This is a genomic window from Phenylobacterium sp. (assembly GCF_035539035.1).
Taxonomy (GTDB): Bacteria; Pseudomonadota; Alphaproteobacteria; order Caulobacterales; family Caulobacteraceae; genus Phenylobacterium.
The window spans coordinates 57,285-110,261 of sequence record NZ_DATLJI010000011.1 but is presented as its reverse complement, the minus strand read 5'-3'; the positions used below and the strand labels follow the sequence as shown (position 1 = coordinate 110,261).

The window sequence follows — 52,977 nt, the reverse complement described above, 5'->3', positions numbered from 1 at the left end:
GCGAAGTTCAACGGCCTGATGGGCGACTTCCTGACCCCGCCGCTGACGCCGGCCGAGCACGTGGTCGGCTTCGGCCTCGGCGCCGCCACCCGCGGCATCGTGGTGGGCGCGGTCAGCCTGGTGGCCGTCCTGCCCTTCGCCCGCCTGCCGGTGGCCCAGCCGTGGGCGCTGCTGGTCTTCGGCCTGGGCGCGGCCTTCATCATGGGCTTCATCGGCATCATGGCGGGGCTGTGGGCCGAGAAGTTCGACCACATGGCCGCGGTGACCAACTTCGTCATCATGCCGATGACCTTCCTGTCGGGCACCTTCTACCTGGTGGAGCGGCTGCCCGAGCCGTTCCGCTCGGCCAGCCACTTCAACCCGTTCTTCTACCTGATCGACGGCTTCCGCTACGGCTTCATCGGCCAGGCGGAGAGCGATCTGCGGATCGGCGTGGCCATGACCGTGGCGCTCGTGCTGGCCACCGGCTGGGCGTGCCTGCGGATGTTCGAGGTGGGCTACAAGATCAAGACCTAGGGAGGCTTCGGGGGACGCATGACGGCCGACGCACCAGGAGCGCCGGGGCGGCGCCCGCGCCCACAGGGCATTCTCGCCGCCGGCTTGCTCGGCGGCCTCGTGGACGTCCTCTACGCCAGCGGCCTGGCCCTCGTCCTCGGCCGGCCGATCATCAGCCCCTGGCAGGGCGTGGCCTCGGGCTGGCTCGGCGCGGCGGCCCGCGACATGGGCCTGGCCTCCGCCGCGCTCGGCCTCGTCACCCACTTCGCCATCGCCACCGCCATGGCCGCCGCCTATGCGCTCGCCGCCACCCGGCTTGCCGTGCTCACCCGCCGGCCCCTGCTGGCGGGGAGCCTCTACGGCCTCGTCCTCTACGGCGTGATGTACGGGATCGTCCTGCCGCTCCGCTTCCCGCAGCGCTTCCCCCGCTGGGACGGCGTCCAGTCGGTGACCGACATCCTGGCCCACGTCGGCGTGGGCCTGGTCATCGCCGTCGTGCTGTCACGCAGGCGCGATTGACACACCGGCGTTAGAGGACGAAAACGCCAAGCCTTCCGGTCCCCGGCGCGCAAGCGGCGGGGACGCTCCATTTTGGAGGGCTCCTTCGGTGACGCAGACGACCACCGCTCCCGCCGTTCCCAGCGACCACATCATGGGCGTCTACGCACGCGCCCCGCTGGCGTTCGAGCGAGGCGAGGGCGTGCGCCTCTACACGACCGAGGGCGAGGAATACCTCGACTGCATGGCCGGCATCGCGGTCACCGCGCTGGGCCACAGCCATCCCAAGCTGGTGCAGGCGGTGAAGGACCAGGCCGAGAAGCTCTGGCACACCTCCAACATCTTCAAGATCCCCAACCAGGAGAAGCTGGCGGGGATGCTGACCGACGCGACCTTCGCCGACGTGGTGTTCTTCACCAACTCCGGCGCCGAGGCGATCGAGTGCGCCATCAAGACGGCGCGCAAGCACCACTGGGCGAACGGAAACCCTGAGCGGATCGACATCATCGGCTTCGACGGCTCGTTCCACGGCCGGACCATCGCGGCGATCTTCGCGGCCAACAACCCGACCTATGTGGAAGGCTTCGGCCCGCCGCCTCCGGGCTTCGTCGGCGCGAAGTTCGGCGATCTGGAGGGCCTGAAGGCGCTGGTCGGCCCGACCACCGCGGCGATCCTCCTTGAGCCCGTGCAGGGGGAGGGCGGCGCCCGCTCCTGGACCGAGGCCCAGCTGCGCGAGATCCGCCAGCTCTGCGACGAGACCGGCACGCTCCTGATCTACGACGAGATCCAGTGCGGCCTCGGCCGGACCGGCAAGCTCTTCGCCTACGAATGGGCCGAGGGCGGCGCCGACCCCGACATCATGGCGGTGGCCAAGGCGCTCGGCGGCGGCTTCCCGGTCGGCGCGTGCCTCGCCACCATCGACGCGGCCAAGGGCATGGGCCCGGGCTCCCACGGCTCCACCTACGGCGGCAATCCGCTGGCCATGGCGGTGGGCGTCGCCTCCTTCGAGGAGCTGGTGAAGCCCGAACTCCTCGCCCACGTCCGCGAGGTGGCCGGCTACTTCACCCAGCAGCTCTCGGGCCTGAAGGACCGCTACCCCGACGTGGTGCTCGACATCCGCGGCAAGGGGCTGCTGATCGGGATCAAGCTCGCGACGCCGAACCGCGAGTTCATGCAGCACGCCCGCGACGAGCACCTGCTGATCGCCGGCGGCGGCGACAACTGCGTGCGGCTCCTGCCGCCCCTGGTCCTCACCATCGAGGAGGCCAGCGAGGCCATGCAGAAGCTGGAGAAGGCCTGCGAGGCCGCCCGGGCCAAGGCGCAGGCCGCGGCATGAGCCAGATCCGGCACTTCCTCGACCTCTGGCGGCTCGAGGGCTCAGACCTGCGCGCCATCCTCGACGACGCCAAGGCCCGCAAGGCCGCGCGCCTCGGCTGGCCCAAGGGCCGCCCCGACGCCGACCGTCCCGCCGACGGCCGGACGCTGGCCATGATCTTCGAGAAGCACTCCACCCGGACCCGCTTCTCCTTCGACGCGGCCATGCGCCAGCTGGGCGGCGACGTGATCATCTCCAACGCCGCCGAGATGCAGCTCGGCCGCGGCGAGCCCATCGAGGACACCGCCCGCGTGCTCTCGCGCATGGTCGACGCCATCATGATCCGGGCGAACTACCACGAGGACGTGGAGCGCCTGGCGCTCTCGGCCACCGTGCCGGTGATCAACGGCCTGTCCGACAAGGGCCACCCCTGCCAGATCCTCGCCGACCTGATGACCTTCGAGGAGCACCACGGCCGGGTGGAGGGCCGGACCTTCGCCTGGATCGGCGACGGCAACAACGTGTGCGCCAGCTTCATCCACGCCGCGCCCAAGCTCGGCTTCCGGCTGAACATCGCCAGTCCCGCCGTCTACCATCCGGACCTGGTGGACCTCGCCCGCGCCCAGGAGCAGCAGGGCCAGGTGATGACCACCCGCGACCCGCGCGAGGCGGTGCGCGGCGCCGACTGCGTGATCACCGACACCTGGGTGTCCATGGGCGACACCGACCACGACGAGCGGCTCGACGCGCTGGAGCCCTACCAGGTGGACGAGAAGCTCATGGAGCTGGCCAATCCCGAGGCCTGCTTCCTCCACTGCCTGCCCGCCCACCGCGGCGAGGAGGTGACGGACGAGGTGATCGACGGGCCGCGCAGCCTGATCTGGGACGAGGCGGAGAACCGCATCCACGCCCAGAAGTCGATCCTCGCCTGGTGCTTCGGACACATAGGCTGACCCTGCGGCCATCCGGCCCATCGCCGGAGCCGGCCGTTAGCGCGAAGCTCGAAACCTGGAATCGTCTTCCTATATGGGGCCGATGATTACGCCTTCCGTACCCGACGACCTGGTCGGCGCCTTCCAGATCGAGGGCGAGCCCGTGCGCGGCCGCCTCGCCCGCCTCGGCCCCGCGGTCGATGAGATCCTGCGCGCCCACGACTATCCCGAGGCCGTCGCCAACCTGCTGGGCGAGGCCTGCGCGCTCGCCTCGCTCGTGGGCTCCAACCTGAAGTTCGACGGCCGCCTGATCGTCGAGGCCCGCGGCTCCGGCCCGGTGCGCTACGTGGTGGCCGACTACGACACCTCCGGCGGCCTGCGCGGCTACTGCCGCTTCGACCCCGACGAGGTGGCCGCCGCGTCCGAGGGCTTCGTGCGCCCCGGCGCGCGCTCGCTGCTGGGCGACGGCATCTTCCTGATGACCGTGGACCAGGGTCCGGACATGGACCGCTACCAGGGCGTCACCGCCATCGAAGGCGAGACGCTCGCGCTCTGCGCCGAGCAGTACTTCGCCCAGTCCGAGCAGACCCCCACCCGCGTGCGGCTGGCCGTCGGCCAGGCCAACGACGGCGAGGGCCCCAAGTGGCGGGCCGGCGGCGTGCTGATCCAGAACATCGCCGAGGACGACGCCCGCGGCTCCACCGCCGAGGCCTGGAACCGCACCCAGGCGCTGTTCGAGACGATCGGCGAGGACGAGCTGATCGACAGCCTGCTCTCGTCCAACCACCTGCTGTTCCGCCTCTTCCACGAGGACGGCGTCCGCGTGTTCGGCTCGACGCCGCTGCGCGCCTTCTGCCGCTGCTCGCAGGACCGGATCGAGACGGTGCTGAAGTCCTTCCCCGCCGCCGACCGCGAGGACATGGTCGAGCCCGACGGCAAGATCCACGTCACCTGCGAGTACTGCAGCCGCGTCTACGCCGTGGAGCCGGAAAAGCTCGGCGAGGCGGCGTAGCCGATCTTCCTTTCCCACCCAGTGGGAGAGGGGGACCATCCGCTCTTCGCCTGCGGCTCGGCCGACGGTCCCGCTTCCCGCGCCGCGGGAAGGGAAGTTACGCCGCGTCCAGCGCCCGGGAGACGTCGCGCACGAGGTCGCCGGCGCCTTCCAGGCCGACGCTCATCCGCACCCAGCCCTCGGTGAGGCCGATCTCCAGCCGCTGGGCTTCGGGCATGGATCGGTGGGTGGTGGTCGACGGGTGGGTGGCCATCGACTTGGCGTCGCCCAGGTTGTTGGAGATGTCGACGATCTGCAGCGCGTCGAGGAACCGCCAGGCGGCCTCCCGGCTCCCGAGGTCGAATGCGATGACATTGCCGCCGCCGGTCATCTGGTTGGCGATGATCGCCGCCTGCGGGTGGTCCGGCCGGCCGCAGTAGACGGTCTGGCGCACCTTGCCCGAGGCCGCCACCGCGTCGGCCACGCGGCCGGCGTTCTCGGTCTGCCGGCGCACGCGCAGTTCCAGCGTCTCAAGCCCCTTCAGCAGCACCCAGGCGTTGAACGGCGACAGCGCCGGCCCCGTGTGGCGCAGCAGGTCCTTGTAGGCCTCGGTCATCAGCTCGGTCCCGCCGAGGATCGCCCCGCCCAGCACCCGGCCCTGGCCGTCGATGTGCTTGGTGGCGGAATAGACGACCACGTCGGCGCCCAGGGCCAGCGGCTTCTGGAAGACCGGCGTGGCGAACACATTGTCGACGATCAGCCGTGCGCCGGCCGCGTGCGCGATCTCGGCCACCGCCCCGATCGCGGTCACCTCCAGCAGCGGATTGGCCGGGCTCTCCACCAGGAAGGCGCGGGTGTTCGGCCGCACGGCGGCCTTCCAGGCCTCCAGGTCGGTGGCGTCCACATAGGTCGCCTCGACGCCGAACCTCGGCAGCCATTCGGAGATGATCCAGCGGCAGGAGCCGAACAGCGCCCGGCCCGCCACCAGGTGGTCGCCGGCTTTCAGGAGGCCCATCAGCGCCACATGCACGGCGCTCATGCCCGACGCCGTCGCCCGGCAGACGTCGGCGCCTTCCATCAGCGCCAGCCGGTCCTCGAAAACCTGCGTCGTGGGGTTGCCGAAGCGCTGGTAGATGAAGCCCGGGTCCTCGCCCGAGAACCGGCGGTCGGCGGCGCCCGCGCTCCCGTAGGCGAAGCTCTGGGTCAGGAACAGCGCCTCGGAGATCTCCCCATAGGGCGTTCGCGCCATGCCCCCGCGGACGGCCCGGGTCGCTTCTTCCCAGTCGCGCGGATCTTCAGCCATGACGCACCCTCCTTCGGCGGTGCGGCATGAACGGCAGGCGAGGGGTCGTCGTCAAGGCGAGCGTTGCTGAACCCACGCCCAGCTCTCCTGCCGCCTGGAGCGCGCGCAGCCGCGCACGGAAGCCACGAACCACACGAACGACACGAACATCGCCGTCGATGCGCCGGGCTCTCAGCGGCTCTCGTGGTTCGTGTGGTTCGTGGTCAACCTGACGGCTTCGCCGTCCCCAACGCCTCGCCCACCGGTTCCCCGCGAAGAACGGGGGAGAAGCCTTGCAAGACTCCCGTTCCGCGTTAAGGCTTCGCCGCCCATGAGCGAACCCAGCCGCCCGGGCATCCTGCCCTGCCAGTCCATCGACGCCCTGATCGACCAGGGCGCGATCCTCACCGAAGACCGCTTCGACGACGACCAGGTCCAGCCGGCCAGCCTCGACCTGCGGCTCGGCGCCCGGTGCTGGCGGGTGCGGGCCTCCTTCCTGCCGAGGCTCGGCCAGACGGTCGCCCAGCGCATCGCCGACGTGGCCATGCACGAGCTCGACCTGACCCGCGGCGCGGTGCTGGAGAAGGGCTGCGTCTACATCGCCGAGCTGCAGGAGCGGCTGGCCCTGCCGCCCGGCGTCTCGGCCCGGGCCAATCCGAAGAGCTCCACCGGCCGGGTGGACGTCTTCGTGCGCCTGCTCTCCGACGGCGGACCGGCCTTCGACGACGTGGTCGAGGGCTACCGCGGCCCCACCTACATCGAGATCGCGCCCCAGACCTTCTCGGTCCTGGTCCGCCGCGGCACCCGCCTCAACCAGCTGCGCTTGAAGCGCGGCGATCCGCCGAGGCTGCGCACCGAGAGCGTCGGCGTCGACCTCACCGGCGAGGTGGCGGGCTTCCGCGGCCGCCGGCACGCCCCCGTCGTCGACCTCGACCACGTCGACGGCCACGACCCGCGCCTCTACTGGGAGCCGCTGATCCCGCAGAACGGCCAGCTGCTGCTCGATCCGGGCGAGTTCTACATCCTGGCGTCCAAGGAGGCGGTGGAGATCCCCGTCCTGGAGGCCGCCGAGATGACCCCCATCGACCCCTCGGTGGGCGAGTTCCGGGTCCACTACGCGGGCTTCTTCGACCCCGGCTTCGGCACGGACGAGGCGCACGGCAAGGGCTCGCGCGGCGTGCTCGAGGTCCGCAGCCACGAGACGCCCTTCATCCTGGAGGACGGCCAGACGGTCGCCCGCCTGGTTTACGAGCCGCTGACCGAGCGGCCCACGCGCCTCTACGGTGACCTCGGGTCGCATTACCAGCGCCAGGGCCTCAAGCTATCCAAGCACTTCAGGGTGTGGGGCGAATAGGGCGCGCGAGAAGCCTTCCCCACCCGAGGGGGAGCGTGTCGAGTGCGTTGGCTTCGCAGGGCCGCCCTGGCGGCGGCCGGTCTGATCTCCGGGCTTTCGATCGCCGGCGCCGCGGCCGCCGCCCCCGCGCTGTGGGTGGTCAGGGACGCCGACAGCGAGATCTATCTCTTCGGCACCCTGCACGCCCTCGACCCGGCCACCCGCTGGCGCACGCCCGTCTATGACGCCGCCCTGGCCCGCGCCGGGACGGTCTGGTTCGAGGCCGACCTCGACACCGCCGACCCGCGAACCATCGGCCGCATCCTGGAGACCTACGGCAAGGACCCGGACCGGCCGCTGTCGCGCAAGCTGCCGCCGCAGGACCTGGTTGCGCTCAGCCGCCACGTGGACGTGGCCCGCATCGACCACCTCCGGCCCTGGGCCGCGGCCCTGATGCTCTCCATGCAGCCGATGCTGGAGCGGGGCGCCCGGGTCGAGGCCGGCGCCGACATGACCGTCACCCGCGCCGCCCGCCGCACCGCCAAGACGGTCCGGGCCTTCGAGACCCTGGAGGACCAGGCCCGCCTGTTCGCCGGCCTCTCCGAGCCCGCCGAGCTGCAGTACCTCTGCGACGTGATCCGCCAGCGCTCCGGAGGCCCGCGGCTCGCCCTGCGTCCCGTGGCCTCGCTGGAGCAGGCCTGGGCGGCCGGCGATCTGGCGCGCCTGGGCCCCGCCCTGGTCGGCGAGCTGCGCGACCAGAACCCCGGCCTCTACGAGGCGCTGCTGAGGCGCCGGAACCTGCAGTGGGCCGAGCAGCTCGCCGGCGAGATGTCCGGCGCCGGCGTGGAACTGGTCAATGTGGGCGCCCTGCACATGGTCGGCGAGCACGGCCTGCCGACCCTCCTGGCCGCCCGCGGCTTCGCCGTCGAGCGGGTGCAGTAGCAAGCACGCCCGACATTCTGTCATGGACGCTTGACACCACCGCGATGTCATGTTTCCTTGTCACCTAGACAAGGGAGCTTTCCATGCCGCGCCGCGTATCGATCTGGGCCATGGTCGCCGTCGTGGCCTTCGCCGCGCTCGCGACCTACGCCCTGGCCGGCGCGGCCCTGCTGCTCCGCCCACCGGCTTTCGCGGCCGTGGCCGACGCCCCGCGCCTGCTCGCCGCCGCTTCCCAGACCCTCCTGCCGCTGGCTGGCCGCCTGGCCGCCGAGCGCTTCTGAAGAAGGACCCCCGATGTTCCTCACCTCCAGCTTCCGGCGCGGCGTCATCCCGTTCGCCGCGGTGGCCGTGGGCCTGGCGATCGGCCTGGCCACCCGTCGCTTCGTCGACGCCGACCAGCCGCTGCAGTTCGCCCTCTGGTTCTCCATCCCCGTGATCACCGCCCTGGTCGCCTCGGTCATGTGGTGGCGCATGCTCGACGAGGTCGCCCGCGACGCGCACAAGACCGCCTGGTACTGGGGCGCCTCCTTCGGGATGCTCGTGGGGCTGGTCGGCCTGATGCTCCTGGAGCGGAGCGATGGCGGCCTGATCACCACCGGCCTCCACGGCGGCACGACGCCCGAGTCCTTCGTGGCGCTGGGCGCCATCCTCGTCATCTCGGCCCAACTCGTCGGCTATCTCCTGGTCTGGGTCGGCTGGTGGATCTCCAAGCGCTAGGAGCGTTCGCGATGAAGAACCGCCTCAAGGTGCTCCGCGCGGAGCGCAACTGGAGCCAGGGCGACCTTGCCGAGCGCCTCCAGGTCTCGCGCCAGAGCGTCAACGCCATCGAGACCGGCAAGTACGACCCGAGCCTGCCGCTCGCCTTCAAGATCGCCCGGGTCTTCGACCTGCCGATCGAATCCATCTTCGAGGACGAGGCCGCCTGAGCGCGCCTCCGGACAGGAACCCCGCCATGCTGTCGTCTCTCTCCCGCGGCGTCCGCCGCCTCGCCGCCGCCGCCGCCGCCCTGGCCCTCGTCGCCGCCTCGCCGGCTGCCGCCGAGCCCGCGCTCTGGGCCCTGAAGGACGCGGACTCCACCATCTACCTGTTCGGCACGGTCCATGTGCTGAAGCCCGGCACGGAGTGGCGCTCGCCGAAGGTGGCCGCCGCCCTAGGTCAGAGCGGGGAACTGGTCCTGGAGGTGCTGGGGGCCGACGATCCCAAGGCCGTCCAGCCGCTCATCGCCCGCTATGGCGTCGATCCCGGCGCCTCGCTGTCCGCCAAGCTCCCCGAGGCGGACCGGCCGAGGCTGGCCGCGGCGGCGAAGTCCATGGGCCTGCCCGACGGCGCCATGGAGCCCATGCGCCCCTGGCTCGCGGCGCTGACCCTGGCGGTGCTCCCCATCGTCCAGGCCGGCTACGACGCCAAGAGCGGGGTCGAGACCGTGCTCACCGCCGAGGCCAAGGCCGCGGGCAAGCAACTCGGCTCTCTCGAGACCCTGGAGCAGCAGCTCCGTTTCTTCGCCGACATGCCGCGGGACGTGGAGGTGGACCTGCTCAGCGCCACCCTCGACGACGTCGCCGAGGGGCCGGCCCAGCTCGACCGCATGGTGGCCGCCTGGGCGGCCGGCGACCAGGCGGCGCTGGAGAAGGAGTTCGTCGAGGAGACCCGCCGCGACTATCCGCACATGTACCGGCTCGTCGTCGTGCAGCGGAACGAGGACTGGGCCCGCCAGCTCGAGACGAAGCTGCAGGGCTCCGGCGTCAGCTTCGTCGCCGTCGGCGCGGGCCACCTCGTCGGCCCCGACAGCGTCCAGGCCCAGCTCGCCAAGCGCGGCCTGCGGGTGGAGCGGCAGTAGCTATCCGGTGTCATCCCGGTTTCGCGCAGCGAAGACCGGGACCCATACGCGCCGTGATCTCCGGGTCGGACGCGGCGTCGACACCACGCCTGCCCTCTGCGCGCCGTGATCATGGATCCCGGATAGCCGCTGCCCGGCTTCCGGGATGACAGCCCTGGTTACAGCCGCGTGCGCAGGCTCCACAGCTCCGGGAAGGCGCGCCGGGTGAGCGTCCGGGCGAGGTAGCCCACGCCCTCCGTGCCCCCGGTGCCCGGCCGCCCGCCGATGATCCGCTCCACGGTCAGCACATGCTTGTGCCGCCAGGTCAGCAGGGCGTCGTCCAGGTCCACCAGCTTCTCGGCCAGCTGGTAGAGCTCCCAGTGGCCCTTGGTGTCGCGGTAGACCTCCAGCCAGGCGTCCTCGACGGCCGGGGAGGGGGCGTAGGTCTGAGAGACGTCGCGTTTGAGCACGGCCTCGGGCACGGAAAGGCCCCGGGCCGCCAGCTGGGCGATCGCCAGGTCGTAGAGGCTGGGGGCCTCCAGCGCGGCCTTCAGGTCGGCCAGCGCCGCCGGCCGCTCGGCGTGGAAGCGCAGGAAGCTCTCGTCCTTCAGCCCGAGCAGGTACTCCAGCTCGCGGAACTGGTGCGACTGGAAGCCCGAGCTGGTTCCCAGGCTGCCGCGGAAGCTGAGGTAGTCGGCCGGCGTCATGGTCGCCAGCACGTCCCACGACAGGGTCATGATGGTCTGGATCCGCGACACCCGCGCCAGCGCCTTGTAGGCCGGCTCCAGGTCGCCCGCCGCGATCAGCCGCCGGGCCAGCTTCACCTCGTGGATGATCTCCTTGAGCCACAGCTCCTTGGTCTGGTGGATCACGATGAACAGGACTTCGTCGTGCCGGTCGCTCAGCGGCTTCTGCGCCGCCAGCAGCTCGTCCAGCGCGAGATAGCGCGCATAGGTCATGGGTTGGTCTGACATGCCCGGACCCTACGCCGCGCAGACGCCCTCCTGGAACCTTCGAGGTCCGCCTCGGAATGTTCCTGGTTTGTTCTTGACTACCTCACGCAGCTGAGCCATAATAGCCGTGCGCTGGAGGAATATGCGCGGGTTCAGCCCACCTCTGAGCGCTCTGACAAACTCTGGGGGGACTGATGGCCGGCGCTCAGCTGGCGCGCTCGCGCGCGCCTGAAACCATGGATGAATTCGTCGCTCGACGAGAGTCGGAGCAAGCCCGCCGCCAAGTCAACTACGCGGCGGGCCAGGAGAAGTGGTCTGCATCGACCCGGACGGGCCAAAATTACTCGGCCGCACGACCAACGGATGTTGTGGTGCTGGGCGCTCAAACGCGTAGCGCGGCTTATAACCAATCCATGAGGTCGCGCGCTGTAGCGCCAGCTCCGGGCGGGGGGCAACCTCGCGGCACTCAGTACAGCGCGCTCTACGCACCACCGCCCGGCGACTTGGCGGAACTGCGTCGTCAGCAGGCTGAGTTCGCAGCGACGCGGCGCAAGATCGCCGACCAGAACAGCTGGATGGCCGCGCCTGCGCTGGGTCCGGTGGCTCTGGCGCTAGGTGCGGGCGGTGCTGCGGCGCTTGCCGGTAGGGGCGCAGTAGTGGCAGGTCCGCCGCTGGCCTTCGTTGCGCGAGAGGCTTGGCAGCGGGGCGGCCAACTGACGCCCAAAGCGCTGTCGCGAGACGCCAAGGCTACATTAAGGGAGCAGGCGCGGATCAGGTATGCGCAGGCGAATGGCATCCCGGCAAGCAGGATGCGGGCAGAGGTTCATCATAGCGATCCGCTTGAGTATGCCCACCTAAAGCCCGGAGCCGATCCCAATCGCTTGGCAAATCTCTGGGGTCTGCGGAAGGAGGCGCACGCCATTGCATCGCGCGAGTGGACGGAATTCGGCAAGCAGCTGAAGGGCCGTATGCCCACCCAGGCTGAACTGATGCAGGCGAAGTTACGTATTGACCGTATGGTCGAGCCCTACATCCGCCGCGCCGATGTGCCACGATCGAACAGGCCGCCGGGCAAGGGAGGGCCCAGGTGAGAGTACCCGTCGCAGAAGCGGCTTTGGACCTTGAGCGGCGCGGTCTCCTTACACGCGACTCCAAGGATCATTCCGAGCGGATCATCGAGCACGTGGGAAGCCTCCTGGGCCGTGATCTGCCGCCAGATCTGATTGCCTTCTATAGGGAGCGGGTGGCCACCTTGGGAGCGTTCTACGCTCAAGTGCCCGAGTGGAACGATTGGGTGGGGTGGCGCTCGCCATCGTCGATAGTCACGGCCCTGTTGCACGCCGAGGCGGTGCCAGTTTTCGATGATGGATGTGGCAATCTTTACGGATTGGACCTGACGGCCTGTGTCGAGACACCGGCGGTCTACTTTTTCGATCACGAGAGCGGGTTCAAAGAGCCCGAATGGGCAGCTGGCTCTTCCCTAGGTGCTTTCATGCTCCTCTTGGCGGACAAGGATCGAGCTTACACGGAAGGGTGGCCGCCTCAGTGGGAGTTGAAGGTCGACCCCGATTTGGAACGATGCCCCCGTGCGCCCGCAATCTGGAATGCAGGTTGAGGGGGGCGCATAGGCTATCACCGTTCGTTAACGGGCTGCTCGCGATCGTCGACGCCTATCCAAGCGGGAGCGGCACGGCCCTGCCAGCGACAGGCAGGAGCGCTTGCGCTGCTTTGAAGGCGCGCCTGGGCGAGCCAAGGCGTGATAACCTTGAGGAGTGCGACCCGCCCCGCCTTCCGACCGCGGCCGGCCAGGTTCCCCATCGCCTCCGTCGCTCGCCGATGCTACGTACGCGCTACGTCATCTCCGCCGGCGCCGTCCGCGGCCTTGACTCTCCGGCCCTAAGCGGTTGAAACCGCCGGCCTTCGCGGGTGTAGTTCAGAGGTAGAACGTCAGCTTCCCAAGCTGAATGTCAGGGGTTCGATTCCCCTCACCCGCTCCAACCTCTCCCTCACCTCTTGATCACGCTGATCTTGCCGTTGCGCTCGATCCAGGCCTCGGCGACGCCGTCGGGGCTGGAGAGGCCGGCTTCGCGCAGGGCCTCCTCCACGTCGTGGCGGCCGACCCCGTGGCGGCGCAGCTCCGCCTCGTCGAAGCGCCCGTCGGCGGCGATGCGGCAGGGCTGGCCCTTCACCAGCGGCCCCAGCCAGTGCAGCCGCGCCGAGGCCCAGGCGAGGCTGGCGTGCAGGGCGACCAGCACCGCGGTCGCCGCCAAGGTCTCCCAGAGCGGCGCGCTGGCGGTCAGGGCCCGGCTGAGGTTGGAGCCGATGATCACCGACAGGATGATGTCGATGGCGCCCCACTTGCCGAACACCCGCTTGCTGGCCATGCGCACCAGCGCCAGGCCGAACAGGAAGATCAGCGCCGCCCGGATCGACATCTGCCACCAGGTGATGTCGTCCTGGCGGCCCAGGAGGAGGTGGAGGTCGGCGAGGTCCATGGGCGTCTCCGGGCGGGGATGGCTGTCCCCGCCCTAACGCCCGACCGGACCCTAGAAGATCCAGCCGTCGCCGAGCGACGAGAGCTGGACGCCCGCCAAGGTGAGCTGGGCCCCGCCGTCCACGCTCACCACCGTGTCGGCGCCCACCTGGGCCACCGTGTAGTGGCTGCCCGGCAGGACGTTCACCCGGTCGCCTTCCCAGACGTTGAAGTCCAGCACCCGGTCGCTGCCGGCGTCGGCGAACACGTGGAAGGTGTCCGCGCCCGCGCCGCCCGACAGGAAGTCGAAGCCGCGGTCGCCCGACAGCCAGTCGGCGCCCTCGCCGCCGGAGACGGAATCGTCGCCCTGGCCGCCGCGCACCACGTCGGCGCCCCAGCCGCCGGCGGCGGTGTCATTGCCCATGTTGCCCAGCACCACGTCGTCGCCGTCGCCGCCGTCGAGCAGGTCTTGGTCGCGGCCGCCGACCACCCAGTCGTGGCCGCCGCCGCCGGAGACGGTGTCGTCGCCCGCATTGCCGTGCAGGTCGTCGAAGGCCCCGCCGCCGGAGATGCTGTCGCGCCCGTCCTGGCCGTGCAGCACGTCATGGCCGTCGCCGCCCACCAGGACGTCGTCGCCCGCCGTGGGCCCGCCCCCCACCGCGACCGGGCCCGGCGTCGGCGACGGTGACGGGGAGCCGGAGAAGGGCGTGTCGTAGCCGGCGAACTTCTTCACATAGTCCGACACCGGCGTGCCGTACGGGTCGCGCATGTTCATGGCGCCGTTGGAGCTCAGGTAGTCCTTCAGGTTCCAGACCCCCACCAGGTGGGCGCCGGCGATCAGGCCCGACATGGTCACCTGGCCGCCGTCCACCCACTGGCCCGCGTACTTCACCAGGTCGAGGGCCTTCAGGTCGTTGTGGATGTTGAGGAACCACTCCTGCTGGGCCGCGTCCTGGGCGGCCGGGGAGGCGAGGAAGCTGGCCTTGTCATGGACCCCGTAGCTGGCCGCCTTGGCCGTCCAGCGGCCGATGAAGTCGATGGCCCCCGTGCCGTCGTTGCCCTCGTAGAAGCCGATGGCCTTCAGGGCCTCTTCCCCGAACTGGAACCGCCCGAGATAGCCCACGCTGCTCACGAAGGCGTAGTTGTTGCCCGACTCGTTCTGGCCCAATGCGCGCAGCAGGTCGAAATAGCTTCCAGCGCTCATTCTCGATCACCCTTTGTCTGGAAAGGCCGCGCGCCCCCGTCGGCCTCGCGGCTTGGGAAACGCCGCGGTGACGGCGCTTCGGCTTGCAGGTTTGGTTAGGGAGGGGCCCCCCGGCTCGACGCGTTCAGGGATGGCGATGTGCGCGGGCCCAAATGTGGCGCCTGGCGCCGCAAACCTGCGTCAAGTTGACCGTGCCAAGCTTGTTTACCTCACGGCCCAGCTGGGGCCTTGCCGGGCGGCGGCGGTGCGTGAAACGTGGCCGTGATGAGCGCCGCCAATTCCGCCCCGATCCTCCGGACCGCCACCGGCGCCGACGCCGCGGCCCTGCGCGGGCTGATGGACCGCTCGATCCGCCGGCTGCTGGAGCCGTTCCTCAGTCCGGAGGCGGTCGAGGCGTCGTTCGAGGTGATGGGGCTCGACACCCAGCTCCTCGCCGACGCGACCTACTACGTCGTGGAGCTGGACGGCCGCCTCGCCGCCAGCGGCGGCTGGAGCCGCCGGGCCACCCTGTTCGGCGGCGACCACACCTCTGGCCGCAGCGCCGCCCTGCTGGACCCCGCGCTCGAGCCCGCCCGGGTGCGGGCCATGTACACCGATCCCGACTTCGCCCGCCGCGGCCTGGGGCGGATGATCCTGGACGCCTGCGAGGCCGCGGCCCGGGCGGAGGGCTTCCGCGCCGCCGAGCTCGCCGCCACCCTCGGCGGGCTGCCGCTCTACCGCGCCTGCGGCTACCGGGAGGTGGAGCCCTTCGAGGTCGAGACCTCCAGCGGCGTGCGCGTGCCGCTCGTCCGCATGGCCAAGGACCTCTAGCTCCGGACGCGAAACGGGCGGGCCTCTCGACCCGCCCGCCGCTCACGCGAACCCTGACACCAAGGGGCGGGTCAGAAGTTCACGCCGACCCGCGCGTAGTAGAACCCGCCCTGCCAGTCGACGATCATGTCCGAGCGGTAGATCCGCCCGTTGGTCGCCGACTCGCCGATCAGGTCGCGCGTCGGGTAGTTGTCGAACACGTTGCGCACCCCCAGCGTCAGCGTCGTGTTCTCCGTCGCGTCCCAGCTGCCCTCGAGGTCGAGGAACACCTCCGGATCCCATTTCTGGATCGCCGGATTGGTGGCGCTGAACATGTTCTTGTACGGCCCGTAGACGCTGAGCCTGGCCACGCCGGTGAACGGCCCCGCTTTGTGGATCGCCGTCATCACCCCGCGCCAGCGGGGCTCGGAATGCTTGAAGTCGTAGATGTATTCGCCGTCGAAGAACCGCCGCTGCACGCCCGAGGGGTCGGTGATCACCTTCACCTTGTCGACGATCGGCATGTTCCAGTTGAAGGCGGCGCTGAGGTTGGTGGACTGCCCGTTCGGCCACAGGGCCGCGTAGGTGGCCACCACGTCCACGCCCTGGATCTTCGCGTCGAAGGCGTTCTGGAAGAAGTTCACCTGGCCGATGGTGTCGGCGCCGGGGACGTTGGCCGCGATCAGCGCCGACTGCAGGGCCGGCGTCACGGTGATCGGCGTCACCGCGTAGAACATGTCGTCGATGGCGATGTAGTAGGCGTCCACCGACAGCGTCAGGCCGTCGATCGGCTGGGCGGTCACCCCGAACGAGACGTTCTGCGAGGTCTCGGGCTCCAGGTCCTCGGCGCCCAGGAACTGGGCCACTGGGTTGGAGGCCGGGAACAGGCCCTGGGCCACCGGCTGGCCGTTGTTCACGACGGTGGAGACGATGGTGGTGAAGTTCTGGCCGGTGGTGGGCGCGCGGAAGCCGGTGCCCACCGAGCCGCGCACCGCCAGCATGTCGTTGATCTCGAAGCGGGCGGCCACCTTGTAGTCCAGCGTCGAGCCGAAGTCGGAGAAGTCCTCCGCCCTGATCGCCGCCTGCAGGAACAGCTGCTCCGTCAGGTCGGTGGATACGTCGACATAGGCGGCCTTGGAGTTGCGCGTCAGCCGACCGGCGTAGAGCGGCGGGAAGCCCGGCGCCCCGTTCGAGCCCACGCCCAGCACCGCATAGACCGGGTTGGTGAACGTCCGCCCGTCGATCACCTGGGTCGTGGAATTGCAGACGATGCCGGCGTTCTGCGGCGCGGTGGGCCGAAGCGTCCGGTTCGCCACCACGGGCTCGTTGGTGCAGAAGTCGTAGGGGTCGGGCATGGCGTAGGGCCCGGCGATGTAGGAGGGGATGTCCCCCTCGCGGATCTCGTAGCCTTCCTTGCGGTACTCCGCGCCGAACGCCACGGCCACCGGCGTCGCCGTGAAGCCGGGCTCCCATTCGTAGGTCAGGTCGGCGTTCAGCGCGACCTCGTCGGAAACCAGGTCGCCCTGGTGGAACTCGGTGGGGCTCTTCTCGCCCAGCGAGAAGTTCACCGTCTCGTCCAGGTCGTAGCGCAGCTTGTCGTAGCCGTACCGGGCCGAGAGGTCGTAGCCGAAGGCCCCGGCCTCGCCGCGGTAGCCGCCGACGATGGAATAGTCGGTGACCGTGCCGAAGTACTCGGGCGTGAAGCCCAGCGGGAAGATCTGGTTGGCCCGGAACAGCTGGCCGTTGGACATCCGGACATAGTCGTCGAGGTTGTTGGTCGAGGCCCCCACGTCCACCGGGTTGCGGTAGTTGAAGTCCTCCTTCTGGTGGCTGCGGCTGTAGTTGCCGAAGGCGTAGAGCTCGCCCACCCCCAGCTCCATCGCCGAGTTGACGAACACCCGCGTCGCCGTCCCCTCCGGCTGGCCCCACTTCTGCGGGATGCGCCGGTAGAGGCCGGCGTAGTTCACCTGCTGGGCGTAGGCCGCCGTGAAGGCCGTGCCCGGTCCGGTGGTCTCGGTGGCGAACAGCGGGATGCAGAAGCCCGCCGACTGGTTGGGAATGCCCCGGTTGCAGAAGGTCTGCGTCCGGGCCGTCGGCTGCTCGGTGGTGTACTCGAAGGCGAGGTTGACGAAGCCGTTGTTGGGCAGCGGCAGGCCCTTGGCGCCGCTGACGATGATCGACTCGCCGTCCTCCTCGAAATACTGCCCGGCCTGCACCTGCAGGCTGCCGCCGTCCGGACCGTCCTTGAGGATGAAGTTGATCACGCCTGCGATGGCGTCCGATCCGTACTGGGCGCCGGCCCCGTCGCGCAGCACCTCCACCGACTTCAGCGCCGCGGCCGGGATCTGGGCGGCGTCCTGCGCCTGCACGCCGGAGCCGCCGGTGACCACCAGGGCCGAGCGGTGCCTGCGCTTGGAGTTCACGAGCAGCAGGGTCTTGTCCGACGGCAGGCCGCGCAGGGAGGCCGGGCGGATGAAGGTGGCGCCGTCGGAGATCGGCTGACGGGTCAGGGTGTAGGACGGCACCAGCGTCTTCAGCAGGTCCTGGGTGTCCGTGACCGAGATCGACTCGATGTCCTCCTGGCTGAAGCTGTCCACCGGCACCGCGCTCTCGATGGCCGTGCGCGGCGCGGCCCGCGAGCCGGTGACGATCACCTCGTCGATGTCCGCGTCCTCGGCCCAGGCCGATCCGGCCCCCGCCAGCGCCAGAGCTGAGATACCGGCGAGCCAAAGCCGCCGCCCCGTCTTCGTCTGCATGAGATAACCCCCGTTTCTTGTTCGCAGAGAAGGTCGACCGCGCGTTTCACTATTCAGGACTCCCCGTGTCCTGTTGCGGCCGTCTTCCCGTGATCAGGACCGGGCCAGAGCTGTTCAGAGTCAATGGATTTGGCGGCGACTGTTCGCAGCTGCTTGGATTTGGGTCAGAAGAAGGAATGCTGACTATTTTATATCCAGAAATGTCGTCTTTGAATTTTGCGTCGATTTGGATGAGCGTGAAGAAAACCCGGCCTCGGCTTTTTTTGATGTCCGCGTCGAAAGCTCGACCGTGCGCGCCGCGGCGCCGTGCGATCCGCGCCCGACGGCGGCGGACGACCATTTTTCGGGCGCCGGCCGGGCGCGGCTGCCCGCGCCCTGCAGCGTGAGGTTCTTTCCGGGCGGTCGGCGCCGGCTTGATCGCCGCACGCCCGCGCCGGAGGCTATGGATCGAGGCCGGCCGCCGTACGCCGCCGCCTGAACCTCGGGGGAACTCCTGAATGCTGAAGTCCGTCACCGCCGCGCTCGCGCTGAGCCTCGCCGTCGCCGGCGCCGCCCAGGCGCAGAACCTGCACGTCAATCCCACCAACGGGGCCATCTCGCGGGCGGTGAAGGTGCCTGCGGGGTCGGAGATGCTCTACGTCAGCGGCATCACGCCCCGGCCGCTGAACGCCGGCGCGCCCCAGGGCACGCCGCCGCAATGGGCCGACACCAAGGGCCAGGTCGCCAGCATCCTCGGCCAGATCGAGGAGATCATGAAGGCTCAGGGCTACGGCTGGGAGGACGTGGTGATGATGCGCGTCCTGCTCGTCGGCGACCCGGCCAAGGGGGGCCGCATGGACTTCGCCGGCATGATGGAGGCCTACATGGCCGTCTACGGCCCGCTGAAGAACCGCCCGGCCCGGATCACCTCCCAGGTCGCCGCCCTCGTCCAGCCCGGCATGCTCGCCGAGATCGAGGTCCAGGCGGCGAAGAAGCCCTGATCCAATCGTGTGTCATCCCGGCCGCAGCGAAGCGAAGAGCCGGGACCCATGAGCGCCGAACCCAGATGCTGGCCCCGGCGTCGCCGCCTCATCCCAGTCTCGACCTCAGGTGTTCATGGGTCCCGGATCGGCCTGCGGCCGTCCGGGATGACACGTCGAGGTGGACTCAATCCGCCGCCGCGCGCTCGCGGTAGAGGTCCATCACCACCGGCGCGCGTAGGGACGCCACCGCCTCGTCCATCGCCTCGCGGTAGCAGGCCGAGCGGCGCACCGCCCGCTGCTGGTCGGCGACGCTGACGATGGAGGCGCCGCAGACCTCCAGCGCCGCCTTGTCCAGCCGGCGCAGCATCAGCTGGGCGTCGCGGGCCTGGGCGAGGTTAAGGTCGCCGGACCGCACCGCCGTCTCGCGGGCGGACGCCCCCGCCGGCAGCGCCAGGGCCAGGGCGAGGGTCCCGAGCATCAGATGTCGCATCGTCTTCCTCCGCTTGCATTGTTGCCCTCACGATAGGCGCGGGGGGCCCGGGCCGCTACGTTTCCGGGCAATTCAGTCGCTGGCGTACAAAAACGCACCCGCCGCCCTCGACCGAGCGTTCGTCCTGCCGATGATCTTCGCCCCCGCGACCGCCAGCCGCCAGGAGCCGCCATGCCGGAGGTGAGCGCCGGCGTCCTGGCCTGGCGCCCGTCGCCGGACGGGCCGCAGGTGCTGCTCGTCCACCCCGGCGGGCCCTACTGGCGCGGCAAGGACAAGGCCGCCTGGTCGATCCCCAAGGGCCTCGCCGCGCCCGGCGAGGACCTCTACGCCGCGGCGCTCCGCGAATTCGCCGAGGAGCTCGGCCAGCCCGTCTCGGGCGAGGCCCAGGCGCTCGCGCCCTGCCGCACGCCGGGCGGCAAATGGATTCACGCCTGGCTGGTGCAGGCCGACCTCGACCTCACCGGGCTGCGCAGCAATGTGTTCGAGATCGAGTGGCCGCCGCGCTCAGGCCGCCGCGCGACCTTCCCCGAGGTGGACCAGGCGGCCTATCTGGCGCCCGACGAGGCGCGCGTCAGGATCCACGCAGGCCAGCGGCCTGTTCTCGAGGACGCGCTGAGGCGTCTCGGCTGGCCCCCGTAGCGCTGTCCGCCCCGCCCACGGGCCGGAAGTTGCGGGCGGCGACGATCGCGGTCTTGGGCGGCTCCGGCGTGGCCTTGGCGTCGTAGGCGGACTTGTACTGCACCTCGAACAGCGAGCAGGCGGCGGGATAGCCCTCCACCGTCACCGCGCTGATGGTGTTGCGGAACGCCACCTCGGTGCGCAGCTCGCAGTAGTAGGTCCGGCCGTTCAGCAGGACCGCGCGGCGCCAGACGTAGTGCGGCCGGTCGGCCAGCACGATCCTCTCGTCCCAGCGGCCGTAGAGGTTCAGCGCCGTGTCCAGCTCGCGCCCGCTGAGCGCCGTCGTGGCGTCCACCGTGGAGGTGGTCGCGCACCCTGCGAGAAGACCAAGACTGAGTAGCGCTGCGATCCGCATTTCGCCCCCTGGAGTGTCGGGAACCCGACGGCCAAGCTTCCGCCGTCGGCAACAACTCCCTAGGGGCCGGAAGGTTCACCGCGAAAGCGGCAGGCCCGCACAGCGACGACGCGCCGTACCATTCCGATTGCGGGGGCGGGCGGTTCCGCGCCTTAAGGTTGGATTCACCACGTCTCTCCGGCCGGCCGCGGCGCCGGCCGGAGAACGCAGGTCGCTACCAGATGCGCACGCGGTCCACGGGCGCCACGTAGAGCGAATCGTCCGGCTTCACCTTGAAGGCCGTGTACCAGCCGTCGAGGTTCCGGATCGTGCCGTTGACCCGGTAGTAGGACGGCGAGTGGGGGTCGGAGACCACCTGCTGGCGAAGGGCGTCGTCGCGTTGCTTCTGGCGCCACACCTGCGCCCAGCCGAGGAACACCCGCTGGTCGCCGGTGAAGCCGTCGATCACCGGCGCGGGCTTGCCGTCCAGCGAGGCGTGATAGGCGTCGAGACCGAGCGAGAGCCCGCCCATGTCGCCGATGTTCTCGCCCATGGTCAGCTGGCCGTTGACCTTCGCGCCCGGCAGCGGCTCGAAGGCCGAGTACTGGGCGCCCAGCTTCTGCGCCTGGGCGTTGAACTTGGCCGCGTCCTCGGCGGTCCACCAGTCGCGCAGCACCCCGTCGCCGTCGGACTTGCGGCCCTGGTCGTCGAAGCCGTGGCTGATCTCGTGGCCGATCACCCCGCCGATGCCGCCGTAGTTGATCGCCGGGTCGGCGTCGGGGTCGAAGAACGGCGCCTGCAGGATGGCGGCCGGGAAGACGATCTCGTTGTTGGCGAAGTTGTAGTAGGCGTTCACCCGCTGCGGGGTCATGCCCCACTCCTTCTTGTCCACCGGCCCGTGGAGACGCGCCACGTTGCGCCGCCACTCGAAGGCGCCGGCCCGGTGGGCGTTGCCGTAGAGGTCCTTCGGGTCGAGGCTCAGCGCCGAGTAGTCGCGCCATTCCTGCGGATAGCCGATCTTCACGGTGAACTTGGCCAGCTTGTCCAGCGCGCGCGCCTTGGTCTCCGGGCCCATCCAGTCGAGCTTCTCGATGCGCGCCTTCATGGCCGTGCGGATGTTGGCCACCAGGTCGTCCATCTTCGCCTTGCTCTCGGGCGGGAAGTAGCGGGCGACGTAGACCCGGCCGACGGACTCACCCACCGCGTCGTTGGTGAAGGTGACCGCGCGCTTCCACCGCGGCCGCTGCTCGGGCTGGCCCTGCAGGGTCTTGTTGTGGAACTCGAATGCGGCGTCGGCGAAGCGCTTCGAGAGCAGCGGCGCGGCGTCGTCGGCGACCCGGAACGCCTGCCAGGCCTTCAGCGTCGGCAGCGGCGTCTCGCCATAGATCTTCGCGAACTTCGGGAAGGCCGTGTTGGTGGTGACGACGAAGCGGTCGACCTTCGGCAGCTCGGTCGAGGCCAGGTAGCGGTTCCAGTCGTAGCCGGGCGTCAGGGCCTGCAGCTCGGCGAGCGTCGCGGGGTTGTAGGTCTTGTCCCGGTCGCGGCGCTCGGCGCGCGTCCAGCTCGCCTCGGCCAGCCGGGTCTCGAAGTCGACGATGGCCTTGGCGTTGGCGGCCGGGGCCTCCCAGCCGATCATCGTCAGGACCTTCTCGACGTAGGCCTGGTAGGCGGCCTTCTTCTCGGCGAACGACGGAGCCAGGTAGTAGTCGCGGTCGGGCAGGGTGAGCCCGCCGGTCGCCGCCATCACCGCGTAGCGGGTAGGCGCCTTGGCGTCGATCGAGATGAACACCGGCAGGATCGAGGCGAAGCCGGTGGTGTTGGCCTTGCCCATCAGGCCGGTGAACTCGTCCTTGGTCTTCACCTTGCGGATCTCGGCCAGGGCCGGGGCGATCGGCTTGGCGTCCAGCTTCTCCACCGTCGCCTCGTCCATGAAGGAGGCGTAGGCCGCCGCGATCTTGGCCGCGTCAGGGTCGGCGAGCTTGCCGGCGGCGGCTTCCTCCAGGATCGCCCGCACGCGGTTCTCGGAGAGCTCGCTCAGCTTGTCGAAGTTGCCGTAGCGGGCGCGGTCGGCCGGGATCTGCGTGCGCTCGGCCCAGGCGCCGTTGGCGTACTTGAAGAAGTCGTCGCCGGGCTCGGCCGAGGTGTCCATGCCGGAGCGGTCGAAGCCCCAGGTCCCGTACTTCGGCGAGACCAGGCTGGCCTCGGCCGAGCCGCCGGACTGGCCCTCCTGGAACAGCAGCTCGGTCTCGCAGGCCTGGTCGGCGCAGGCGTGGTCGTGGACCGCGGCCAGGGCGGGCGCGCCGGTCATCAGGGCGGCCGCGGCGGCGGCGGAAAGCAGGATATTTCGCGAAACGGCGGTCATGAACGGTCCCGGGATGCGCAGAAGGGGCTTTGGCAGGTCCAGCCTGCCTTGCTGCGCAACAATGGGGGTAATCCGTCCCCGATCAACCCCTTACGGCAGCAGCCGCTCGTAGGTGCGGTTGATCGCCGAGTAGCACTCGCAGGCCAGGGCCTCGAGGACGCTGCGGTCGAGGATGTCCACCACGCCGCGGCGGTACCGGATCACGCCCTTCTCCTGCAGGCTGCGGGCGACGGCGGTCACCGTCGTGCGCTGCACGCCCAGCATGTCGGCCAGGAACTCCTGCGTCAGCGCCACCGTGTCGTTGGAGATCCGGTCGTGGCAGGTGAGCAGCCAGCGGCAGAACCGGGCCTCCACCGAGTGCAGGGCGTTGCAGGCCACCGACTGGATGGCGTGGCCGAACAGGGCCTCGCTGTGGCGGTCCACCAGCCGGCGGATCGCCGGGCTCTTCTCCCAGGCGTCGTGCAGGGCCGCGGCGCTCACCCGGGCCGCGCGCACCGGCGTCTGGACGATGGCCCGCGACAGCGACTGGCGCGGCGACACCGCCGCCATCAGGCCCAGGGCGCCTTCCGGTCCGATGGTGGCGCTCTCGATGGCCGCGCCGTTCTCCATCAGGGTCATCAGGGAGATCACCCCGTCGTGGGGGAAGTAGACGGTTTCGATGTCGTCGCCGGGGTCGTACAGCAGCCGTCCCCGCTCCAGGTCCACCTGGGCGAGGCTGGGCGAGATCAGCCCGTAGTCTTCAGCGGACAGCGACGCGAGCAGACGGTTTCGCAACGCGGATAGGAGCCTTTGCATCGGGGATACGAAACGTCGCCGTAGGGCTTGGGTTTCAAGTTATCGATGCCGGTGATCAAAGACTGTCGAGAACTCGACACTCGCATGGCGCGAAAGGCAAAAACTCAGAAAAACTAGATAGAGCCTGTGGATATCCGGTGATTTCCCGGTCCACGGCGAATGTCGCGCACGCGACGTAACTATAGCTGGCTGCCGCAAACGGCCGCGAATCACGACCAGCTTGTCATTTGATGGACGACCGGGACCGAAGTTCTTCTCTCCGGCCCCGGCGGCCGCTACTTGAGGCTGCGTCAGTGCAGGTTGAGGTTGGTCCGCTCGCCGAGGTCGGGCCGCGCCTTCGACGCATTGGCCTTGGCGATCTCGAAGGCGAAGCGCAGCGGGCCGGCCTCGGTGACCCACACCTGGGCGTCGTGGCAGTCCAGGCACAGCATGGTCAGGCGCGGGTCGTCCTTGCCCTCCGGATACCAGGCCGCGACGATCGGGCTCCAGTACTTCTCCATCCGCGCCGGATCCTGCCGGACGGTCAGTTCGCCGCCGATGCAGGCCTGGATGTCCTTGCCCTGGTAGACGAACATGGCGTGGCCGCCGCCCTGGCCCGCCGCCTCGGCGAGGTCGGTGTCCTTGTAGGTGAAGAACCAGATCTGGTTGGTGTCGCGCTCCACGAAGGCGGTCATCGGCTGGAAGTGCTGGTCGTCGCGCATCAGGCCCAGCATGCCGGTGCGGCTGTCCTCGATCTCCTTCCACAGCTTCTGTTCGACAGCGGCGGGGTCCTGGTTGTGGTCGGCCATGGGGAGCTCCTTGGGTTTAGCGTCGCCCCTCAAACCCCGCCGCTCCGCAGGGGTTCCTAGGCCTGGCGCCGGCGCAGGCGCGAGGCCGCCCAGAACAGCGCCGCCAGAGCGCAGCCCGCCAGGATGCCGGCCATCAGGTCGTGCAGCACCGTCAGGCCGAAGGTGGCCAGCACCACCGCCGCCGTCCGCCATTCGCGCAGCAGGCTGCGGAACTCCTCCTTCTCGGCCATGTTCCAGGCCACCACCGCCAGCACGCCGGCCAGGGCCGCCACCGGCACGAAGCTCGCCAGCGGCGCGGCCAGCAGCATGAAGGCCAGGATGAAGGCGGCGTGCAGCACGCCCGAGACCGGGCTCACCGCCCCGGCCCGGATGTTGGTCGCGGTCCGCGCGATCGTGCCGGTCACCGCGATCCCGCCGAACAGCGACGAGCCGACGTTGGCCACGCCCTGGGCCACCAGCTCCATGTTCGAGCGGTGCAGGCGCCCGGTCATCCCGTCGGCCACCTTGGCCGAGAGCAGGGACTCGATCCCGCCCAGCAGGGTGAAGGACAGCGCCGCCGGCAGGACGGCGATCAGCAGCTCCGGCGTGAAGGCCGGCATCTGCGGCGCGGGCAGGCTGTGCGGGATGCCGCCGAACCGCGAGCCGATGGTCTCCACCGGCAGGTGCAGCAGGGCCGCCAGCACGGTCGCCGCGGCCACGGCGATCAGCATGCCGGGCAGGGCGGGGCGCCAGCGGCGCAGGCCCAGCGCCACGACGATGACGGTCGCCGCCACCGTCACGGAGGCCACGCTGAGGGTAGGCAGCGCCTGGCCGAGCACCGCCAGCTTCTCGAGGATCGGCCCGGGCTCCGCGCCCGCGAGCTTCAGCCCCAGGAGGTCCTTCAGCTGGCTGGCCAGGATGGTCACCGCGATGCCGGCGGTGAAGCCCACGGTCACCGCGTGCGGGATGTGCCGGATCAGCCCGCCCAGCCGCACGAGGCCCAGCAGCGCCAGCATCACGCCCGACAGGAAGACGGTGAGGATCAGGCCCTCGATCCCGAACTTCGCCACTGTGGCCGAGACCAGTACGATGAAGGCCCCCGCGGGCCCGCCGATCTGGAACCGGCTGCCGCCGAGGGCGGAGACCAGGAAGCCCCCGACGATCGCCGTGTAGAGCCCGCGGTCGGGGGACACGCCCGAGGCCATGGCGATGGCCATGGACAGCGGCAGCGCCACGATGGCCACCGTCAGGCCGGCCATGGCGTCCTTCTTCAGGTGGTCCAGGCCGTAGCCCTCGGCCAGGGTGGTGGCCAGCTTCGGGCGGTAGAGCTTCGCGGAGGCCGTCCGCGCGGCTGCGTCGGGCATCGGTTTCAAGGTCCAGAATGACGCCGGACCCAGGATGGCGGACACGGCCTTCTTCGCCGTTAACCTAGGCCTCCGGTGGGGATTTCGCCACTCCGTAGGGCTACGGAAGCGCTCAGGACAGCCAGCGCCGCGGATGGCGCCAGCCCAGCGGCCGGACCTCGCCGGGCTTCAGGCCCAGCGGCCCCATCTTCTGCGGCGGGATGCGGCGGAGCGCCTGCACCGGCTCCTGGCCGCCCACCGGGCTCGAGGCCACCGCCCCCTCGCGCAGCGCCCAGTCCACGGCGGTCCACTCGGCCTTGGCGCGGTCGTCGTGGCCGACGGCGAAGTAGTGCCGCTGGGCCGCCTGGCCTGCGGCCTCCACCATCACGCCGATCACCCAGCCGCCCGACACGCGCGCCTCCTCCGACAGGACGCGCCCTCTAGCCTGCCTGGCGCGCACGAAAAACCCCTCCGGCGGACCGGAGGGGCGGTTTTCGGCCGGGCGGGGGTCGCCCGCGGCTAGTTGTAGGCGACCACCACGTTGAAGGTGCCGGTGTAGGCGCCCGAGTGGGTGTTGTCCGCCACCGGGATCGAGCCGCCGACCCCGAAGGTCAGGTTGCCGGTGTTGCCCAGGGTGCCCGACAGCAGCTGCGGGTTGGTCACCGACATGGCGAGCGTCACGGTGATCGTCTCCGACCCGCCTGTGCGGGTCATGGAGAAGCTGGCCGGGATGTTGACGTTCAGCGACTGGCCGCCCTCGCCGCTGACGGTGTAGGTCGCCCGGCCGGACGGCGCGTTCGGCCCGCTGTTCAGCAGGGCGACGCCGCCGGTGTTGGTCCGCTGGCCGTCGGTGGAGCTGATCGTCACCGAGCCGGAGCCGGACGTCGGGCGCACGATGGTGCCGAACGACAGGTCGGTGTTCTTGGTCAGCTGGATCGGCTGGAAGATGGTGGCCGTGGAATTGGTGACCTGGCTGGACGAGGCCTGCGCGGAAGCGGTGGTCGCCATGGCGGTCGCCGCGGCGGCCCCGACCATTCCAAGGACCAGGTTTCGAAGGTTCTTCATCTCGTTCCTGCGGGTCTGACGCTCGGGAGCTACTCGGTCGGTGACGGACTGGCTCAGATCGGAAGCCCGGTTCCGCCTGACGATTCCCGTGTCAAAACTGAACATTGTTCGCTCCGGCCAATACCCCTGTGTCCGCTGCAATGCAACAGCGGCGCCGTTGCTTGGGCTGAAACGGCGCAGATTGTTCCGCCAATCTGCAACCGAGGCATGAATTTACTGCTACCCCCGCAACCGCAGGGACAAAATCGCCTTGACGACGCTGCAGATGACGGCCGCCGGGCCCGCGGCTAAAGGTGGGGCAGGGGGAAGCTCGACCTTGCCACGGCCCGTCCGCCATCTCGCGCGTCTCGCCGCGCCCGTCCTCCTGCTGGCGCTCGCGGCCGTGCCCGCCTGGGCCCACGGGGTGGCCGACAAGGACGCCGCCTTCATCGAGGCCAATCCCGGGCCGCAGGTCCTGGCCTTCCTCTACCTGGGGGCCAAGCACATGGTCACCGGCTACGACCACCTGCTGTTCCTGGCCGGGGTGATCTTCTTCCTCCACCGCCTGCGCGACGTGGCGCTCTACGTCACCATGTTCAGCCTGGGCCACTCGGTGACCCTGCTCTCCGGCGTGCTCGCCCGCGTCCACGTGGATCCCTTCCTGGTGGACGCGGTGATCGGGCTCTCGGTGGTCTGGAAGGCGCTGGACAACCTGGGCGCCTTCCCGGCCTTCACCGGCCGCCAGCCGGACAACCGCCTCGTCGTCCTGGGTTTCGGCCTGGTCCACGGCTTCGGCCTGGCCACCAAGCTGCAGGACCTGAAGCTCTCCCCCGACGGCCTGGTCCCCAACATCCTGGCCTTCAACGTGGGCGTGGAGCTGGGCCAGCTCGTGGCGCTGAGCGCGATGCTCGTCCTCTTCGCCCTGTGGCGCGCCACGCCCGCCTTCCGGCGCGGCGCCGTGGCGGCCAATGTCCTGCTGATGACCGCGGGCTTCCTGCTGATGGGCCAGCAGCTCGCCGGCTACGCCTTCCAGGAGGCCGCCTGATGGCCGACCCCCACCCGCTGCGCCTGTCCCGCGGCCGGCTGCTGCTCTCCACCGCCGGGGCGGCGGCCGTGGCCCTGCTGGTCCTGTTCGCGGCCGTCATCCCCGCCGAGTTCGGCCGCGACCCCACCGGCCTCGGCAAGGCGACGGGGCTATCGAAGCTCTGGTCCCCGCCGCAGGTGGCGCTCGACCCGAACACCTCCGCCGGCCCGCTGGCGCGCGAGTATCCCACCGGCTTCCGCACCGACGTCGTCGAGATCCCGCTGCGCGCCGTCTCCGGCGACCCGCGCGACTTCCAGCTCGAATACAAGGTGCGGATGAAGAAGGGCGCGACCCTGGTCTACGAGTGGCGGGTGGAGGGCGCCCGCAACGCCGCCGACCTCTACTACGACTTCCACGGCCACACCCTGGCCGCCGCGCCGGGCGAGACCATGACGGTCGCGACCTACAGGCAGGCGACCGGCGAGCGCCAGGCCGGCGCGCTCACCGCCGGCTTCGACGGCATCCACGGCTGGTTCTTCCAGAACTCGGGCTTCGGCCCGGTGGTGGTGCGCCTGAAGCTCGCCGGCTTCTACGACCTGATCCCCGCCGGCCAGGCGGGCAACGAGGCCGGGATCGTCGCCAACGTCCCGGCCGCGAAGGCCCGCCCGGCGGGCTGAGCCCGCCCGCCTGCGTCAGACGGTCGTCGCCGTCGGCCGCACGACGATCTCGTTCACGTCCACGTCCGCCGGCTGGGCGATGGCGAAGCGCACCGCCCGGGCGATGGCCTCGGCCGGCAGGGCCTTCTTGCGGTACTCGTCGATGAAGGCGGCGGTCTCGGCGTGGCTGATGGTGTGGGCCAGCTCCGAGGTCGTCACCCCCGGCGACACCACCGTCACCCGCACCTTGTCGGTCTCCTGCCGCAGGGCCTCGGAGATCACCCGCACGGCGTATTTGGTGGCGCAGTAGACCGCCGCCGTCGGCAGGATCTGGTGTCCGGCCGTGGACGCGATGTTGACGATCTGGCCGTGGCCCTGGGCCTCCATAACCGGCAGGGCCGCGGCGATCCCGTGCAGGACGCCGCGGATGTTCACGTCGATCATCTGGTCCCACTCGTCGACCTTCAGGGCGGCCAGCGGCGACAGCGGCATGACGCCGGCGTTGTTGACGATCACGTCGACGCGGCCGAACCGCTCCCGCGCCGCGTCGACGAAGGCCTGCACGCTTGCGCGGGAGGTGACGTCCAGCCCCTGGGCCATGGCCCGGCCGCCGGCCGCCTCGATCTCCCGCGTCAGGGCCTCCAGCCGCTCCACGCGCCGCGCGCCGATCACCACCGTCGCGCCGGCCGCCGCCAGCTCCCGGGCCGTGGCCTCGCCGATGCCGCTGCTCGCGCCGGTCACCAGCACCACCTTGTCAGCAAGTTCAGTCATGGTCGTCTCCTTCGTTTGGCGACGACAGAGATGGGCCGCCTGGAGGATCGGGCGTTAGAACGGACCTCCGCGGTTCTTGCCCGATCCTCCACGATCGGGCCGCGGCGCTTGCGGCTTGCGCCGGGGCGTGGGACGCAGGTCCCATGGACGACCTCGCTTCCCTGATCGCCCGCCACGCGCCGCAGGACGGCATGCACGACATGCCTGTTCCTGGCCTGGCGGTCATCCGCTACGGCCATCCGACCGACCGGGTGCCGGTGCTCCACGAACCCGCGGTCTGCATCATCGCGCAAGGCGCCAAGGTCGTGCTGCTGGGCGAGGAGGCCTACCGCTACGACCGGGCCAGCCACCTGGTGGTCTCCGTCGACCTGCCGCTCGTCGGCCAGGTGGTGGAGGCGACGCCCGAGCGGCCCTACCTCTGCGTCCGCGTCGACCTGGAGCCCGCCCTGCTGGGCGAGCTGATGCTGCAGCAGCCGCCGCAGCCCGGCGCCGAGACCGCCCGCGGCCTCCACCTCAGCCGCACCACGCCCGAACTGGTCGATGCGGTGGGCCGGCTCCTGGCCCTGCTGGACCGGCCGCAGGACGTCCCGATCCTCGCCCCGCTGATCCGGCGCGAGATCCACTACCGGCTGCTCACCGGCGACCAGGCCGGCATCGTCCGCCAGATCGGCGCCCCCGACAGCCGCCTGTCGCAGGTGAACCGCGCCATCGCCTGGATCCGCGCCAACTTCGACCGGCCGTTCCGCATCGAGGCCGTCGCCCGCGAGGCGGGGATGAGCCCCTCGGCCCTGCACCACCACTTCAAGGCGGTCACCACCATGAGCCCGCTGCAGTACCAGAAGCAGATCCGCCTGCAGGAGGCCCGCCGCCTCATGCTGGGCGAGGCGCGCGACGCCCAGGCGGCGGGCTTCCAGGTGGGCTACGAGAGCCCCTCCCAATTCAGCCGCGAGTACGCCCGCCTGTTCGGCGCCCCGCCGGCCCGCGACGCCGCCCGCCTGCGCGCCGCCGGCCCGCTGCCCGTGGCGGTCTGAGCCCGCCTACTTCCGTTCGTAGACCACCTGACCGTTCACCACGGTCAGCACGGCGTGGCCCTTGGGGATCTCGGCCTCGGGGGCGGTCATCAGGTCCACGGAGAAGGCGGTCAGGTCCGCCCGCTTGCCGACCGTGATGGTCCCGAGCTCGTCCTCGGCGAACCGGGCGAAGGCCGGCGCGGCGGTGAACAGCCTCAGCGCCTCCTCCCGGGACAGGGCCTCCTCCGGATGCCAGTTGGGGGCCGAAAACCCCTTCAGGTCCTTGCGCGCCACCGCCGCGTAGAACTCGATCAGCGGATCGCCCCGCTCGACCGGCGCGTCGGAGCCGCCGACCACCACCGCCCCGGACTTCAGCAGGCTCTTCCAGGCGTAGGCGCCGTTCAGTCGCGCCTCGCCCAGCCGCGCCGGGGCGAAGTGGAAGTCGCCGATGGCGTGGCTGGGCTGCATGGAGGCGATCACCGCGTCCTGCGAGAACCGCGGGATATCCGCCGGGCGCACGATCTGGGCGTGCTCCACCCGCCAGCGCGGGTCGCGCAGCCGCACGTTGGCCGGGACGTTGCGGAACGCCTCCTCGAACAGGTCGAGGACGGTGGCGTTGCCCTTGTCGCCGATGGCGTGCATCGCGACCTGGATGCCGCTGTCCCGGGCCCGCGCCAGGATCGGCTTCGCCGCCTCCGGCCGGGTGACATAGGTGCCGCTCACGTGCGGGGCGTCGGCATAGGGGGCGAACAGCACCGCGCCGCGCGAGCCCAGCGCGCCGTCCATGTAGAGCTTCACCGCCCGGGTGGTGATCCGCCCGTCCGGGCTCTGCCTGGGCCCGCCCTCGAACAGCGGCCCGGCCTGGCCCGCGTCCACGGCGTTGTAGACCCGCAGCGGCGCCTCGCCGCGCGCCGCCATCTGCTCCAGCAGGGCCACGTCCGGCCAGGCGACGCTCATCGAGTGGACGCCCGTCCAGCCGTAGGCGGTCTCCACCTTGAAGGCGGCGCGGAACGCCGCCAGCCGCTCGGCCTCGCTGGGCGCCGCCGCGAGCTTGCGGACCAGCCCCATGGCGTTGTCCACCAGCACGCCGGTCAGCTTGCCGTCCGGCCCTTTCAGGATCTGGCCGCCGGCCGGAACCGGCGTGGTCTCGTCCACCCCCGCCGCCTTCAGCGCGGCGGAATTGGCCACCAGGGCGTGGCCGTCGGCGCGGACCAGGATCACCGGGAGGGCGCCCGACACTGCGTCGAGGTCTCGCCGCTCCAGGAAGCGGCCCTCGGGCCAGCCCGTCTCGATCCAGCCGCGGCCCTGCACCAGGCCCGTGGGCTTGCGCTCGGCGATGTAGGACTTCAGGCGCCCGGCCGCGTCGGCGGCGGATCTCGCGCCCTCCAGGTTCAGGGTCAGCTCGCGCTCGCCGATGCCGCGCAGGTGGGCGTGGGCGTCGGTGAAGCCGGGGAACAGGGCCGCGCCCTTCAGGTCCACGACCCGGGTCCGCGGGCCCACCCGCGCCTGTGCGCCCCGTCGGTCGCCCACATAGGCGATGCGGCCGGCGGACACCGCCACCGCCTCGGCCCTCGGCGCGCCCGCCTCGCCGGTGTGGACGGGCCCGCCCCAGATCACCAGGTCCGCCGGCTGGGCCAGGGCGGGCAGGGCGCAGAGGGCGAGGGCGAAGGCGGACAGGGCGACGGCTGTGGAGCGCATGGCCCAGCTAGACCACCTAGCCGGGCGTGCGCGCAAGCGGCGCCGCGGAGCCCGTGTGGCGCCACACGAAGATCGGCCCGAAAAGCGACTCGAAGGTGCGGTCCCTGACCCGGCGGTCGATCCGCAGCCGGTAGACGCCGGGGTTGGCGTCGGGCCGGGGTTCGGCCATCGGCACGCGCCGGCCGCCGCGCAGCTGGTCGTCCAGCCAGGCGCCCACGTAGGGCTCCTCCAGCCCCTGGATCGCCGCCAGGATTGGTCCCGCGCCGGCCGGGCGGAACGGCACGGCCGTGGCCAGCTCGCCGTCCGGCCGGGCATAGAGCCCCACCGCATAGGTCCGCTCGCGCAGCCGCGCCACGCCGAAGCCCGCGTGGGTGTGCTTGTCGCGCAGCAGGTTCTGCCAGTGGGGCCGGCTGTCGCGCCACTGCTCCATCAGGTCCGGCGCCTCGTGCGGCCCGGCGCCGCGACGGTAGGCGATGTTCTCCGAGGCCGTGCACAGCAGCCGCCGCGCCACGAGGCCCAGCCGGTCGGTAGGGTCGAACCCCTCCGGCGACACGTGCTCCACATAGATCCGCTGGGCGAGGTCGGCGGCGTGGGCGCGGGCGGTCCGCGCCAGGTCCTCGTGCCAGGCCAGCGGCCCGGTCCCGGCGTCGCGCCGGGCGGCGTTGGTCAGCGCCATCAGCGCGCGCGCCGCCTCGTCGTCGAACCGCCCGCCGCCGGCGTCCTTCAGCCGGTCGCGCAGCCGGCCCTCGTAGCCGATCCAGGTCGCCGCGGTCGGCCGCGCGGGCGCCGCGGCGCCGGCCAGCAGCGCCATCCCGCCCGCGATCGCCGTGCGCCGGCTGGGCGTCACGGCTGCTTCCACAGCGAGTTCGCCGGGCGGGGGATATAGCGCGCGTGGCAGGCGAAACAGGCGTTGTAGATCTCCCCGCCGGTCTCGAAGACCTTGTCCGGGTCCTTGGCGCGGGCCGCGGCCACCCCGGCCGCGCCAGCCACCGCGAGCTGGCGCGAATAGCGCAGCCATGCGTCCTGGTCCCGCGCCCGGCCGTCCATGGCCAGGAGGGCGCCGGACTCCTGCACCACCGCCGCGGCGTCGACCATCTCGGCCCAGGCCGCGTCGCTCGTCGGCGCGCGCTCCTCGACGCCCTCTTCCGTGGAGACCGAGCCGGAGCCCTTCCAGAACCGCTCCGCCGCGGGATTGACGATGTGCCGCATCACCTCCCGCACCGACAGCATCGGCGCCGCGCCGGGCTGGGCCGGTCCCGGCTGCGAGGCGGCCGGCCACGCGCAGGCGAGCGCGGCGATCAGGGCGGCGGCGAGCGGTCGCGGCATGGCGGCTCCGGGGCGGACGGACACCCTCACCTTAACGTGAAGCCCGCCGCCGCAAAGCTCTGCAGGGGACGCTCCGTAAGCGAAGCAATTTCCCACGGTGAAGCTGGAACAGCGCTGCCATGGCCCGGGTTCGAGCGGCCGGGCACAGGATCCGAAAGGGACAAGATCATGGCAGTGCTGACCTCAGACAGTTACGGCGACGTCCTCGTGGGCGGCGCCGGCGCCGATACGCTCATCGCCGGCATGGGACCCGACGTCCTGACCGGCGGGGCCGGGGCCGACGTCTTCGTCTACAGGGCGACCCCCTGGAACGCCGGCCGCGTCACCGACTTCCAGGTGGGCGTCGACAAGCTCGACCTCTCCGCCCTGCTGAAGGGCTCCAACTACATGGGCTCCGACCCCGTGCGCGACGGCTTCCTCCGCTTCGAGGCGGCCGGCGGCGGGACGCGGGTCCTCTACGACGCCGACGGCGCGCGCGGCGCGGCGGTGGCCCAGCAGGTCGTCACCCTGGACGGCGTCGCCTCCGGCGGGCTCAGCGCCTCGAACGTGGTGCTCGGCAACTGGAAGCCCGGCCTGCTCGAGGCCCTGGGCAACTGGCTGGACGCCGGCGGCAGCGGCCTGGGCACGGCCGTGGGCAACGTCGTCAACGGCGTCACCGGCGCCCTGGTGCGCGGCAAGACCCTGGTCTCCGAAGCCTATGGCGACCGGCTGAAGGGCGGGCTGGGCGACGACACCCTGGTGGCCGGCCAAGGGCCCGACACCCTCACCGGCGGCCTGGGCGACGACAACTTCGTCTTCAGGACCACGCCCTGGTCGCCCGGCCGGATCACCGACTTCCGGCCCGGCAGCGACGACCTCGACGTCAGCGCCCTGCTGGACGGCGTCGGCTACACGGGCTCCAACCCGATCGCCGACGGCTACATCAGGCTGCAGTCCGACGGCCGCGGCGGGACCCAGGTGCTGTTCGACGCCGACGGCCACGGCTCCGGCGTCCAGTGGCCGAGCGTCGTCGTCACCCTCTCCGAGGTCGCCCCGGGCCGCCTTGGCGCCGGCGACTGGATCTTCTGAAGTCCGCGGGGGAGGCGCGTCCTCCCCCGTCTTCCCGATACGGTCCGGCCGGGCCCTCACCGCCGTCGAGATGAAGCCGGGGCTGGGCGCGGCCGCCGCCGTACAGCATGGTGGTCACGGTCTGGGCGCTTGGGAGGGCGGCGTGGGCATCTTGCGTTGGGTGATGGTGGCCGCGGTCTGGGCGTTCGGCGCCTGCGGGGCGGCGGCGCAGGCGATCTCGCCGCTGGCGGGCAGCGACCAGCTGCGTGAGGCCCGGGCGCTCGCGGAAGGCGAGGCGCTCGTGTTCGACTTCCGGCGGGAGACCGCCCGCGAGGGAGAGGCGACGGCCGTCACCACGGGCGTGGTGACGCTCGCACCGACCTTCACCCATCTCGCGGAGGGGGAGGCGCACGTCCTCGACGACCACCAGTTGTGCCGGTCGCTACGATGGTCGGGGTCCGGGCGGACGTTTGAGAACGTGAGCTGCTATGCGGGCGTCGCCTTCCGCCGGATGGAGATGCAGAACCGCGCCCTGTTGGCCAAGGTGATCGCTCCGGCCGGGCCCGACGAGACCCGGACCCTGTACATGAGCGAGACCGAGCTTGGGACGCTGAGCGGGCGCGGACCGGCCCTGAAGTCCCGCGCGACCAGGGACGGGACCGCCTACCTCCTGGGCAAGGCCACAGTGACGGAGGTGCACGGTTCGAGCGGCGCCGTCTCGACCGACGAGATGCGGCGTTTTGTGCGCTTCCTGGCGCACCACGCCCGCCTGCACCCACAGGTGCGCGGAGACCTGCGTCGCGCCGACCACCTGCCGGCGGTCATCAGGGTCGAGAGCGGGGCCGTCGCGATGCGCCCGGAGCGGCATGTCCTCAGCTTTTCCAATCCGCGGCGGGTCCGCGTGGTCTATCCCCTCCCAACCGGGCTGGAGTCGGCCCTGGCCGCCGGAGCGCGGAGCGGAACCTCGCCGCGGGACGCGGCCGTTCGGCGGGCGGCCGAGGTGATCGCCGGCAAGGCGCCGCGCCCCACGGCCGCCTCCCTCGTTGCGGCCATGCGCCAGGCCGCCGAGCAGGAACACGACCTGCAGGCCCTGCTGCTGTTCATGGAGCTCACCCAGGAACACGCCGGGGCGCTGCAGGCGGGCGGGGGCAGCGGGCTCAGGGCGGAGGTCGGGCCCCTGCTGCGTCGCCTGGACGGCGCTGAGTATGACCAGTTCATGGAGGCGAGCCGCCTGGCCGGCGATCGCGCGGCCCAGGGCGACCGGCTCGCCGCCGCGCGCTTCCTCGCCTCCCTGAAGGGGCGGGACTTGAAGTTCGGCACCTTCCTGAACGTCACCTATGCGAACCTGCTGGCGGCGTCCCGCGGCTCCGAGACCTGGCCCAAGGATGTGACGGCGGCCATGCCGGCCGACAGGGCCGACAACTACTGGATCCATATCGCTGCGCATCCGTGGTCGGCCAACAGCTACAAGGACGTCGGCGACACCTATTACGCCGCTTACGAGGTGGGCCACGCCTGGACAGCCTATGACCTGGGCCGCGCCGTCGACCCCACGTGGCGCGAGGGTATCATGGCCACCTTGGCGGCCCACGAGGATCAGTTGCGCCAGCTGGAGCCGGACTACTTCTAGCCGCAGCGGCGCCCTCCAGGCGCGGTGTGCCGAGCTAGCCCGTCGCGCCGGCCTTGGTCGGGGCGGCGGCGGCTTTGGCGCGCTCGGCGGCGGCGGAGAGGGCGTCGTGCTCCTCCAGGGCGTCCACCACCAGGGCCAGCCGGGCGGGCACGCCGCGGGCCTCCACCTGGCGGAACATGCCCTGCAGGTCGCCGTTCAGCGTGTCTTCCCGGCGCGCCCGGGCGGCGGCGCGGGCCTTCGACCACAGCACAACGGCCAGGCCGGCGGCGAACGGCCAGGCCACGGCCGCCACGACGGCGGCGATCTGCAGCGGCGAGGCGAAGCTGCTCATGGTCCGGCCCTCCAAGGACGCCAAGCCAAGCTCACCTGAGCAAGCTCGGCAACTACAAATGATCCCTATTGGTCACGTTTTCGCCATTCTTCCGCCGTGACCGCGGTCACAGGGGGCGGCTAGTGCCCGCCGCCGCCCGGCTCGGAGAGGCTGTGCTCGTAGACGGCGGTCGCCATGCCGCGGATGGTCTGGGCGGCGGTCCGCAGCGCGGTGCCGCCGATGAGCGTCGCGGTGCGGCCGGCCAGGGCCTCCAGCTCCTCGGCGGTGCGGGTGAGGTGCTGGTAGACCTCGAGGTCGGACAGGGTGCGCTCGCTCATCGCCCTTCGGATGGCACAGGCGCGCAGAGTCGTCACGAAGGTTTGAGGTCGCGCCCCCGGGCGACGGCGGCTAGCGGTTGGCGTGGCCGGCGCGGCCGGCCGGGCCGCCCGCCGGCGGGCGGCCGAGCCCCATCCGGCGGCGCTCGGAGCTCACCACCGCGCGGCGGAGCTCTTCCACCAGGCGCGCCAGGTTCTCGTCGGTCTGGATCATCGCCGGTCAACGCCGCAGCCGCGCCTTCGATCCCGCCGATCACATCCCCGGGCGCGGCGGAACCTGCGGGTCGGGGGGCCCGTTGGCCAACCACATGCGGAGCAGGAAGGACGAGCAGCTCCGGGCCGCCGGCTGGTTCATGCAGCGGGCCCAGGAGGCGATCGAGGCGGCGGAACAGGCCTCCAGCGAGGACGCCGCCGCGGCCCTCTACAAGGAGGCCGAGACCTGGCTCTACATGGCCGGCAAGAGCCTCAATCCGGCGACCCCGAGGCCGCCGCCCCTGCCGCCCCCGACTGTGCGCGTGGGGCGCGAGCGGCGCAGCTTCGGACCCGAAGACTGACGTTATTTCAAGGGCCTGCGCCCGCCATACCGCAGGTTGAGCCTGGGCCTTCCGGTTCGCCCCTTCGAATGGTAAAGATTCCGCGTGTGCCGGTCCGCAAGGGGGCGTCCCGACACAGGCGAACAGAAGTGCTGCACGTCACCCGACCTGACGAAATCCGACTCCACGAGTCGCCGGCCGACCGCGCCGGCCGCTACCTCCGCATCGCCGACCAGGTCCGCGACATGGCCTGGCGCGCGCCGGGCTCGGAGATCAAGGAAGCCTACCTGGACCTCGCGATGCAGTGGGTGTTCCTGGCCGACGAGGCCCGCCGCGAGAAACGCGCCGCTAACGAGGCCTGAGGCCTCCGGGAACGATCCTCCGCCCCGCGGACTAACGCCTCGTGCCTATCACGCGAGGAGCTTCTCCATGTCCCAACGTCCCCTGACCGCCTGGTTCGCCGCCGCGGCCCTGATCGCCGGCGCCGGCGCGCTGACCGCCTGCGGCGACAAGGAGCGCAGCGCCGAGGCCGAGACCCCGACCGCCGAGGCGGAGGTGACCACCACCCTTCCGGAGAGCCAGGTCACCGACCAGCAGCTGCAGAACGTCGCCGAGGGCGCCGTCGCGGCCGCCGAGACCCCGCAGGGCAGCTCCACCGCCGTTGTCGTCGCGCCGCCGGCCGACGCGACCACCACCGCGCCGGCTGCGACCGAAGGCGGCGGCGCGCCGAAATAGTGGCCTCCGGGCGGGCGGGCGGCTAGAACCGCCTGCCCCCTCGCCACGTCCGGAGAGGGCGTCACAAAGCGGCCCGACACGCGCCCCGGGCCCGAGCGGAGCGTATCGCCGCGTGCGTCAGACCCTTCTCCGGCTCATGGCCGAGAACTACCCCGCCATCGCCGACGACCTGCTCCGGCCGCTGCTCGAGCTGTGCAGCCGCTCGCGCGCCGCCTGCGGGGGCGACATCGACAAGTTCCTGATCCTGCTGGCGGTGGGCATGCGCACCACCGCCCACCCCGACTTCGCCCGCCACACCCAGGAGGAGCTGCTCAGCGGCGAGATCCCGGTGTTCCCGGGCCTCGGCACCAACGTCCGCTCGATCGCCGACTCGCTCGCCATGCCCAAGGAGACCGTGCGCCGCAAGGTCGCCGAGCTGGTCGACGCCGGCTGGCTGGCCCGCGAGGGCAACGAGCTCTACTTCACCGCCCGCGCCTACGCCGACCTGGTCCCTGTGCGCGAGGCGATCGAGTTCCAGGCCGTGCGCTACCACGAGATCGTCCAGGCGCTGATCGAGGCCCAGCCGAAGGGCTGATCGGCCCCCATGGCGAAGCTCCGGTGACGGCGGTCACAGCCGCCCGGTCCCGCCGGGCGCATCTGAGGGTCCATCGCAGCCGGGCGCCCCCGCGCCCCCCAAGACAGGAACCTTCAAGATGTCCAAGCGCAGTTCGTTCTTCTCCGGCCTCGCCAACCTGGTGGTGGCCGCCATCATCCCCATGGCCGCCGGCTTCGCCGCCGTGGCGCAGCTCGCCGTTGTCTGAGTCCCGGCTCGCCTCAGCTCAGCGGCAGCCAGGGCCCCGGCCGGCACAGGCGCACCGCCTTGACCGCCATGTCGACGCTGCCGAACTCGAGCGCGATCCGCTTGGCCTCCTGGCAGCGACCCTCGAGGATCGCGTCGCCCAGCCGGCGTCGCCAGTCGGCGGCCGGCGCGCCCTCGGGGCCCTCGGCCGACAGCGGCCGGGCGGTGCGCGGCTTGGCCGGCCGCTCGCGCTTGACCGGACGGTTCGGGGCCTGCGCCATCCGGGGCTGGGCCCCGGCGCACCGCGCCCCGCCGCCGAAGCCGCGGCAGTCATAGCCCGCCGAGCTCTGGGCGCTCGCCGGAGCGGCGGCCAGGGCCAGGGTCAGGGCTGCGGCGGCGATGATCAGGACGCGCATTCGCTCCTCGGTGCGAAGCTGAGCCTAGACGCGCCGCGCGCCGCTGAACAGCGTCTTTGGAACGGAGTTCGACTGCATTGAAGGCGCCCCCGGCGCCAGCCGCTCATCCGCCGCCCGGCGGCGCCGCGCGGCCTGGTAGCGCCAGCGGAAGTCGGCGTGCACGCGCAGCCACTGGAACAGCGTTGGATAGGACGGCATCTCCTCGTCGGCCGCGATCGCGCGCATCGTCTCCCCGCACAGCACCCGGCGCACGATCTCGCGCCCCAGCCGCGGGTCGTACTGGCTCGCCTTCCACCCGCCGGTGTGGTCCATCGAAGGCAGCGGCCCGCGATCGCGCCGCCCCCAGCCGTCCTCCTCCAGCGCGTCCAGGTCGTAGTGCTCGCGGGCCCCCATGCCGCCAGGATACGGCCGCCCCCGCCGCCCGCCAAAAATTCGCTGCGCCGAACCGCGCCATGGCTATTCGCGCGGCGCACCCCTACATCAGCCGATGCAAACCTTCCGAGCCTACCTCCGCGACGCCGCCGGCGTGATCACCTGGGCCGCCTGGGTCGAAGCCGGCACCGCCGCCGACGCCCAGGCCCAGGCCAGCGCGCTCCGCCCCGGCCAGAACCCCTCCGTCGACCTCTGGTCCGCCACCGAGCGCAAGCTCGCCCCCTCCGCCCGCCTCGACCCGGTCTGACGGCAGGGCGCCCGCGCGCCACCTCCTCTCCCCCGACGCGGAGCGCGCGGGGGGAGAGGGCAGGGAGAGGGGCGGCTCCGCCGCTCCACCTCGAAACCGGCCGACCGAGGGCCCTTGACCGGCCGCGCGCGGAGCTTTGCCTCCCGCGCCGCCCCTCTCCCTGCCCTCTCCCCTCCCACTTCGTGTGGGGGGAGAGGAGGGGACGTCCCCGAAGGCCATCCTTCAGGATGCCTCCCGCCCTTAAGCCCATGGTTGATTGCGAGCCTGCCGGCCTCGGCCGGTCAAGGACGCGGCCGCCCGGCCGCGCCGCCCCGCGGCGAGCGCTGCGCGGTCGTCCTTGAGAGGCCGAGACTGGCAGGCAGAATGCCGCCCATGGCCTTAAGCGCCGGAGTGGTTGCCGCCGCGAATTTTCCGTACTCGGAAAACCTCCGGTTGCCTCGGCGGCCGGATACGCCCAAGCTCCCCCCACCACTAGGGGGGACTGACATCATGAAGCTTATTGCGATCGCCGCCGTGGCGGCGAGCGTGGCTCTTGCGGGCTGCGCGACCAATCAGAAGGTGGCCACCAACCAGCTCGGCGACGACAAGCTGTCCTGCGCCGACATCACCACCCAGGACAAGAAGCTCGACGAACTGCTCGAGAAGGCCCAGCACAACAAGGGTGTCAGCGGCGCCAACGTCGCGGCCGTCCTGCTGTTCTGGCCGGCGGCCGTCGGCAACTACATGGACGCCGACAAGGCCGAGCAGCTGGTCAACAAGCGCAAGGCGGTTCTCGCCGACCTCTACAAGGCGAAGCGCTGCGACGCCTGACGACCGGCCGCTAGCCGCGGTCCGAGAGGCGGGATGGCCCTGGCTGTACGCAGCCGGCCGTCCCGCCTTTTTCATGCCCGGGGCCTCCGATCTGAAGCGCGACGCCCTGCCGTCGCACCCCTCTCCCGCTTGCGGGAGAGGGTAGGGTGAGGGCGGCGCAGGCCCAGCCGCCGACGCTCCGGTGGGACCCGCTGGCCTGCACCTCCGCCGTAAAGCTAAGCTTGAGCGGGGCCGATGCAGCGCCTCTCGCGGACGATCTTGAACGATGCGCAAGGACCTCCTGAAGCTCCTGAGCGAGCGCGAGATCGTTCATCCGACGCGGATCACGGCGGCCAGCTGGCGCGGACGCACCCTGAGCATCAACGTCGCAGGCTTTCCCTGGTGGGAGGGCCCCTACGTGGACCGTACCGGCGAGGGGCGTTGTCGCCTGGTCTTCGAGGGCCTCGGCGAAGGCTGCCTGAGGACGGATGAGTTCGATCTGCTGGACGACGAGGCGTTGGAGGACTTCAGCCTCACGCCCGTCAGCGAGACTCCGTGGGCGCAGGCGTCCGACTGGTCAATCTACTGTTCCGGCGCCCTGCCGGAGCCACTAGCCCTCTACATGCGTCTGCAGGACGAGCTGGCGCTCGCTGGGTCGTTCCTCGGCCCGGAGGCTTTCCTGAACGGCGCTGCGCGGATCTCCGCGTTCCGCGATATGGCGGCCCGCCCCGGTTTCCTCCTCGCCCGCGGCCCTGCCTTCGTGCGCGACGTGCTTCTCAGCGAACTCGACCGCCTGGGCGTCGCCTACAACGTCGTGCCGGGTTCCGCCGACGCAGAGCCGCAGCTCCTCGCGCGCCTCGCCGGATCCGCCTTCTTCTGTGAGGCCGCGTTTGCGGAGTACGAGCCGCTGAGGTGACCCGAAGCATCCTTCAGGATGCCTCCCGCCCTTAAGCCCATGGTTGATTGCGGGCCTGCCGGCCTCGGCCTGTCAAGGACGCGGCCTCCCGGCCGCGCCGCCCCGCGGCGAGCGCTGCGCGCTCGTCCTTGAGAGGCCGAGGCCGGCAGGCAGAATGCCGCCCATGGCCTTAAGCGCCAGAGTGGCGGTCGCCCCGCCCAGCTCCTCCCCCGCCAGGCGGGAGGGGGACCGCTATTCCACCCCCTCTGGGGGTGGGCGCGCGAAGCGCGAGGGGGCGCCGGGTGGTGGAGCCACCCGGTGGGCGGTCGAGGGGGCGCTGCCCCCGCCCGAATGACGCTCTGCGGGCCGCAGGCTTTGCTCCGGCCCCACCCCACGCTTAACTCCCCCAACCTCCGCTCATCCCCGCGAAAGCGGGGACCCAGGCTTTTTCCAACGCCGATGTTCGCCGTCTACATCGTGGCCAGCCAGCGGAACGGCACGCTCTACATCGGGCACACCGACACCCTACGGGAGTGCGTCTCCCCATCACAACGTCCCCAAACCACCATAGCCGACCGTCGGAACGCGGGCCTGCCGCCCCACCCCACCCCCCAACAAAAAACCCCTCCGCCAGCTCGCCGCCAGCGGAGGGGTTTCATTCCCCCGGCCCCTCGGCCCGCACGCTCCCGCGCGGGGCCGAAGCTCCGATGTCCTAGACCCTAGTACCCCTGGATGTTCGCGTAGCGGTCCCGGTGGAAGGCCTGGTTGCCGAAGGCCGCTTCCGCCGCCCGGGCGCGCTTCAGGTAGAAGCCCGCGTCGTGGGCGTCGGTCATGCCGATGCCGCCGTGCATCTGGACCATCTCGTTCGACACCAGGTGGAAGGTGTCGCCCATCTTGGCCTTGGCGAGGCTGACGAGCTCCGGCACGTCGGGCGTGTCGTTGTCGATCGCCGCCAGCGCCGCCTCGACGGCGGAACGGGCCAGCTCCAGGTCGGTGAACATCTTGGCCGCGCGATGCTGCAGGGCCTGGAACGAGCCGATCACCTGGCCGAACTGCACGCGGGTCTTCAGGTAGTCCAGCGTGGTCTCGAAGGCCTGGACGGCGGCGCCCAGCATCTCGGCGGAGAGGCCGGCCCGCACGCGGTCGAGCACCTTCTCCAGGGTGGCCGCGCCGCCCGAGAGCTTCTCGGCCGGGGCCCCGTCGAAGGTGACGTTGGCCGCGCCGCGGCTGTCGGCCAGCGCCAGGCGCTGGCGGGTGACGCCCGGGCCGTCGGCCTTCACGAGGTAGAGGCTGATCTCCGAGCCTTCCTTCGCCGAGACGAGGAAGATGTCGGCGGCCATGCCCTCCAGCACGAAGGTCTTCTTGCCGGTCAGCTTGCCGCCGGAGACGGTCGCCTCGACCTTTTCCGGATTGTGGTGCGGGCCCTCGTCGACGGCCAGCGCGCCGACCGCAGAGCCCTCGGCGATCTTCGGCAGCCACTCCGACTTCTGCTCCTCCGAGCCGCCGAGGATCAGGGCCGAGGCGGCGCCCAGGCCGGACGCCAGCAGCGGCGAGGCGGTGAGCGTGCGGCCCAGCTCCTCGAGGATCAGGCCAAGCGACAGGTAGCCGAAGTTCGACCCGCCGTACTCTTCCGGGATAATCACCCCGGCCCAGCCCATCTCCGCCATCTCGTTCCAGGCGGCGGCGTCATAGCCCAGCTCCACGCCGCTATCGCGCATCTTGCGGAAGGCGGTGACCGGGCTCTTCTCCTGGACCCAGCTCTTCGCCGCGTCCTTCAGCATGCTCTGTTCTTCGTTCAGAACGGCCATCTTGGTGTCTTTCCTCGAATACTCGTCTTTGTGTGGCGCCCTTCCGTCACGGGAGGGAAGGGCGGGCTAAGGCTTAGGGAACCACGGACTTCACCGATTTCACGGATGGCCGATTGGAGCGCCGGATCCGCCTGCGCGCCTCCGGCGCGCGAACCCCGCTGGGCATGGCCCCTCCAGGGAGGCTCCTATCCGTGCAATCCGTGAAATCCGTGGCTCCAATCCTCATCGGCTCTGCGTCACTTCGCCTGCGTCAGGTCCGGCAGGCCCAGGATGCGCTTGGAGATGATGTTGTTCTGCACCTCCTGGGAGCCGCCGTAGATCGTGGTGGCCTTGCCGCCCAGCCAGCCGCGCACGGCGGTGAGCTCCTCGGCCGTGAAGGCGTCGCCCTCCCAGCCCAGGCCCTGGTGGCCCATGATCTCCAGCGTCAGTTCGGCGCGCTGCTGCATCACCGAGGTGCCGGCGTTCTTCATGATCGAGGTGGCGGCCGAGGGGCCGGAATTGCCCTTCGATTCCAGCATCGCGCGCACGGCGGTCTGCTGGAAGGCGCGGCCCTCCATCTCGTTCAGGATGATGCGGGTGCGCAGGTCGCGGTCGGCGATGCGGCCGGTCTCGTCGACGCCCACATACTCCTTGGCGAGTTGCACCGGGCCGCGGCCGAAGCCCATCCGCCCGCCGCCGCCGGCGCCCGACAGGCCCGAGCGCTCGTGCTGCAGCAGCCGCTTGGCGATCGTCCAGCCGCCGTTCAGCGGGCCCACGAGCTGGTCCTTCTCCACCCGCACGTCGGTCAGGAAGGTCTCGCAGAAGGGCGAGTTGCCGGAGATGAGCTGGATCGGCCGCACCTCGACGCCCGGCGTCTTCATGTCGAACAGCACGAAGGAGATGCCCTCGTGCTTCTTGGTCGTGTCGGTCCGCACCAGGCAGAAGCACCAGTCGGCGTATTGCGCGCCGCTGGTCCAGATTTTCTGGCCGTTGACCAGGTAATGGTCGCCCTTGTCCTCGCAACGGGTCTGCAGGGACGCAAGATCAGAGCCGGCGCCCGGCTCGCTGAAACCTTGGCACCACTGGATCTCACCTTTGCAGATGGCCGGGATGTGCTGCTGCTTCTGGGCCTCGTTGCCGTATTCCAGCAGGGTCGGGCCGAACATCATCACGCCCATGCCGCCGATCGGGTTGTAGGCGCCCGCCCGGTTCAATTCCTGCTGCAGAACGCGCGCCTCCGCGCCCGAGAGGCCGCCGCCGCCGTACTGCTTGGGCCAGGTGGGCGTGCCCCACCCCTTCTCGCCCATCGCCTTGCGCCAGGCTTCCTGGTCGGCCGTGGGCTTGCTGCGCTCCTCGCGCATCATCGGGTTGGGCTGGCCCTTCAGGCCCGCCGGGAAGTTCGCCTCGATCCACGCCCGGGCCTCCGCCCGGAACGCCTCGAGATCGCTACCGCCGAAATCCGCCATCTGAAAAAGGTCTCCTGAAAAAGTTCGAATTCCATCCCCGTCATCCCCGGGCTTGTCCCGGGGATCCATGATCACCGCGGCCTCAGGCTAATTCCCGACCCGCGGTGTCCATGGATGGCCGGGACAGGCCCGGCCATGACGAGTGATCAATGATCACCTGAGCTCCACCCTACCTCGACTGTGTCAGCTCCGGCAGCCCCAGGATGCGCTTGGAGATGATGTTGTTCTGGATCTCCGCCGAGCCGCCGAAGATCGAGAAGGCCTTGGACGACAGCCACGAGCGAACGGTGGTGAGCTCCTCCGGCCTGAAGCCCTCGCCCTCCCAGCCCAGGCCCTGGTGGCCGTAGACCTCCAAAAGCAGCTCCTGGCGGTCCTGGCCGGCCTTCATCGACGCGTTCTTCATGATCGAGGTGGCGGCGGACGGCCCCTGGTTGCCCTTGGCCTCCACGGCGATCCGCCGGGCGGTGAGCTGCACCAGCCGGTTCTCCATCTCGTGCTCGCAGATCCTGGCGCGCAGGTCGCGGTCGGCCAGCCGGCCGGTGGCGTCGGTGTCGAGGTATTCCTTGGCGATCTCGTGCACGGCGGCCGGCGCCGGGCCGTTCTGCCGGTTGCCCATGCCGTTGCGCTCGAACTGCAGCAGGCGCTTGGCGATGGTCCAGCCGCCGTTCAGCGGCCCGACCAGGTTCTCCTTCGGCACCTTCACCTCGGTGAAGAAGGTCTCGCAGAACGGGCTGTTGCCGGCGATCAGCCGGATCGGCCGCGCCTCGACGCCCGGGCTCTTCATGTCGATGAGGAGGAAGCTGATCCCCTCGTGCTTCTTGGTGTTGTCCGTCCGCACCAGGCAGAAGCACCAGTCGGCCCACTGGGCGCCGCTGGTCCAAATCTTCTGTCCGCTGACGATGTAGTGGTCTCCGGCGTCCACCGCCTTGGTCTGCAGGCCGGCGAGGTCGGAGCCCGCGCCCGGCTCGGAGAAGCCCTGGCACCAGCGGATCTCGCCGCGCACGATCGGCGGGATGTGGCGCTGTTTCTGCTCCTCGTTGCCGTATTCCAGCAGGGTCGGGCCGAACATCGAGATGCCCATGCCGGCAATCGGGTTGACCGCGCCGATGCGGGTCATCTCCTCGGCCAGCACCCGGGCCTCGGCCGCCGACAGGCCGCCGCCGCCGTAGGCCTTGGGCCAGGTGGGCGCGCCCCAGCCCTTCTGCGCCATGCGCTCTTTCCACACCGCGAAGTCGCCGGTCGGCTTGGCGGGGCTCTGCGCCGCCAGCTGCTGGGCCTCGGTGTCCGCGCCGAGCGCCTTGGGGAAGTTCTCGTCGAGCCAGGCCCGCGCGTCCGCGCGGAAGGCGTCGAGGTCGGCGCCGCCGAAATCGGCCATCACCCAATCTCCCTATGCATTCAATATCTTGGTCTTCTTATGCCTTGATCGTACCACGTCTTCGAAATGGGTAGGAGTCACGCCTTCTTGGGGTCGGGCAGGCCGAGCACCCGCTTGGACACGACGTTGAGGTTGATCTCCGAGGTGCCGCCCTCGATGGAGTTGCCCTTGGACCTGAGCATGGTGCGCAGCGCCGCGGTCTCCCGGTCGCTGAAGCCCTCGCCCTCCCAGCCCAGGCCCTGGTGGCCGAGCGCCTCGACTATCAGCTCGTTGCGGTCCTGGGCGAGCTTGGCGCCCGCGTACTTCATGATCGAGGCGGCGTTCGACGGCCCGTTGGCCGACTTCGCCTCGTCCGCCGCCCGCCGGACGGTGAGCTGGAAGGCGCGCGCCTCCATCAGGTGGTCGGTGACCCGCCGGCGCAGGTCATGGTCGGCGAGCCGGCCGGCCTCGTCCAGGCCCACATAGTCCTTGGCGGCCTCCAGCACGGTCAGCGCCTGGACCGGCGCGCCGATAGAGCCGCCGCCCAGCCCCGCCGAGATGTTGTCGCGCTCGAACTGCAGCAGCCGCTTGGCCACCGTCCAGCCGCCGTTCAGCGGCCCGAACAGCTGGTCCTTCAGGACCCTGACCTCGGTGAAGAAGGTCTCGCAGAACGGCGAGGTGCCGTTGATCAGCCGGATCGGCCGGACCTCGACGCCCGGGCTCTTCATGTCGATCAGCAGAAAGCTGATGCCCTCGTGCTTCTTGGTCGTGTCGGTGCGCACCAGGCAGAAGCACCAGTCGGCGAGGTTCGCGCCGCTGGTCCAGATTTTCGAGCCCGTGACCACATAGTGGTCGCCCATGTCCACCGCGCGGGTCTGCAGCGAGGCGAGGTCGGAGCCGGCGCCCGGCTCGGAATAGCCCTGGCACCAGCGCACCTCGCCGGTGACGATGCCGGGCAGGTGCTGGCGCTTCAGCTCCTCCGTCCCGTACTCGATGAGCGTCGGGCCGAACATCATCACGCCCATGCCGCCGATCGGGTTGCGCGCCCCGACCTTGGCCATCTCCTCGTGCAGGACGCGGGCTTCCTGGCGGCTGAGCCCGCCGCCGCCGAACTCGGCCGGCCAGGTGGGCGTGCCCCAGCCCTTCTCGCCCATGGCGCGGCGCCAGGCCTGGGCCTCGTCGGTCTCGGTCCGGCCCTGCATCTTGGCGACCTGGGCGTCGGGGTCCTTGGCCAGCGCCTTCGGGAAGTTCGCCTCGAGCCACGCGCGGGCCTCGGCCCGGAAGGTCTCCACGTCTGCGCCGAAGTCCGCCATGGGTCGTTTCCTCTACTTGGGGTCGGGCAGGCCCAGCACCCGCTTGGCCACCACGTTGAGGTTCACCTCGGAGGTGCCGCCCTCGATGGAGTTGGCCTTGGTCCTGAGCCAGCCGCGCACCGCGGTCAGCTCGGGCGTCGAGAAGCCTTCGCCGCTCCAGCCGAGGCCCTGGTTGCCCATGGCCTCGATCATCAGCTCCGACCGCTCCTTGGCCAGTTCGGCGGCCGCGTACTTGATGATCGAGGTGGCGGCGCTGGGCCCGTTGCCGGCCCGGCTCTCCGCCGCCGACCGCGCGATGGTCAGCCGCAGCGCCTGGAAGTCCATCTTGTTGCGAGTGATCCGTGTACGGAGCTCTCCGCCGTCATAGGCGAGCGCCCCGTAGGCCTTGGCGATCTCCGCCAGGTCGCCCGAAGCGCCCCCCGCCGACCCGCCCTCGCCGAACCCCGCCGAGATGTTCTGCCGCTCGTACTGCAGGAGCCGTTTCGCGATCTCCCACCCGCCGTTCAGCCGCCCGACCAGGTTGTCCTTCGGGATCTTCACGCCCGTGAAGAAGGTCTCGCAGAACGGGCTCTCCCCCGAGATCAGCCGGATCGGCCGCGTCTCGACGCCCGGGGTCCGCATGTCGATCAGCACGAACGAGATCCCCTCGTGCTTCTTGGTCGTGTCCGTCCGGACCAGGCAGAAGCACCAGTCGGCCTTGTCGGCATAGCTCGTCCAGACCTTCTGGCCGTCGATCTGCCAATGGTCGCCCTTGTCCTCGCAGCGTGTGGCCAGGCTCGCCAGGTCCGACCCCGCGCCCGGCTCGGAATAGCCCTGGCACCAGCGGATCTCCCCGCGCACGATCTTCGGCAGGTGCTCGCGCTTCTGCTCCTCGCTCGCGTATTCCAGCAGCACCGGCCCCAGCATCCAGACGCCGAACGACAGCAGCGGCGGACGGTAGCGGCCGCGGGCCAGCTCCTGCTCGACGATCCGCGCCTCCTGCGGCGACAGCCCGCCGCCGCCGTATTCCTTCGGCCACGCCGGCGCGGTCCAGCCCTTCTCCGCCGCCCGGCGCATCCAGACGACCTGCGGATCGGAGTCCTTGTCCGCGAACGCCCGGCCGCCCCAGACCGCTTCCGGGTCCGTCTTCGCGTCCGCGTCCCTCAGCTCGGGCGGATAGTTGGCCTCCAGCCACGCACGCACTTCCGTGCGGAAGGCGTCCTGCTCGGCGCCGCCGAAGTCGGCCATGGCCAGCTCCCAAACTCATCTGAAACCGAGCCGCCACCTTAGCGCCGGCCGCGGGGCGGGCAAGCGGAACCGAACAGTTGTTTGAGGCCATCCGCCCCGCGCGTCTTCGCAGGCCGGTGCTATAAGGCCGCGATGCGCCTCCTCAAGGACCTGAAGCCGGCGGCCTTCGCGGCCGCGCCCTGGACGGCGGCGGTCCTGACGCTGGCCGCGGGCGTCATGCTGCTGGCCTCGGGCGCCACGCCGTCGGAGCCCATGCGCTTCGTGCGGCTGCTCGAGATCACGCCGGTCATCCTGATCGAGATCAGCCACTTCCTCGACAGCGTCCTGGGGCTGGCCCTGGTGCTGGTCGCCTTCGGTCTGCGCGCCCGGCTCGACGCCGCCTGGGCGGCGACCATGGCCCTGCTGCTCGCCGCCGCCTCGCTCTCCCTCCTCAAGGGCCTGAACTGGGAAGAGACCGTCGCGCTGGTGGCCCTGGCGGCCGTGCTTGCGCCCTTCCGCGGCGCCTTCCCCCGAACGGCGCGGCTCAGCCGGATGGAGGTGACGCCGGGCTGGCTGGTGTCGGCCTTCTGCGCCGTGGCCGGGGCGGGCCTGCTCGGCCTGTGGTCCTACGAGAACGCCGACTACGGCGAGATGTCCTGGTGGCGGGTGATGGCGGACGAAGACGCCGCCCGCTCGGTCCGCGCCTGGGCCGGCGCGGCGATCGCGCTGCTGGCCTTCGGACTGTGGCGGCTGTTCGGCTCGGCCGCGACGCCGCCGGTCGTGGGCGAGACCGACCCGGACTTCCCCCGCGTGCGCGAGATCCTGGCGTCGGCGGAGGACGCCGAGCCCGGCGCCAACCTGGCGCTGCTCGGCGACAAGCGATTCCTGTTCTCGGCCAGTGGCCGCAGCTTCCTGATGTTCGGGGTGCGGGGCCGCAGCTGGATCGCGCTGGGCGCCCCCGTGGGCCGCGCCGACGAGCGCATGGAGCTCCTCTGGCGGTTCCGCGAGCTGGCCGACGCCCACGCGGCGCGGCCGGGCCTCTACGGCCTCACCGCCGACGCCCTGCCGGACATCGTCGAGCTGGGCTTCTCCATCCAGAAGGTGGGCGAGGCCGCGCTCGTGCCGCTCGACAGCTTCAGCCTGGAGGGCCGCCGGCGGGGCAACCTGCGCCGCGCCTGGCGCAAGGCGGCGGAGGACGGCTGCACCTTCCGGGTGATCCGCGACGAGGCGGTGAGCGCCCTGATGCCCGAGCTGAAGGCGATCTCCGACGCCTGGCTCGCCCACCACGCCGGCGGCGAGAAGGGCTTCTCCATGGGCGGGTTCGCCCCGGCCTACGTGCGCGAGTTCCCGGTCGCGGTGGTGTCGTTCAACGGGCGTCCCGTCGCTTTCGCCACGCTCTGGACCACGGCCAGCCGCGGCTCCTTCTCCATGGACCTGATGCGCTACGGCGAGGACGCGCCGCGCAACGTCATGGACTACCTCTTCGTCGAGCTGATCGAGTGGGGGCGCAGCGAGGGCTACCAGGCCTTCGACTTCGGCATGGCCCCGCTGGCCGGCCTCGACGACCGGCCGCTGGCCCCGATGATGTCCCGTGTGGGCCGCCTGCTCTTCGAGCGCGGGGAGGAGATCTACAACTTCCAGGGTGTGCGCCGGTACAAGGACAAGTACGACCCGCTCTGGCAGCCGCGCTACGTGGCCGCGCCCAGGCGGTGGGCCATCCCGCTGCTCCTGGCCGACGTCGGCCTGCTCTCGTCCGGCGGCATCGCCAACCTCGCCAAGCGGCCGCGCCGCGAGCCCGCACGGGAGACGGCCGAGGCCGCTTAGCGACCGGTCTTCACGCCGAGGAGGTTCAGGAGATGGACCACCACGATCAGCAGGAAGGCCGCCGCGGTGACCATGATCGCGCGCCATGGAATCATCCGTGGGCCGCGGAACGGGTTGGGCGGCCGGGCGCCCCGCCAGCCGGCGAAGACGGTGAGCGCCGCAAGGGCCGCGGCGAGCGCGAGGGTGACGGGCAGGGACATCTGCGACCGCATATCGCAGGCTCCGCCCGATGAAGGAAGAACGCCCTCGGAAGCGGCCAAAAGCGTCCACAGGCCCGAGGGCCGGGACGCAACATGTAGCGTTAAGGTCGCGTTTACACCCCCAGGAATCGGTGCGTACCCTTCGTTCAGTACCTGGAGAACGATTCGATGACGGCGGGGGCGCCCTGGAGCGTCAAGGGGATTGATCCGAAGGCCAGGGAGGTCGCCAAGGACCTCGCGCGCCGTTCGGGCATGACGCTGGGCGAGTGGCTGAATCGCGTCATCCTAGAAGATGATGTACCGGAGGACGTGACCTCCGAAGACCACTTCAACGACCGCGCGCCGCGCGCTTCGTTCGAGCCGGCCAAGCCGCGGCTGGTGGCCTCGACGCCGCCGCCGCAACAGCAGCATCAGGCCTCCCGGACCGACGACCTGGCCCGCGTCGCCTACGCCCTGGATCGGCTGACCGACCGCATCGAGTCATCCGAGACCCGCACCAGCCTGGCGATCTCCGGCGTCGAGCATTCCGTGCGCGCCGCGGTCGCCCGCATCGAGGCCGGCGAGCGCGAGCACGTGGCCGTCGCCGCCCGCTTCGAGAGCGCCGTGGACCAGGTGGGCTCCGAGCAGTCGCGGCTGGCCGATCGGCTGCGCCGCATGGAGAGCGAGTCCACCGGCGGCCCGCGCTCCGCCGAGGCCCTGCGCGTGCTGGAGCAGTCGGTGACCCGGGTCGCCGACCACGTCTATTCCGGCGAGGCCCGCACCCGCGAGGCCCTGGCCGCCATGGAAGCCCGGGTCGCCCGGGCCGAGGCGATCGCCGGCGGCGACCCCGCGCCGCTGATCGAAGAAGTCGTCCGCCGCCTGGGCCAGCGGCTCGCCGACGCCGAGGGCCGCACGGCCGAGGCGCTGGAGAGCCTGCGCGCCTCCCTGGCGACCCTCGACGGCCGCCTGGGCGCGGTGGAAGGCGCCGCCGTGGGCGACGCCGAGCACCGGCTCGAGACCCTTGCCGCTGGCCTCAGTGAACGCGTCGAGGCCGCCCGCGCCGAGATCGCCGAGAAGCTCGCCGCCACGGCCACCGGCCGGGTGGATGAACGCTTCGCTGAACTCGCTAGCCAGGTGCAGGCCGCCGAGCAGCGCTCGGCCCAGGCCATCGAGCGCATGGGCCGCGAGGTGATCAGCGTCGCCGAGGCCTTCAACCGCCGCCTGCAGGCGTCCGAGACCCGCAGCGCCGAGGCGATCGCTTCGGTCGGCGGGGAAATGGCCCGCATCGCGGGCGCCGTGGAGCACCGGCTCGGCCGCGCCGAGCAGGCGCAGGCCGACGCGCTGGAGAAGCTGGGCGCCGAGATCGGCCGCATCACCGAGCGCCTCACCGACCGCATGCTGCAGTCCGAGCGCCGCGCGGCCCAGGCGATCGACGACGTGGGCGAGCAGGTCAGCCGCGTCACCGAGCGTATCGAGCAGCGCCACGAGCGCGTGGCCTCCGATATCGCCGAACGCCTGCGCCAGAGCGAGGAGCGCACCTCGCGCCTGCTCGACGAGGCGAGCGAGCGGCTGGAGCAGCGCCTGAACGGTCTCGGGACGCCCGTGGCCGACGATCGGCCGCTGAAGTCCATGGCGGCCTTCGGGCCGGAACTGTTCTCCCGGGCCGAGGCGCTGCCGCTGGACGAGCCGGTGGCCGAGCGGCCGACGCCGCTCGCCGAAGACATCGACGCCGAGGCCTTCGCGCCGATCCCCGAGCCGGAAGAGGACATATTCGGCCTCGACCAGCCCGAGCCGCCGCCGCCGGCGCCGGAACCGGTCACCGCCGGTCCGAAGCCGCTCTCCACCCGCGAGGTCATCGACCAGGCCCGCGCCGCCGCCCGCGCGGCGGAAGCCAGCCGGCCGCGCCTGCAGGTGAAGGCGCGCGCCAACTGGCGCGCCCAGCCGAAGCCGCCGATGCCGCCGAAGGCCGCCCGGGCGCGGCCCAACTCCACCCTGCAGACCGCCTTCATGATCGCCGGCGGCGCGGCCTTCCTCAGCGTCGGCGCGGCCGGCATGGTGCTGATGAACGCCGGCGGCGCCCGGGAGGCGGTGGAAACCTCGCCCTTCGGCGCCCCGCCGCGCGCGGCGGTGGCCATCGCGCCGCAGCCGATCGGCCCCAGCGTCCCCGCGCCCGTGGAGGCCGCGCCCGTCGAGCAGGCGGCCGAGGCCCCGCCCGCCGTTCCGCTCTCGGCCCAGTACCTGGAAGCCGTGCGTGCCGTCGAGAAGGGCGAGCCGGGCGCGCTGGGCCGCATGAAGGCCATCGCCGACTCCGACTATGCGCCGGCCCAGTTCTACATGGGCAAGCTCTACGAGAGCGGCCAACGCGGGGTGACCAAGAACCTCGTGGAAGCCCGCCGGTGGACCACCAAGGCCGCCATCAACGGCGAGCCGCGCGGCATGCACAACCTGGCCCTCTACTACTTCGAGGGCACCGGCGGTCCGCAGGACCTGGCCAGCGCCGCGCGCTGGTTCAAGAAAGCCGCCGAACTGGGCGTCGGCGATTCCCAGTACAACCTGGGTCTGCTCTATCAGGCCGGCAGCGGCGTGCCGCGTGATCTCGGCGAGGCCTACAAGTGGTTCTCGATCGCGGCCGGCGGCGGCGACGCCGCCGCCCGCGCCAGCG

Annotated in this window: 58 protein-coding genes and 1 tRNA gene (2 of these 59 running past the window's edge); 31 read left to right on the top strand and 28 right to left on the bottom strand. The window is 71.0% G+C overall.

The annotated features are described in order from the left end of the window. The 5 genes from VM685_RS04715 to VM685_RS04695 all read left to right on the top strand — a co-directional run. Positions 1 to 516 carry the 3' portion of an ABC transporter permease gene (locus VM685_RS04715; protein ID WP_325458967.1) on the top strand. 303 nt of this gene lie to the left of the window's left edge, so 516 of the gene's 819 nt are visible here — the last part of the coding sequence; the start codon falls outside the window, past its left edge; its stop codon occupies positions 514 to 516. 18 nt (positions 517 to 534) lie between these two features. Continuing rightward, positions 535 to 1,014 (top strand): hypothetical protein, encoded by a 480-nt coding sequence (locus VM685_RS04710; protein WP_325458966.1) that lies wholly within the window; start codon positions 535 to 537, stop codon positions 1,012 to 1,014. A 133-nt stretch (positions 1,015 to 1,147) separates the two neighbouring features. After that, a complete protein-coding gene (locus VM685_RS04705) occupies positions 1,148 to 2,329 on the top strand; it encodes an aspartate aminotransferase family protein (protein WP_325459081.1) in 1,182 nt (393 codons plus the stop codon). After that, complete coding sequence (argF, locus tag VM685_RS04700) at positions 2,326 to 3,261, top strand: ornithine carbamoyltransferase (RefSeq protein ID WP_325458965.1); 936 nt, start codon at positions 2,326 to 2,328, stop codon at positions 3,259 to 3,261. The genes VM685_RS04705 and argF overlap by 4 nt, the downstream gene beginning before the upstream one ends. 73 nt (positions 3,262 to 3,334) lie before the next feature. Further along, entirely contained in the window at positions 3,335 to 4,252 is a 918-nt protein-coding gene (locus tag VM685_RS04695; RefSeq protein ID WP_414693341.1) for an Hsp33 family molecular chaperone, read from the top strand. Between the two features lie 97 nt (positions 4,253 to 4,349). On the opposite strand, the gene metZ is transcribed toward VM685_RS04695, so the two are convergent. Next, a complete protein-coding gene (gene metZ / locus VM685_RS04690; protein ID WP_325458963.1) occupies positions 4,350 to 5,534 on the bottom strand; it encodes an O-succinylhomoserine sulfhydrylase in 1,185 nt (394 codons plus the stop codon). 310 nt (positions 5,535 to 5,844) lie between these two features. Here metZ and VM685_RS04685 point away from each other — a divergent pair, with 310 nt between their 5' ends. From VM685_RS04685 to VM685_RS04660, 6 genes are all read left to right on the top strand, one after another. Beyond that, a complete protein-coding gene (locus tag VM685_RS04685) occupies positions 5,845 to 6,867 on the top strand; it encodes a 2'-deoxycytidine 5'-triphosphate deaminase (protein WP_325458962.1) in 1,023 nt (340 codons plus the stop codon). 42 nt (positions 6,868 to 6,909) lie between these two features. Then, a complete protein-coding gene (locus tag VM685_RS04680; protein ID WP_325458961.1) occupies positions 6,910 to 7,788 on the top strand; it encodes a TraB/GumN family protein in 879 nt (292 codons plus the stop codon). 83 nt (positions 7,789 to 7,871) lie between these two features. Further along, complete coding sequence (locus VM685_RS04675) at positions 7,872 to 8,069, top strand: hypothetical protein (protein ID WP_325458960.1); 198 nt, start codon at positions 7,872 to 7,874, stop codon at positions 8,067 to 8,069. Between the two features lie 13 nt (positions 8,070 to 8,082). Beyond that, positions 8,083 to 8,505, top strand: coding sequence for a hypothetical protein (locus tag VM685_RS04670; protein WP_325458959.1), 423 nt, complete (start codon positions 8,083 to 8,085; stop codon positions 8,503 to 8,505). An 11-nt stretch (positions 8,506 to 8,516) separates the two neighbouring features. Continuing rightward, positions 8,517 to 8,714, top strand: coding sequence for a helix-turn-helix transcriptional regulator (locus VM685_RS04665; RefSeq protein ID WP_325458958.1), 198 nt, complete (start codon positions 8,517 to 8,519; stop codon positions 8,712 to 8,714). Between the two features lie 26 nt (positions 8,715 to 8,740). Further along, positions 8,741 to 9,625: a TraB/GumN family protein gene (locus VM685_RS04660; RefSeq protein ID WP_325458957.1), complete on the top strand. Its 885-nt coding sequence runs from the start codon at positions 8,741 to 8,743 to the stop codon at positions 9,623 to 9,625. A gap of 158 nt (positions 9,626 to 9,783) precedes the next feature. Here VM685_RS04660 and VM685_RS04655 read toward each other — a convergent pair whose 3' ends face one another. Continuing rightward, a complete protein-coding gene (locus tag VM685_RS04655) occupies positions 9,784 to 10,578 on the bottom strand; it encodes a tryptophan 2,3-dioxygenase (RefSeq protein ID WP_414693340.1) in 795 nt (264 codons plus the stop codon). Between the two features lie 482 nt (positions 10,579 to 11,060). Here VM685_RS04655 and VM685_RS04650 point away from each other — a divergent pair, with 482 nt between their 5' ends. The 3 genes from VM685_RS04650 to VM685_RS04640 all read left to right on the top strand — a co-directional run bounded on the left by VM685_RS04650 (position 11,061) and on the right by VM685_RS04640 (position 12,554). After that, entirely contained in the window at positions 11,061 to 11,648 is a 588-nt protein-coding gene (locus VM685_RS04650) for a hypothetical protein (protein WP_325458956.1), read from the top strand. Further along, positions 11,645 to 12,172 carry an SMI1/KNR4 family protein gene (locus VM685_RS04645; protein WP_325458955.1) on the top strand — a complete coding sequence of 176 codons (528 nt, stop codon included), beginning with the start codon at positions 11,645 to 11,647 and terminating at the stop codon, positions 12,170 to 12,172. The genes VM685_RS04650 and VM685_RS04645 overlap by 4 nt, the downstream gene beginning before the upstream one ends. A gap of 307 nt (positions 12,173 to 12,479) precedes the next feature. Continuing rightward, a tRNA-Gly gene (locus VM685_RS04640) sits at positions 12,480 to 12,554 on the top strand. 9 nt (positions 12,555 to 12,563) lie between these two features. Here the strand turns inward: VM685_RS04640 and VM685_RS04635 are convergent. Both VM685_RS04635 and VM685_RS04630 read right to left on the bottom strand, forming a co-directional pair. Then, positions 12,564 to 13,052 (bottom strand): DUF421 domain-containing protein, encoded by a 489-nt coding sequence (locus tag VM685_RS04635; protein ID WP_325458954.1) that lies wholly within the window; start codon positions 13,050 to 13,052, stop codon positions 12,564 to 12,566. 51 nt (positions 13,053 to 13,103) lie between these two features. Beyond that, a complete protein-coding gene (locus VM685_RS04630; protein WP_325458953.1) occupies positions 13,104 to 14,234 on the bottom strand; it encodes a calcium-binding protein in 1,131 nt (376 codons plus the stop codon). A 264-nt stretch (positions 14,235 to 14,498) separates the two neighbouring features. Here VM685_RS04630 and VM685_RS04625 point away from each other — a divergent pair, with 264 nt between their 5' ends. Then, positions 14,499 to 15,044, top strand: coding sequence for a GNAT family N-acetyltransferase (locus VM685_RS04625; RefSeq protein WP_325458952.1), 546 nt, complete (start codon positions 14,499 to 14,501; stop codon positions 15,042 to 15,044). A 71-nt stretch (positions 15,045 to 15,115) separates the two neighbouring features. Here VM685_RS04625 and VM685_RS04620 read toward each other — a convergent pair whose 3' ends face one another. Then, on the bottom strand, positions 15,116 to 17,779 hold the full coding sequence (locus tag VM685_RS04620; protein WP_325458951.1) for a TonB-dependent receptor plug domain-containing protein: 2,664 nt from the start codon (positions 17,777 to 17,779) through the stop codon (positions 15,116 to 15,118). A 497-nt stretch (positions 17,780 to 18,276) separates the two neighbouring features. Here VM685_RS04620 and VM685_RS04615 point away from each other — a divergent pair, with 497 nt between their 5' ends. Then, positions 18,277 to 18,759, top strand: a complete 483-nt coding sequence (locus tag VM685_RS04615) for a RidA family protein (protein WP_325458950.1) — start codon at positions 18,277 to 18,279, stop codon at positions 18,757 to 18,759. Between the two features lie 166 nt (positions 18,760 to 18,925). Here VM685_RS04615 and VM685_RS04610 read toward each other — a convergent pair whose 3' ends face one another. Then, on the bottom strand, positions 18,926 to 19,231 hold the full coding sequence (locus VM685_RS04610) for a UrcA family protein (RefSeq protein ID WP_325458949.1): 306 nt from the start codon (positions 19,229 to 19,231) through the stop codon (positions 18,926 to 18,928). A 171-nt stretch (positions 19,232 to 19,402) separates the two neighbouring features. On the opposite strand from VM685_RS04610, the gene VM685_RS04605 reads away from it, so the two are divergent. After that, positions 19,403 to 19,870: an NUDIX domain-containing protein gene (locus tag VM685_RS04605; RefSeq protein ID WP_325458948.1), complete on the top strand. Its 468-nt coding sequence runs from the start codon at positions 19,403 to 19,405 to the stop codon at positions 19,868 to 19,870. On the opposite strand, the gene VM685_RS04600 is transcribed toward VM685_RS04605, so the two are convergent. From VM685_RS04600 to VM685_RS04570, 7 genes are all read right to left on the bottom strand, one after another. After that, complete coding sequence (locus VM685_RS04600) at positions 19,803 to 20,264, bottom strand: hypothetical protein (RefSeq protein WP_325458947.1); 462 nt, start codon at positions 20,262 to 20,264, stop codon at positions 19,803 to 19,805. The two genes, VM685_RS04605 and VM685_RS04600, sit on opposite strands and share 68 nt — an antisense overlap. A gap of 214 nt (positions 20,265 to 20,478) precedes the next feature. Beyond that, the gene (locus tag VM685_RS04595; protein WP_325458946.1) at positions 20,479 to 22,605 is read right to left on the bottom strand and encodes a M13 family metallopeptidase; all 2,127 of its coding nucleotides are present in this window, start codon (positions 22,603 to 22,605) and stop codon (positions 20,479 to 20,481) included. Positions 22,606 to 22,695: 90 nt separating this feature from the next. Beyond that, positions 22,696 to 23,379 (bottom strand): Crp/Fnr family transcriptional regulator, encoded by a 684-nt coding sequence (locus VM685_RS04590; protein ID WP_325458945.1) that lies wholly within the window; start codon positions 23,377 to 23,379, stop codon positions 22,696 to 22,698. A 311-nt stretch (positions 23,380 to 23,690) separates the two neighbouring features. Continuing rightward, positions 23,691 to 24,188, bottom strand: coding sequence for a pyridoxamine 5'-phosphate oxidase family protein (locus tag VM685_RS04585; protein ID WP_325458944.1), 498 nt, complete (start codon positions 24,186 to 24,188; stop codon positions 23,691 to 23,693). Between the two features lie 56 nt (positions 24,189 to 24,244). Then, on the bottom strand, positions 24,245 to 25,531 hold the full coding sequence (locus tag VM685_RS04580) for a SulP family inorganic anion transporter (RefSeq protein WP_325458943.1): 1,287 nt from the start codon (positions 25,529 to 25,531) through the stop codon (positions 24,245 to 24,247). A 112-nt stretch (positions 25,532 to 25,643) separates the two neighbouring features. Beyond that, a complete protein-coding gene (locus VM685_RS04575) occupies positions 25,644 to 25,970 on the bottom strand; it encodes a hypothetical protein (protein WP_325458942.1) in 327 nt (108 codons plus the stop codon). A 59-nt stretch (positions 25,971 to 26,029) separates the two neighbouring features. After that, complete coding sequence (locus VM685_RS04570) at positions 26,030 to 26,575, bottom strand: DUF4402 domain-containing protein (RefSeq protein ID WP_325458941.1); 546 nt, start codon at positions 26,573 to 26,575, stop codon at positions 26,030 to 26,032. 316 nt (positions 26,576 to 26,891) lie between these two features. Between VM685_RS04570 and VM685_RS04565 the strand changes: the two genes are divergently transcribed. After that, positions 26,892 to 27,599, top strand: coding sequence for a HupE/UreJ family protein (locus VM685_RS04565; RefSeq protein ID WP_325458940.1), 708 nt, complete (start codon positions 26,892 to 26,894; stop codon positions 27,597 to 27,599). After that, the gene (locus VM685_RS04560) at positions 27,599 to 28,255 is read left to right on the top strand and encodes a hypothetical protein (protein WP_325458939.1); all 657 of its coding nucleotides are present in this window, start codon (positions 27,599 to 27,601) and stop codon (positions 28,253 to 28,255) included. The genes VM685_RS04565 and VM685_RS04560 overlap by 1 nt, the downstream gene beginning before the upstream one ends. A gap of 15 nt (positions 28,256 to 28,270) precedes the next feature. On the opposite strand, the gene VM685_RS04555 is transcribed toward VM685_RS04560, so the two are convergent. Then, positions 28,271 to 29,005 (bottom strand): SDR family oxidoreductase, encoded by a 735-nt coding sequence (locus tag VM685_RS04555; protein WP_325458938.1) that lies wholly within the window; start codon positions 29,003 to 29,005, stop codon positions 28,271 to 28,273. Between the two features lie 143 nt (positions 29,006 to 29,148). On the opposite strand from VM685_RS04555, the gene VM685_RS04550 reads away from it, so the two are divergent. Next, positions 29,149 to 30,036 carry an AraC family transcriptional regulator gene (locus VM685_RS04550; protein WP_325458937.1) on the top strand — a complete coding sequence of 296 codons (888 nt, stop codon included), beginning with the start codon at positions 29,149 to 29,151 and terminating at the stop codon, positions 30,034 to 30,036. 6 nt (positions 30,037 to 30,042) lie between these two features. On the opposite strand, the gene VM685_RS04545 is transcribed toward VM685_RS04550, so the two are convergent. Genes VM685_RS04545 through VM685_RS04535 form a run of 3 tightly spaced genes read right to left on the bottom strand, consistent with a single transcriptional unit; the run spans position 30,043 to position 33,039 of the window. Continuing rightward, entirely contained in the window at positions 30,043 to 31,713 is a 1,671-nt protein-coding gene (locus tag VM685_RS04545; protein ID WP_325458936.1) for an amidohydrolase, read from the bottom strand. 16 nt (positions 31,714 to 31,729) lie between these two features. Next, positions 31,730 to 32,572 carry a CAP domain-containing protein gene (locus tag VM685_RS04540; RefSeq protein WP_325458935.1) on the bottom strand — a complete coding sequence of 281 codons (843 nt, stop codon included), beginning with the start codon at positions 32,570 to 32,572 and terminating at the stop codon, positions 31,730 to 31,732. Continuing rightward, complete coding sequence (locus VM685_RS04535; RefSeq protein ID WP_325458934.1) at positions 32,557 to 33,039, bottom strand: hypothetical protein; 483 nt, start codon at positions 33,037 to 33,039, stop codon at positions 32,557 to 32,559. Before VM685_RS04535 ends, VM685_RS04540 begins: the two co-directional genes overlap by 16 nt. 168 nt (positions 33,040 to 33,207) lie before the next feature. Here VM685_RS04535 and VM685_RS04530 point away from each other — a divergent pair, with 168 nt between their 5' ends. Together VM685_RS04530 and VM685_RS04525 are read left to right on the top strand one after the other, a co-directional pair. Next, positions 33,208 to 34,107, top strand: a complete 900-nt coding sequence (locus VM685_RS04530; protein WP_325458933.1) for a type I secretion C-terminal target domain-containing protein — start codon at positions 33,208 to 33,210, stop codon at positions 34,105 to 34,107. Between the two features lie 142 nt (positions 34,108 to 34,249). Beyond that, complete coding sequence (locus VM685_RS04525; RefSeq protein ID WP_325458932.1) at positions 34,250 to 35,716, top strand: hypothetical protein; 1,467 nt, start codon at positions 34,250 to 34,252, stop codon at positions 35,714 to 35,716. Between the two features lie 34 nt (positions 35,717 to 35,750). Here the strand turns inward: VM685_RS04525 and VM685_RS04520 are convergent, their stop codons facing one another. The 3 genes from VM685_RS04520 to VM685_RS04510 form a co-directional block, all read right to left on the bottom strand. Continuing rightward, the gene (locus tag VM685_RS04520) at positions 35,751 to 36,047 is read right to left on the bottom strand and encodes a hypothetical protein (protein ID WP_325458931.1); all 297 of its coding nucleotides are present in this window, start codon (positions 36,045 to 36,047) and stop codon (positions 35,751 to 35,753) included. Between the two features lie 119 nt (positions 36,048 to 36,166). Continuing rightward, positions 36,167 to 36,364 (bottom strand): hypothetical protein, encoded by a 198-nt coding sequence (locus VM685_RS04515; protein WP_325458930.1) that lies wholly within the window; start codon positions 36,362 to 36,364, stop codon positions 36,167 to 36,169. A gap of 70 nt (positions 36,365 to 36,434) precedes the next feature. Continuing rightward, positions 36,435 to 36,575, bottom strand: coding sequence for a hypothetical protein (locus VM685_RS04510; RefSeq protein ID WP_325458929.1), 141 nt, complete (start codon positions 36,573 to 36,575; stop codon positions 36,435 to 36,437). Positions 36,576 to 36,669: 94 nt separating this feature from the next. Between VM685_RS04510 and VM685_RS04505 the strand changes: the two genes are divergently transcribed. The 4 genes from VM685_RS04505 (at position 36,670) to VM685_RS04490 (ending at position 38,203) form a co-directional block, all read left to right on the top strand. Further along, entirely contained in the window at positions 36,670 to 36,915 is a 246-nt protein-coding gene (locus tag VM685_RS04505; protein ID WP_325458928.1) for a hypothetical protein, read from the top strand. Positions 36,916 to 37,043: 128 nt separating this feature from the next. Continuing rightward, entirely contained in the window at positions 37,044 to 37,256 is a 213-nt protein-coding gene (locus VM685_RS04500) for a hypothetical protein (RefSeq protein ID WP_325458927.1), read from the top strand. Between the two features lie 67 nt (positions 37,257 to 37,323). Continuing rightward, the gene (locus VM685_RS04495; RefSeq protein WP_325458926.1) at positions 37,324 to 37,629 is read left to right on the top strand and encodes a hypothetical protein; all 306 of its coding nucleotides are present in this window, start codon (positions 37,324 to 37,326) and stop codon (positions 37,627 to 37,629) included. A gap of 112 nt (positions 37,630 to 37,741) precedes the next feature. Then, entirely contained in the window at positions 37,742 to 38,203 is a 462-nt protein-coding gene (locus tag VM685_RS04490) for a hypothetical protein (protein WP_325458925.1), read from the top strand. A 239-nt stretch (positions 38,204 to 38,442) separates the two neighbouring features. Here VM685_RS04490 and VM685_RS04485 read toward each other — a convergent pair whose 3' ends face one another. Both VM685_RS04485 and VM685_RS04480 read right to left on the bottom strand, forming a co-directional pair. Beyond that, positions 38,443 to 38,823, bottom strand: coding sequence for a hypothetical protein (locus tag VM685_RS04485; RefSeq protein WP_325458924.1), 381 nt, complete (start codon positions 38,821 to 38,823; stop codon positions 38,443 to 38,445). A 24-nt stretch (positions 38,824 to 38,847) separates the two neighbouring features. After that, positions 38,848 to 39,216 carry a hypothetical protein gene (locus VM685_RS04480; protein WP_325458923.1) on the bottom strand — a complete coding sequence of 123 codons (369 nt, stop codon included), beginning with the start codon at positions 39,214 to 39,216 and terminating at the stop codon, positions 38,848 to 38,850. Between the two features lie 94 nt (positions 39,217 to 39,310). Between VM685_RS04480 and VM685_RS04475 the strand changes: the two genes are divergently transcribed. The 3 genes from VM685_RS04475 (at position 39,311) to VM685_RS04465 (ending at position 41,207) form a co-directional block, all read left to right on the top strand. Then, positions 39,311 to 39,502, top strand: a complete 192-nt coding sequence (locus VM685_RS04475; protein ID WP_325458922.1) for a hypothetical protein — start codon at positions 39,311 to 39,313, stop codon at positions 39,500 to 39,502. 489 nt (positions 39,503 to 39,991) lie between these two features. Further along, positions 39,992 to 40,312, top strand: a complete 321-nt coding sequence (locus VM685_RS04470; protein WP_325458921.1) for a hypothetical protein — start codon at positions 39,992 to 39,994, stop codon at positions 40,310 to 40,312. Between the two features lie 265 nt (positions 40,313 to 40,577). Further along, positions 40,578 to 41,207 (top strand): hypothetical protein, encoded by a 630-nt coding sequence (locus VM685_RS04465; RefSeq protein ID WP_325458920.1) that lies wholly within the window; start codon positions 40,578 to 40,580, stop codon positions 41,205 to 41,207. Between the two features lie 698 nt (positions 41,208 to 41,905). On the opposite strand, the gene VM685_RS04460 is transcribed toward VM685_RS04465, so the two are convergent. The 5 genes from VM685_RS04460 to VM685_RS04440 all read right to left on the bottom strand — a co-directional run bounded on the left by VM685_RS04460 (position 41,906) and on the right by VM685_RS04440 (position 48,333). Further along, positions 41,906 to 42,994 carry an acyl-CoA dehydrogenase family protein gene (locus VM685_RS04460; RefSeq protein WP_325458919.1) on the bottom strand — a complete coding sequence of 363 codons (1,089 nt, stop codon included), beginning with the start codon at positions 42,992 to 42,994 and terminating at the stop codon, positions 41,906 to 41,908. Positions 42,995 to 43,230: 236 nt separating this feature from the next. Continuing rightward, positions 43,231 to 44,439 carry an acyl-CoA dehydrogenase family protein gene (locus VM685_RS04455; RefSeq protein WP_325458918.1) on the bottom strand — a complete coding sequence of 403 codons (1,209 nt, stop codon included), beginning with the start codon at positions 44,437 to 44,439 and terminating at the stop codon, positions 43,231 to 43,233. 169 nt (positions 44,440 to 44,608) lie between these two features. Beyond that, positions 44,609 to 45,814, bottom strand: coding sequence for an acyl-CoA dehydrogenase family protein (locus VM685_RS04450; protein WP_325458917.1), 1,206 nt, complete (start codon positions 45,812 to 45,814; stop codon positions 44,609 to 44,611). A 77-nt stretch (positions 45,815 to 45,891) separates the two neighbouring features. Then, positions 45,892 to 47,106 (bottom strand): acyl-CoA dehydrogenase family protein, encoded by a 1,215-nt coding sequence (locus tag VM685_RS04445; RefSeq protein WP_325458916.1) that lies wholly within the window; start codon positions 47,104 to 47,106, stop codon positions 45,892 to 45,894. A gap of 12 nt (positions 47,107 to 47,118) precedes the next feature. After that, positions 47,119 to 48,333: an acyl-CoA dehydrogenase family protein gene (locus VM685_RS04440; RefSeq protein ID WP_325458915.1), complete on the bottom strand. Its 1,215-nt coding sequence runs from the start codon at positions 48,331 to 48,333 to the stop codon at positions 47,119 to 47,121. 132 nt (positions 48,334 to 48,465) lie between these two features. On the opposite strand from VM685_RS04440, the gene VM685_RS04435 reads away from it, so the two are divergent. Further along, complete coding sequence (locus tag VM685_RS04435; RefSeq protein ID WP_325458914.1) at positions 48,466 to 50,136, top strand: bifunctional lysylphosphatidylglycerol flippase/synthetase MprF; 1,671 nt, start codon at positions 48,466 to 48,468, stop codon at positions 50,134 to 50,136. Here the strand turns inward: VM685_RS04435 and VM685_RS04430 are convergent. Further along, positions 50,133 to 50,336 (bottom strand): hypothetical protein, encoded by a 204-nt coding sequence (locus tag VM685_RS04430; protein ID WP_325458913.1) that lies wholly within the window; start codon positions 50,334 to 50,336, stop codon positions 50,133 to 50,135. The genes VM685_RS04435 and VM685_RS04430 overlap by 4 nt on opposite strands. 168 nt (positions 50,337 to 50,504) lie before the next feature. Here VM685_RS04430 and VM685_RS04425 point away from each other — a divergent pair, with 168 nt between their 5' ends. Beyond that, a protein-coding gene (locus VM685_RS04425; protein ID WP_325458912.1) for a peptidoglycan-binding protein crosses the window boundary here: on the top strand, positions 50,505 to 52,977 show its 5' portion. The gene runs 290 nt beyond the window's last position; the window shows 2,473 of its 2,763 coding nt (coding positions 1-2,473); it begins with the start codon at positions 50,505 to 50,507; its stop codon lies off the right edge, out of view.

What these genes read in the sequence shown, in the direction of transcription:
- VM685_RS04710 (WP_325458966.1), top strand. Translation starts at nt 535, where the DNA reads ATGACGGCCGACGCACCAGGAGCGCCGGGGCGGCGCCCGCGCCCACAG.
- VM685_RS04705 (WP_325459081.1), top strand. Translation starts at nt 1,148, where the DNA reads ATGGGCGTCTACGCACGCGCCCCGCTGGCGTTCGAGCGAGGCGAGGGC.
- VM685_RS04560 (WP_325458939.1), top strand. Translation starts at nt 27,599, where the DNA reads ATGGCCGACCCCCACCCGCTGCGCCTGTCCCGCGGCCGGCTGCTGCTC.
- VM685_RS04445 (WP_325458916.1), bottom strand. Translation starts at nt 47,106, where the DNA reads ATGGCGGACTTCGGCGCAGACGTGGAGACCTTCCGGGCCGAGGCCCGC.
- VM685_RS04660 (WP_325458957.1), top strand. Translation starts at nt 8,741, where the DNA reads ATGCTGTCGTCTCTCTCCCGCGGCGTCCGCCGCCTCGCCGCCGCCGCC.
- VM685_RS04615 (WP_325458950.1), top strand. Translation starts at nt 18,277, where the DNA reads ATGCTGAAGTCCGTCACCGCCGCGCTCGCGCTGAGCCTCGCCGTCGCC.
- VM685_RS04610 (WP_325458949.1), bottom strand. Translation starts at nt 19,231, where the DNA reads ATGCGACATCTGATGCTCGGGACCCTCGCCCTGGCCCTGGCGCTGCCG.
- VM685_RS04630 (WP_325458953.1), bottom strand. Translation starts at nt 14,234, where the DNA reads ATGAGCGCTGGAAGCTATTTCGACCTGCTGCGCGCATTGGGCCAGAAC.
- VM685_RS04670 (WP_325458959.1), top strand. Translation starts at nt 8,083, where the DNA reads ATGTTCCTCACCTCCAGCTTCCGGCGCGGCGTCATCCCGTTCGCCGCG.
- VM685_RS04505 (WP_325458928.1), top strand. Translation starts at nt 36,670, where the DNA reads ATGCGGAGCAGGAAGGACGAGCAGCTCCGGGCCGCCGGCTGGTTCATG.
- VM685_RS04435 (WP_325458914.1), top strand. Translation starts at nt 48,466, where the DNA reads ATGCGCCTCCTCAAGGACCTGAAGCCGGCGGCCTTCGCGGCCGCGCCC.
- VM685_RS04545 (WP_325458936.1), bottom strand. Translation starts at nt 31,713, where the DNA reads ATGCGCTCCACAGCCGTCGCCCTGTCCGCCTTCGCCCTCGCCCTCTGC.
- VM685_RS04450 (WP_325458917.1), bottom strand. Translation starts at nt 45,814, where the DNA reads ATGGCCGATTTCGGCGGCGCCGACCTCGACGCCTTCCGCGCGGACGCG.
- VM685_RS04485 (WP_325458924.1), bottom strand. Translation starts at nt 38,823, where the DNA reads ATGCGCGTCCTGATCATCGCCGCCGCAGCCCTGACCCTGGCCCTGGCC.
- VM685_RS04515 (WP_325458930.1), bottom strand. Translation starts at nt 36,364, where the DNA reads ATGAGCGAGCGCACCCTGTCCGACCTCGAGGTCTACCAGCACCTCACC.
- VM685_RS04475 (WP_325458922.1), top strand. Translation starts at nt 39,311, where the DNA reads ATGCAAACCTTCCGAGCCTACCTCCGCGACGCCGCCGGCGTGATCACC.
- VM685_RS04460 (WP_325458919.1), bottom strand. Translation starts at nt 42,994, where the DNA reads ATGGCCGTTCTGAACGAAGAACAGAGCATGCTGAAGGACGCGGCGAAG.
- VM685_RS04585 (WP_325458944.1), bottom strand. Translation starts at nt 24,188, where the DNA reads ATGGCCGACCACAACCAGGACCCCGCCGCTGTCGAACAGAAGCTGTGG.
- VM685_RS04455 (WP_325458918.1), bottom strand. Translation starts at nt 44,439, where the DNA reads ATGGCGGATTTCGGCGGTAGCGATCTCGAGGCGTTCCGGGCGGAGGCC.
- VM685_RS04470 (WP_325458921.1), top strand. Translation starts at nt 39,992, where the DNA reads ATGAAGCTTATTGCGATCGCCGCCGTGGCGGCGAGCGTGGCTCTTGCG.
- VM685_RS04625 (WP_325458952.1), top strand. Translation starts at nt 14,499, where the DNA reads ATGAGCGCCGCCAATTCCGCCCCGATCCTCCGGACCGCCACCGGCGCC.
- VM685_RS04555 (WP_325458938.1), bottom strand. Translation starts at nt 29,005, where the DNA reads ATGACTGAACTTGCTGACAAGGTGGTGCTGGTGACCGGCGCGAGCAGC.
- VM685_RS04530 (WP_325458933.1), top strand. Translation starts at nt 33,208, where the DNA reads ATGGCAGTGCTGACCTCAGACAGTTACGGCGACGTCCTCGTGGGCGGC.
- VM685_RS04465 (WP_325458920.1), top strand. Translation starts at nt 40,578, where the DNA reads ATGCGCAAGGACCTCCTGAAGCTCCTGAGCGAGCGCGAGATCGTTCAT.
- VM685_RS04595 (WP_325458946.1), bottom strand. Translation starts at nt 22,605, where the DNA reads ATGACCGCCGTTTCGCGAAATATCCTGCTTTCCGCCGCCGCCGCGGCC.
- VM685_RS04570 (WP_325458941.1), bottom strand. Translation starts at nt 26,575, where the DNA reads ATGAAGAACCTTCGAAACCTGGTCCTTGGAATGGTCGGGGCCGCCGCG.
- VM685_RS04430 (WP_325458913.1), bottom strand. Translation starts at nt 50,336, where the DNA reads ATGTCCCTGCCCGTCACCCTCGCGCTCGCCGCGGCCCTTGCGGCGCTC.
- VM685_RS04675 (WP_325458960.1), top strand. Translation starts at nt 7,872, where the DNA reads ATGCCGCGCCGCGTATCGATCTGGGCCATGGTCGCCGTCGTGGCCTTC.
- argF (WP_325458965.1), top strand. Translation starts at nt 2,326, where the DNA reads ATGAGCCAGATCCGGCACTTCCTCGACCTCTGGCGGCTCGAGGGCTCA.
- VM685_RS04440 (WP_325458915.1), bottom strand. Translation starts at nt 48,333, where the DNA reads ATGGCCGACTTCGGCGGCGCCGAGCAGGACGCCTTCCGCACGGAAGTG.
- VM685_RS04520 (WP_325458931.1), bottom strand. Translation starts at nt 36,047, where the DNA reads ATGAGCAGCTTCGCCTCGCCGCTGCAGATCGCCGCCGTCGTGGCGGCC.
- VM685_RS04685 (WP_325458962.1), top strand. Translation starts at nt 5,845, where the DNA reads ATGAGCGAACCCAGCCGCCCGGGCATCCTGCCCTGCCAGTCCATCGAC.
- VM685_RS04535 (WP_325458934.1), bottom strand. Translation starts at nt 33,039, where the DNA reads ATGCCGCGACCGCTCGCCGCCGCCCTGATCGCCGCGCTCGCCTGCGCG.
- VM685_RS04665 (WP_325458958.1), top strand. Translation starts at nt 8,517, where the DNA reads ATGAAGAACCGCCTCAAGGTGCTCCGCGCGGAGCGCAACTGGAGCCAG.
- VM685_RS04580 (WP_325458943.1), bottom strand. Translation starts at nt 25,531, where the DNA reads ATGCCCGACGCAGCCGCGCGGACGGCCTCCGCGAAGCTCTACCGCCCG.
- VM685_RS04600 (WP_325458947.1), bottom strand. Translation starts at nt 20,264, where the DNA reads ATGCGGATCGCAGCGCTACTCAGTCTTGGTCTTCTCGCAGGGTGCGCG.
- VM685_RS04620 (WP_325458951.1), bottom strand. Translation starts at nt 17,779, where the DNA reads ATGCAGACGAAGACGGGGCGGCGGCTTTGGCTCGCCGGTATCTCAGCT.
- VM685_RS04480 (WP_325458923.1), bottom strand. Translation starts at nt 39,216, where the DNA reads ATGGGGGCCCGCGAGCACTACGACCTGGACGCGCTGGAGGAGGACGGC.
- VM685_RS04510 (WP_325458929.1), bottom strand. Translation starts at nt 36,575, where the DNA reads ATGATCCAGACCGACGAGAACCTGGCGCGCCTGGTGGAAGAGCTCCGC.
- VM685_RS04655 (WP_414693340.1), bottom strand. Translation starts at nt 10,578, where the DNA reads ATGTCAGACCAACCCATGACCTATGCGCGCTATCTCGCGCTGGACGAG.
- VM685_RS04635 (WP_325458954.1), bottom strand. Translation starts at nt 13,052, where the DNA reads ATGGACCTCGCCGACCTCCACCTCCTCCTGGGCCGCCAGGACGACATC.
- VM685_RS04695 (WP_414693341.1), top strand. Translation starts at nt 3,335, where the DNA reads ATGGGGCCGATGATTACGCCTTCCGTACCCGACGACCTGGTCGGCGCC.
- VM685_RS04495 (WP_325458926.1), top strand. Translation starts at nt 37,324, where the DNA reads ATGTCCCAACGTCCCCTGACCGCCTGGTTCGCCGCCGCGGCCCTGATC.
- metZ (WP_325458963.1), bottom strand. Translation starts at nt 5,534, where the DNA reads ATGGCTGAAGATCCGCGCGACTGGGAAGAAGCGACCCGGGCCGTCCGC.
- VM685_RS04550 (WP_325458937.1), top strand. Translation starts at nt 29,149, where the DNA reads ATGGACGACCTCGCTTCCCTGATCGCCCGCCACGCGCCGCAGGACGGC.
- VM685_RS04605 (WP_325458948.1), top strand. Translation starts at nt 19,403, where the DNA reads ATGCCGGAGGTGAGCGCCGGCGTCCTGGCCTGGCGCCCGTCGCCGGAC.